Raw genomic sequence first — 55,604 nt, 5'->3', positions numbered from 1 at the left:
GGGCCGCCGCCGTGCAACAGCACGACGGTCTGATCGTGGCCTACGCCCGCCTCGTGGTAGTGCAGACGCATGTCCGAAGAACCCGAGCGCACCTGCGCGTAGCGCGAGGTGGACTCGAACGTGACCTCTTGCTGCTGAGCGGCTTCGGCGGCGAAAGACGTCATCAGACCATCGTGTCCTGCGGCGGCAGGCCGAACTCGTGGTTGCCGAAGATCAGGTACGCGCGTTCCGGATCGTTGGCCGCATGCACCCGGCCGGCATGGGCGTCGCGCCAGAAGCGTTGGATCGGAGCGCTATTGGCCAGGGCAGTGGCACCGGACGCCTCGAACAGCCGGTCGATGGACGCGATCGCGCGGCCGGTGGCGCGCACCTGGTCGCGGCGGGCGCGGGCGCGCAGCTCGAACGGAATCTCTTTGTCCGCCTGCAACAGTGCGTACTCCTCGCTGACGTTGCCGATCAACTGGCGCCAGGCGGCGTCGATGTCACTGGCCGCCTCGGCGATGCGCACCTTCGCGAACGGGTCGTCCTTGGCCTTCTCCCCCGCGAACGCGGCTCGCACCCGTTTGCCCTGATGCTCGACATGCGCCTCGTAAGCGCCGTAGGCCATGCCCACGATGGGAGCCGAAATTGTGGTGGGATGCACTGTGCCCCATGGCATTTTGTAGACCGGTGCGGTGTTGGTCTGCAGGCCGCCGGCGGTCTTGTCGTTCATCGCCTTGTAGGACAGGAACCGATGGCGCGGCACGAACACGTCTTTGACCACCAGCGTGTTGGATCCAGTGCCCTTCAGGCCGACGACGTGCCACACGTCGTCGATCTGGTACTCGCTGCGCGGAATCAAAAAGCTGCCGAAGTCCACCGGCTTGCCGTCCTTGATCACCGGCCCGCCGACGAACGTCCAGGTGGCGTGGTCGCAACCCGAGGACCAGTTCCAGGCCCCGTTCACCAGATAGCCGCCGTCGACCACCTGCCCCGCACCCATCGGCGCGTACGACGACGAGATGCGGACGTTACTGTCGTCGCCCCACACCTCTTCTTGGGCCTGCTGGTCGAACAGCGCCAGATGCCAGTTGTGCACGCCGATGATCGACGCACACCAGCCGGTCGAGCCGCATGCACTGGCAAGTCGGCGAACCGCCTCGTAGAACAGCGCGGGGTCGCATTCCAGGCCGCCCCACTGCTGCGGCTGCAGCAACCTGAAAAAGCCGATTTCCTGGAGTTCGCTGACAGTAGCGTCCGGAAGGCGGCGCAGCTCCTCGGTTTCCTGGGCGCGCTGCCGCAGCTTGGGCAGTAGTTCGTCGACGGCGTCGAGCACCGCCTGGGCCCCTTCGGTCACCGGGCGCTGTTGAATGGACGTCACTGCTGCCTCCAAGGTCGCGGTTCAGTCGCAAGATTAGAACACGTTACGATTTTAGTCGAGCACCGCATTCCTGCAGCAGGTAGACCTGGACAAGCACATTTCTGTAACATGTTCTAGTTCCTGCCGGAAGGAGAGTCGTGACCGACGAGCCGCTGGGCAGCCACGTGTTGGAACTGCAGGTGGCCGACGTCGTCGCGGAGACCGACGACGCGCGCTCTCTGGTGTTCAAAGTGCCCGACGGCGCACAAATCTCTGAACAGAAGCTGCAGTACGCCCCGGGCCAGTTCCTGACGCTGCGGATCCCCAGCGACCGCACCGGTTCGGTCGCGCGCTGCTATTCGCTGTGCACCTCGCCGTTCACCGACGACGCGATGGCCGTCACCGTCAAACGCACAGCCGACGGCTACGCGTCCAACTGGCTGTGCGATCACGCGCACCCCGGGATGCGGCTGCACGTACTGGCCCCGTCGGGAACCTTCGTCCCGCGCACGCTCGACACGGACTTCTTGCTCGTCGCTGCCGGCAGCGGGATCACCCCGATGATGGCGATCTGCAAGTCGGCGCTGGCCGAGGGCAGCGGCAAGGTCGTCCTCGTCTATGCCAACCGCGACGAGAACTCGGTGATCTTCGCCGGTGCGCTGCGAGAACTCGCCGCGAAATACCCTGACCGGCTCACCGTGATGCACTGGCTGGAATCCGTGCAGGGGCTGCCCACCCAAGCCGCGCTGGCTGCGCTCATGGCGCCGTACGCCGCGCACGACGCCTTCATCTGCGGACCCGGCCCGTTCATGGCCGCCGCCGAAGCCGCGCTGAGAAGCATCGGCGTGCCCAAGGAGCGGCTGCACATCGAGGTTTTCCGTTCTTTGGACACCGATCCGTTCGCAGCCGTCGTGATCGAGGACGACAGCGACGAGCCGCCTGCGACCGCGATCGTGCACCTCGACGGCCAGTGTCATGAAATTTCCTGGCCGCGCAACGCCAAGCTGCTCGACGTGCTGCTGGACAAGGGCCTCGACGCGCCGTTCTCTTGCCGCGAGGGACATTGCGGAGCATGTGCGGTGCTCAAGCGCAGCGGCGAGGTCGAGATGGAGGTCAACGACGTACTCGAGCAATCGGACCTCGACGAAGGGCTGATCCTGGGGTGTCAGGCCCGCCCGCGGTCGGATTCGGTCGAAGTCACCTACGACGAATAGCCCGCGGCTACCATTTCGCATGCTGGGGAGGAGCACCATGAAGCGAGTTGCGGTAGCCATCGCAGGCGGACTGCTCGGTGTTGGGCTCGGCGTTCCCGGGCTGGCCTCTGCCGCGTCCGACACCAAGGACACGTCGTTTCCGCTACCGGACGGCATGCAGTTGGAAGTGCACGTCACCGCGAATTGCCCGCTGGCCGACAAACAGTGCTACTTCACGGTCGCGGCCAACCGCCGGTCAGCCGACGGTATCGAAGGATTTCCGGACGACCTGTGGGCGCGCCAGACCACTACGCTGCGCTCGTCGAACCGGCTGAACAACCTGGAAACCCAAGTGGTGGCGGCGAATACGCGGCAGTACAAGGAGATGGGCCGGCGCGAGATCACGACGATCTACTTCGGCGGCGGACCGCCGGAGAAGTACCAGATCTCCGGCCAGAGCCAGCCGACCGACTGGCAGACCGGCCAGCCGTTGTTCAATTCCGACTACATCGTGTGCGCGGAGATCCAGGTGGTGTACTCCGGCGTCAACATCACCTCGCCGACCACCTGCGCGCAGACCACCTTCAGCTGACCGCACGCCGCGGTCAGCGCGGCAGCCCCAGCAACCGCTCGGCGGCCATGGTCAGCAGGATCTGCTCGGTGCCGCCGGCGATGGTCAAGCAACGGGTGTTGAGGAAGTCGTGGACTTCGCGGTTCTCCACGATGCCCGCGCCTTCGGACAGGTCCATCCGGAATTCCGCCAACTCCTGGCGGTAGCGCACACCGATGAGTTTGCGGGCGCTGGCTTGCGGGCCCGGATCCTTGCCGCCGACGGCCAGTTGGGCGATCCGCTGATCCAACAGCGAGCCCACTTGCGCCGCCACGATCAACGCACCCAGCCGATCCTGTTCGGCGGGGTCGAGGTCGGCCTGCGAAACCGTCGCCAGCAGCTGCTCCATCGGATTGCCCAGCGCGGTGCCGTGTGCCATCGCGACACGTTCGTTGGCCAGCGTGGTGCGCGCCAGCCGCCAGCCGTCGTTGACCTCACCGACCACCATCTCGTCGGGCACGAACACGTCGTCGAAGAACACCTCGTTGAAAAGCTCGTCGCCGGTGATCTCACGCAGCGGCCGGATCGTGATGCCCTCGGATTTCATGTCCACGAGGAAATAGGTGATGCCCTTGTGTTTCGGGGCGTCCGGATCGGTGCGCGCCAGGCACACCCCCCAGTGCGCCTTGTGCGCGGCCGACGTCCACACCTTCTGCCCGGTGAGCCGCCAACCCCCTTCTGCGCGAACGGCTTTCGTGCGCAGCGCGGCAAGGTCCGAGCCGGCGCCGGGTTCACTGAACAGCTGGCACCAGGTCAGCTCGCCGCGCAGGGTCGCGGGCACGAAGCGCTCGATCTGTTCCGGGCTGCCGTGTTCGAGGATCGTCGGCGCCGCCCACCAGCCGATCACCAGATCAGGGCGGTCGACCCCGGCCGCGGCCAGCTCCTGGTCGATCAGCAACTGCTCGGCCGGCGAGGCGTCTCTGCCGTACGGCTTGGGCCAGTGCGGCGCCAACAGACCCGAGTCGGCCAGCGCGGACTGACGCTTCTCCTTGGGCAGCGCCGCCACCTCGGCGACCGCGGCTCTGATCTGCGGCCGAAGGTCCTCGACGGCCTCGAGGTCGATGTGCAATTCGCGGCGTACCCCGTCGCGGGTGAGGGCGGCGACCCGGCGCAGCCAGCGCGACCGACCGCCGAGCACTTGCGAAATGGCATGTGCGCGACGCAGATACAGGTGCGCATCGTGCTCCCAGGTGATCCCGATGCCGCCGAGCACCTGTATGCAATCCTTCGCGTTGGCCTTGGCGGCGTCGATTCCCACGGCAGCTGCAACGGCCGCGGCCACCGAGAGCTGCCGGTCGTCAGAGTCGGCGGCCCGGGCGGCGTCGGCCGCTGCCACCGACGCCTGCTCGGCCCGCAACAGCATCTCCGCGCAGATGTGCTTGATCGCCTGAAAGCTGCCGATCGGCTTGCCGAACTGTTCGCGGACCTTCGCGTATTCGGTGGCGGTGTCCAGCGCCCAGCGGGCCACCCCAGCGGCCTCGGCGGCGAGCACCGTGGCGGCGAGGTCGTGCGCGCGCCGACCAGGGACGGACAGCGTCACCGCCGGTACAGAGTCCAGCACGACGCGCGCCAGCGGACGCGAGAAGTCCGTGGCCGTCAGCACCTCGACCGTCGCGCCGTCGGCGCTGGTGTCGATCAGCAGCCACTGCTCGCCGGACGCGGCCACGACGAACTCGCCGGCCCTGCCGCCCAGCACAACCGGCAGGGTGCCGCTGACACGACCGTCGCCGACGCTCAGGTCGCCGTCGAGAGCGACGCCGGCGCTGCGCTGTCCGGACATCAATTCGGCGAGCACGTGTTCGTCGTCAAGCAGCAGCGTGGCCAGCGCGGTGGTGGCCACCGGCCCGGGGACCAGCGCATAGGCGGCCTCCTCGAGCATCGCGCACAAGTCCGCGACGCCGGCACCGGCGCCCGACAGTGACTCGGGCACCGCCACCCCGAAGAAGCCGAGTTCGGCCAGCCCGCGGAACGGCTTCTGCCAGGCATCCGGGTCACCTTGCTCGACGGCCCGCGCGGCCGCGACGGCCCCCGACCCCGGTGCCCACGACCGCACCAGCTCTCTGGCGGCGGCCTGGTCGTCCGACGAGCTGCTTGCCCGAGTTGGAGACGCTGCTGCCACGGTCAGCCTCCTAAGCCGTGAGGTAAAGACACGTGCAGCCTACTAGAACGTGTTCTAATAGTACGGGTGCCGGTTGGCGAACCGGCATGCATCCGAGCAGGACACGAGCGTAGGCGGGCCGATTCCCGGCGAGAAATCCACGGCCGGAATGCGTATCGTTTCTTCTCGTAGACGAAGACAAGGAGCCGCTTGCCGCATGTCGACGCCAGCACACGCCAGTTCCGGCTCGTCGAGCGAACCGCGTCAGCCCCAGGTTCTGACGGTGGCCGCCCTGGCCGAGTCCGAACTCGGCTCGGAGGCTCAGCGGGAGCGTCGCAAGCGCATCTTGGATGCCACGTTGGCTATCGCCTCTAAGGGCGGTTACGAAGCGGTGCAAATGCGCGCCGTGGCCGAGCGGGCCGACGTGGCGGTGGGAACGCTGTATCGGTACTTCCCGTCGAAGGTGCATCTGCTGGTGTCTGCGCTGGGGCGGGAGTTCGAGCGGATCGACGCCAAAACGGACCGGATGTCGCTGGGCGGCGGCACGCCTTATCAGCGGCTGCACCAGATGATCAGCCGGCTGAACCGGGCGATGCAGCGCAACCCGCTGTTGACCGAGGCGATGACGCGGGCGTTCGTATTCGCCGACGCGTCCGCGGCCGGCGAGGTGGACCACGTCGGCAAGCTGATGGACAGCATGTTCGCGCGGGCGATGAGCGACGGCGAGCCGACCGAGGACCAGTACCACATCGCCCGGGTCATCTCGGACGTGTGGCTGTCCAATCTGCTCGCATGGCTGACCCGGCGGGCCTCGGCCACCGATGTGAGCAAGCGGCTGGATCTGGCCGTGCGTCTACTGATCGGCGACGAAGACCACCCCAAGATCTGACCGGTCGAGCGGTCAGGCCGGAGGTCCGGCAGTGCGGCCGCGGACCAGTTCCGTGGGCAGCACCTCGTTGACCGGGAGCCCGCTGCGCGGCGGTGTGTGCAGGAGTTTGCCTGCCAGACGGCCTTTTTCGAGGTTCGGCTGGGCGACGGTGGACAACCCCCGACGCAATGCGTCCGGCACGCCGTCGAAGCCGGTGACGGTCATCTGCCCCGGCACGTAGACGCCGCGCGCTCGCAGGTAGTCCATCGCCGACAGCGCCAGCACGTCCGCGGTGCACATCAGTGCGGTGATGCGTGGGTTGGCTTCGAGCGCCACCTCTGCGGCCGCGCCACCCGACGTCGGCAGGTGCTCGTAACTCTCCACCACGGTCAGCGAGTCGGGATCGAGGCCGGCGGCCGCCATCGCGTCGCGCACGCCGTTGATGCGTTCCCGCTGCACATGAAAACGCGCTGAGCGCAACCGCTCTGGCGTCGCCACCGACGCGGCCGCCGTCGTGCGCTCACGACCCAGCCGCATGGTCAGCAGGCCGATGTCCCGATGCCCAAGGCGCACAACGTAATCCGCGAGTTCCCGCATCGCCGCCCGGTCGTCGATGCACACACCCGACGCACCCGCGACGTCCTTGGGCTGGTCGACGATGACCACAGGCAGGTTGCGTTCGAGCGCCACCTGCAGATAGGGGTCGTCGTCGGCCACCGAGTAGACGACGAAGCCGTCCACACCCGCGCTGAGCACGGCGTGCGACCCTTCGGCGATGCTGCGTGCGGGCCCGACCGCCACCAGCAGCAGCCCCTGGGCCACCTGTTCACAAGACTCCGCCAGCCCGCCGACGAAACTCACCGCCGCGGGATCGCTGAAGGCATAGTTCAGCGGCTCGGTGAGCACCAGGCCGACCGCGCCGGCCTTACGGGTCCGCAGCGAGCGCGCCACCGGATCGGGACCCGGATAGCCGAGTCGCTTCGCGGTTTGCAGCACCCGCTCACGCAGATCGGCCGACAATTGATCCGGTCGGTTGTACGCGTTGGAAATCGTGGTGCGCGAGACGTTGAGCTCGGCGGCCAGAGAATCCAGCGTGGCCCGCCGCCGGTGCCCGCCCGTCCTGGCCATGTTCTCCGACGTTAGCGCATCCGTTCACCGGAATGCGCTACATTAATGGAAACGGTTTTCATTTAAGTGAGGCGAGGGAATGCGTCGGGTAATGGTGTGGCTGGCTGCGGTCGTGCTTGCCGTCGCCGCGTGCACGCCGTCGCCCGAGCAGTCGCACAAGCTCAGCGTCGTCGCGTCGACCACGGTGTGGGGGTCCGTCGCCGCAGCAGTGGGCGGCGAGCATGTGCAGGTCCGGGCGATCATCGATAACCCCGCCGAAGACCCGCACTCCTATGACGCCAGCCCCGCCGACGCCGCCGCGATCGCCGACGCTGCGCTGGTGGTCTACAACGGAGGCGGCTATGACGCGTTCGTCGCGCCGGTGCTGCAGCAGAACGGCGCGGTGAAGCGCATCGATGCGTTCGCGGTCGGCGGGTATCAGCCGGGAAGTAATCCGCACGTCTTCTACGACCTCGACACTGTCAGCCGGGTGGCTGCCGCGATCGCCGACCAACTGGGCGCCGCCGATCCCGCTCACGCCGCCGACTTCCGCGCCAACGCCGACAAGTTCACGAACCAACTCCGCGCAATCTCCGCCACCGAGCGCGATATCGCCGCCGCACACCGCGGTGCGGGGGTGATCGCGACCGAAGATGTCGCCCACTATCTTCAGGTGGCGGCGGGGTTGGTGGACAAGACGCCGGAGGGCTACTACAAAGCGGTGACCGCCGACGCCGATCCTGCGCCAGCCGACATCGCGGCAGTGCTGGATCTGCTGAATTCCCACGGCGTGCAGGTCGTGTTGTCCAACCCGCAAACCGACACGTCGGTGACGCGGCGGGTGGTAGATGCGGCGAACGCGGCAGGCGTGCCGGTCGTGGAGGTACGCGAGACGCTGCCCGCCGGAACGGATTACGTGTCGTGGCAACAGCACACCGTCGAGCAGTTGAGCGCGGCGCTGCAGCGGATCGACGCGTACCGCCAGTGAGCGCGCCCCTCGTCCAGCTCAGCGACGCCGGCCTGGCCTTCGGCGAGCGTGTGCTGTGGAAAAGCCTGGATCTGACAGTCGACCGTGGCGATTTCGTCGCCGTGCTGGGCCCCAACGGCTCGGGAAAGACATCACTGCTCAAGGTACTGACGGGCCATCTTGCGTTGACGACCGGCTCGGTTTCTATTGCGGGGCGGCCTGTTTCGTCGGGACGCAGCACCGTCGGCTACATTCCGCAACATCGGGGCGCGGAGCGCGGCCTGACGATGCGCGGCGCTGATCTGGTGCGGCTCGGGGTCGACGGGCACCGCTGGGGATGGACATTTCGCCGAACGGTCCGGCGGCAGCACGACTCAGCCGTCGACAGCGCGCTTGCCGCGGTGGGCGCCGAGCACCTGGCCAAGGTGCCGCTTTCGGTGATGTCCGGCGGCGAACTGCAGCGGCTGCGGATCGCTCAGGCCCTGGCCGGAGATCCCCTTCTGCTGCTGTGTGACGAGCCGCTGCTGAACCTCGATCCGGCCAGCGCACAACAGGTCTCGGCATTGATCGACAAGCGGCGGCGCGACGCGGCGACTGCGGTGCTGTTCGTCACCCACGACATCAACCCCGTGCTGCCCTTCGTCGACCGGGTGCTGTATCTGGTCGACGGCCGGTTCCGCGTCGGCACCGTGGACGAGGTGATGACCACCGAGAACCTCTCGAAGCTGTACCGCGCCGACGTCGACGTGCTGCGAATACGCGGGCAATACGTGGTGGTGGGCAACCGGAGCTATTGCCATGAGTGACAACATCGCTCGCGTGCTGGACAAGCTGTTCGACCTCCACGTCACGGCGGACCTGCTGAGCCGCGACTTCGTGCAGCAGGCGATCGTGGCCGGCGCGCTGCTGGCATTGACGGCCGGGCTGATCGGGCCGTTCATCGTCATGCGGCAGATGTCGTTCGCGGTGCACGGTTCGTCCGAATTGTCGTTGACGGGAGCGGCGTTCGCGCTGTTGACAGGCTTCAACGTCGGAGTCGGCGCGCTGCTCGGAAGCCTGATCGCCGCGGTGCTGTTCGGCGTGTTGGGACAGCGTGCGCGAGAACGCGACTCAGCCATCGGTGTGGTGATGGCCTTCGGTTTGGGCCTGGCGGTGTTGTTCATCCACCTCTACCCCGGTCGGGCAGGGACCAGTTTCGCACTGCTGACAGGCCAGATCGTCGGGGTCGGGTATTCCGGTCTGGCCCAATTGGTCGTCGTCGCTGTGGTTCTCGCGATCGTGCTCGTGGTCGCATACCGGCCGCTGCTGTTCGCGACCGTCGACCCGGAAGTGGCCGCGGCGCGCGGTGTGCCCGTGCGCGTGCTGGGCATTGTGTTCGCGGCGCTGGTGGGCGTCGTCGCTGCGCAGGGCGTACAGATCGTCGGCGCCCTGCTGGTCATGTCCCTGCTGATCACTCCTGCCGCAGCGGCGGCACGGGTATGTTCGGCGCCGATGCCCACCATTGCGGTGTCGGTGCTGTTCGCGGAGCTCGCTGCGGTGGGTGGCATCGTGCTGTCGCTGGCCCCGGGTGTGCCGATCTCGGTATTCGTCACTACCATCTCGTTCGCGATTTTCGTGGTGTGTTGGCTCGTCGAACGTCGACACCGGTCACCGGCGCACACCTAGGCTTGCACTTGTGTCGGCCGCCCAGCGAACCGTCGATCTGAACGCCGACCTCGGCGAAGGGTTCGGGGTGTGGCGGCTCGGCGATGACGAGCAGATGCTGCAGGTGGTCACAAGCGCGAACGTAGCTTGCGGATTTCATGCCGGCGATCCGGCCGGGCTCGTCCGGACCTGCCGCGCAGCGGCCGAACAAGGTGTACGGATCGGCGCGCAGGTCAGCTATCGCGATCTAGCGGGCTTCGGTCGCCGTTACATCGACGTCGCCGCACCGGATCTGACCGCCGACGTGATCTATCAGATCGGTGCGCTGCAGGCGATCGCTCACGCGGTAGGCTCGAAAGTTTCGTACGTCAAACCCCATGGGGCGCTGTACAACACCGCCGTCACCGACGAGACCCAGGCCCGGGCGATCGCCGAGGCGGTGCATGCGGTCGACGATTCGCTACCGGTGCTGGGCCTGGCGCAGTCGGCACTGTTCGAGGCGGCGTCTGCGCTCGGATTGCGCTGTGTCGCTGAGGCGTTCGCGGATCGCGCCTACCGGCCCGACGGCCAACTCGTGTCCCGTCGCGAACCGGGTGCGGTGATCCACGACCCGGACACGGTGGCGCAGCGCGTGTCGACGATGGTGATGCGCGGAGAGGTGACCGCGATCGACGGTTCAGTGATCCCGGTAAACGTGGAATCCATCTGCGTACATGGTGATTCGCCTGATGCGGTGCAGTTGGCCGTCGCGGTGCGGGAACGACTGATCGGTGACGGCGTCACACTGCAACCGTTCGTCTGAACCCGAGAGAACGTCGAATCCACGGTCACGATAGTTTGTCCGTTGCGGCGTGCGCGTTACCGTCATCGGGTACAGTTCCGACTCATCGCGAGGTCAGACACCGGTGTCCCCCGCACACGGGAAGCGCCCCCGTCGCTCGGCCTGAGGCGAGGAGGAACCGATGCGGTGGACGGGCCAAGGCGACCCGATCCTGACGCCGTTGATTCGCCTTCAGCTCGCGATCTTTCTGGCGCTGACGTTGCTGGCGCTCGGTGCGTTGAGCTTCCACTACCTTCACCTGCCACAGCGCGTAGGCATCGGCCAGTACACGCTGTACGTCGATCTGCCGAGATCCGGTGGCCTCTACGAGACCGCCAACGTCACATACCGGGGCGCGATGATCGGGAGGGTGACCGACGTCCAGCCCACTGAGCGTGGGGTGCGCGCCACGCTGAGCATCGACAACCGGTACAAGCTGCCGCTGGACGCTTCTGCAAACGTGCATTCCGTGACGGCCGTCGGCGAGCAGTACGTCGACATCGTCTCCGCCAGCGGCGACTCCAGTAAACACTTCCTGGACGGTCAGACGATCACCAAGACCACGATTCCGTCCGACGTCGGCCCGGCGCTTGACGCCGCTAATCGCGGGCTGGCGGCGCTGCCGGCGGGCAAGATCGCCACGTTGCTGGACGAGACGTCGCAGGCCGTCGGTGGGCTGGGGCCGGCGCTGCAGCGGCTGGTGGATTCGACCACCGCGATTGCCGGCGACTTTCGCGACAACTTGAAGCCCGTCGACGACATCATCGCCAACTCGTCGCCGATCCTGGATTCGCAGGTGAATTCGCGCGACAACATCGAAACCTGGGCGGCGAACCTGAACGCGATCGGCACCCAAGCCGCTGAGCAGGACGCGGCGCTGCGCAGCGGTTTGCAGCAGGCCGCGCCCACTGCCGATCAACTCAACTCGGTGTTCTCCGATGTGCGTGACTCGCTGCCCCAGACACTGGCCAACCTCGAGATCGTCATCGACTTGCTCAAGCGCTACCACAAGGGCGTGGAACAGGCGTTCGTCTACTTCCCCCAGAGCGCGAGTCAGCTTGAAGCAGGGACGGTCTTTCCGGGTTACGGCATCATCAACTTCGCGCTCGGGCCGTTGTTCGTGGGAATCGGCGCCTCTGCGTTGACATTGCAGGCTGTGCCGCCGGGTTTCGGTGCTGCCCTCAACAGTCCGCCGCCGTGCCTGACCGGCTTTTTGCCGCCGTCGCAGTGGCGGGCGCCTGCCGACACCTCGCCGGCCCCGTTGCCGACCGGGATCTATTGCAAGATCCCTAAGGACTACCAGGGTCTCGCGGTACGCGGAGCCCGTAACTATCCGTGCGCCGACGTGCCGGGTAAGCGGGCCGCGTCGCCGCAGGAGTGCCGCAGCAACGAGCCGTATGTGCCGATGGGCACCAACCCGTGGTACGGCGATCCGAACCAGATCCTGACCTGTCCGGCACCGGCGGCGCGCTGTGACCAGCCGGTGGAGCCGGGTCGGGTGATCCCGGCGCCCAGCGTCAACAACGGCCTGAATCCCTTGCCCGCCAACATGATTCGTCCACCGATGCCGATCAGCGATCCGCTGTCGCGGCCCGGTCAGGGCAGTGTGGTGTGCAGCGGCCAGCAGCCGAACCCGTGCGGCTACACACCGGCGCAGCTTCCCACTGCGATCTACAACCCGCAGAACGGCGAGGTCGTCGCCCCCGACGGCTCGCGCTACAGCGTGAAGGATTCCGCCAACAGCGCCGACGACGCGTGGAAGGACATGCTCGCCCCGGCCGGCTGATCCGCCGCCCAGAACCGGCGTCGCGGAATTCGCCGTAGGGTTGACCCATGCGCCTCAAGCTCGGCCGTCCGTTCGTCGAGGACTTCACCAAGCGGTTCGACGTGCCGCCCGCCGAGGCCGACGCTCCTCTATCGGTGACGTGGTTGGGCGTGGCGACACTTCTCGTCAGCGACGGCACTTCGGCGCTGATGACCGACGGGTTCTTCTCGCGGCCGAGCCTGGCCACCGTGGTGTTGCGGCGGGTGGAACCGTCGCTGGAGCGGATCATCGGCTGCCTCGAACGAACCCGTGTCCGCAAACTGGATGCGGTGATTCCGGTGCACACCCACTACGACCATGCGCTTGACTCCGCGGTGGTGGCCGCACGCACCGACGCCAAGCTCGTCGGCGGTGAGTCGGCAGCCAACATCGGCCGCGGCTACGGCTTGCCCGACGACCGCGTCGTCGTCGCGACCTCAGGTGAGCCGATCACCCTAGGTGCGTACGAAGTGACGCTGATCGAGTCGAAACACTCACCGCCCGACCGGTTTCCGGGCGTGATCACCGAACCTGTGGTGCCGCCGGTCAAGGCGTCGGCCTACAAATGCGGCGAGGCATGGTCCGTGCTGATTCGTCACCGGCCAACGGATCGTCGGCTGCTGGTACAGGGCAGCGCCGGGTTCGTCGAGGGCGCGCTGGCCGGACAGCGGGCAGATGTGGTCTATCTGGGCGTGGGACAGCTCGGGGTACTGCCCGAGCAATACCTGGTCGACTACTGGAACGAAGTGGTGCGTGCCGTCGGCGCCCATCGGGTGGTGCTGATCCACTGGGACGACTTCTTCCGCCCGCTCACCGAGCCGATCCGCGCGCTGCCGTATGCCGCCGACGATCTGGATACCACCATTCGGGTGCTGTCGCGGCTCGCCGCGGCAGACGACGTGGCATTGCACCTGCCGGTGTTGTGGCAGCCTGAAGACCCCTGGGCCTGAGGCGGATTGGCGATTGTTCCTCTCGCTGGCGCTGCTGGCCGTGGTGCTGACGTTCGCGTTGCTGCGCCCGAGGGGATGGACCGAGGACGTCGTGGCGGTGCCCGCGGCTGTGCTGTTGATTGCGGTCGGTGCACTTTCGCTGCGCGATGCGGTCGACGAGGTGGCCCGACTTCTGCCGGTTGTCGGATTCCTTGCTGCGGTGCTGGTGCTGGCGCGGCTGTGCGACGACGAGGGTGTGTTCCGGGCGGCCGGCATGGTGATGGCACGCGGCAGCGCGGGACAGCCCCGGCGGCTGCTGCGCCAGGTGTTCGTGATCGCATCGCTGACCACCGCGGTGCTGAGTTTGGACGCGACGATCGTGCTGCTGACGCCGGTAGTGCTGGCCACTGCCCGCATGCTGCGGCTGCCGGCCCGACCGCACAGCTATGCCAGCGCTCATCTGGCCAACACCGCGTCGCTTTTGCTACCGGTGTCGAACTTGACCAACCTGTTGGCGTTCACGACGGCCGGGGTGTCGTTCACCCGGTTCACGGCACTGATGACGGCGCCGTGGCTGGTAGCGATTGCCGCGGAATACCTTGTCTTTCGGCGCTTTTTCGCAAGCGACCTGTCCGCGCCGGCGGATGCCGACGAACTTCCCGACCGCCCGCAAGTGCCGGTGTTCGCGCTGGCGGTGCTGGGTGTGACGCTGACGGGGTTCGCGGTGACGTCGCTGGCGGGGGTGTCGCCAGCATGGGTGGCCTGTGCGGGCGCAGCCGTGCTGGCAGTGCGGGGGCTGATCCGGCGGACGGGCACGCTGCCGGAGGTGGTGCGTGCAGCCAATGTGCCGTTCCTGGCTTTCGTGCTGGCGCTCGCGGTCGTGGTGCGGGCCGCGATGGTCAACGGGCTCGACACTGCGACACGAGATCTGCTGCCCAGCGGGAGCGGATTGCCTGCGCTGCTCGCGTTGGCGGCAATCGCCGCGGTGCTGTCCAATCTCGTGAACAACCTTCCCGCGGTATTGCTGCTGCTGCCTCTTGTCGGCGGCGGCGGCGCGGCGTCGGTGCTCGCGGTGCTGATCGGCACGAATGTCGGCTCCAACCTGACCTACATCGGCTCGCTGTCCAACCTGCTGTGGCGAAATGTGCTGCGCGACAACGCCGCCGAGGACGGCATCGGGCGCTTCGTCCGCCTCGGTTTGTGCACGGTGCCGATCACTTTGGTGTTGGCGGTGCTGGCGCTGTGGGCAGGGTTGCACGTCCTGGGGACGTGACAGCTGCCCTCTTGAAAAGCTAGCGGCGGCGCTGGCGTGCGACCTCGGCCAGCACCACACCGGCGGCGACGGCGGCGTTCAGCGATTCAGTGGGCCCGGCCATCGGAATCGACACCACCGCGTCGCAGTGTTCGCGGACCAACCGCGACAACCCCTTACCCTCCGAGCCGACGACGATCACCATGTCGCCGGCGGCGTCCAAATCGTCGATCGTCGTGTCACCGTCAGCGTCCAACCCCACGACGAAAAGCCCGCTCGCGGCCCAATCCCGAAGTGTCCGATTGAGATTCGACGCCCGAGCGATCGGCACGCGTGCCGCCGCACCAGCGCTGGTGCGCCACGCCACCGCGGTGACGGCCGCGCTGCGCCGCTGGGGGATCACCACACCGTGGCCACCGAAGGCTGCGACTGACCGGACGATCGCCCCGAGGTTGCGGGGATCGGAGATGTTGTCGAGCGCCACGAGAAGTGCGGGTGATGACGCGTCGCGAACCGCGGTCAGTAGGTCGTCGGGATGGGCGTACTGGTACGGCGGCACCTGCAACGCGATGCCCTGATGCAGCCCGTTGGCGCTGAGGCGGTCCAGATCGGTGCGCGGCACTTCCAGAATCGGAATTCCGGAATCTGCTGCGCGCCGGACCGATTCGGTCAAGCGCTCGTCGGCGTCGGTGCCGAGCGCCACATACAACGCGGTCGCCGGCACTCCGGCCCGCAGGCATTCCAGCACCGGGTTGCGGCCGAGGACGATCTCGGTGTCGTCGGTCTTCTTTCCGGTGCGACGCGACTTTTCCTTGGCCGCAGCACGTTTGGCCGCCGGGTGGTTCGGTCGCAGGTGAGCGGGCGGCGTGGCACCCCGCCCTTCGAGGCCGCGCCGGCGCACGCCCCCGGAGCCGACGGTGGGCCCCTTCTTGGTGCCGGGCTTTCGTACCGCGCCGCGGCGCCGGGAGTTTCCGGCCATCTACTTGTGACCGTCGGTCAGGGTCCACTGCGGCCCGTCGGCAGTGTCGGTGACCTCGATGCCGGCCTGCTTCAGCCGGTCGCGGATCTCGTCGGCCAGTGCCCAGTTCCGCTGGGCCCGTGCCGCCTCACGGCGCTCGAGTTCGGCCTGCACCAACACGTCCACGGCGGCCAGCGCGGCCGACGTCTCGTCGCGGGTCTCCCATCGCTCGTCGAGCGGGTCACAGCCCAAAACCGCCATCATCGCGCGTATTTCGCCGGCCCGGGCCAGGGCGGTCTCGTGATCGCCCGACTCGAGCGCCCGGTTACCTTCGGCACGAGCGTTGTGAATCTCGGCCAGCGCGATCGGCACCGACAAATCGTCGTCGAGCGCCGCCCCGAACCCCGCTGTCCACTTGCCCGGCACGACCGCGCCGACGCGGGTGCGGACCCGGTGCAGGAAATCCTCGATCCCCGTGTAGGCCTTGACGGCATCCTGCAGCGCCGTCTCGGAGAACTCGAGCATCGACCGGTAGTGCGCGCTGCCCAGGTAATACCGCAACTCGACGGGCCGAACACGTTGCAGCACAGCAGGAATGGACAACACGTTACCGAGCGACTTGCTCATCTTTTCCCCGCCCATGGTGACCCAGCCGTTGTGCAGCCAGTACCGGGCGAAGCCGTCGCCGGCCGCGCACGCCTGCGCGATCTCGTTCTCGTGGTGCGGAAACACCAAATCCATTCCCCCGCAATGGATGTCGAATTCCGAGCCGAGGTATTCGTGTGCCATGGCGACGCATTCCGAGTGCCATCCGGGACGCCCGCGGCCCCACGGTGTCGGCCACGACGGCTCGCCCGGCTTGGCACCCTTCCAAAGCGTGAAGTCGCGCTGATCACGTTTACCCGCGCCGACGCCCTCGCCTTGGTGGACGTCGTCGATCCGGTGGCCGGAAAGCTTGCCGTAGTCGGGGAAGCTCAACACGTCGAAGTACACGTCGGCGTCGCCTTCCCGTTCCGAGCGGTAGGCGTGGCCGCGTTCGATCAGCCGCTCGATCAACTCGACGATCTGCGTGATGTGGCCGGTGGCCCGCGGCTCCGCCGACGGGGGCAGCACGCCCAGCGCGTCGTAGGCGGCGGTGAAGGCCCGCTCATGCGTGGCGGCCCACTCCCACCAGGGCCGGCCGGCATCAGCGGCCTTGATCAGGATCTTGTCGTCGATGTCGGTGACGTTGCGGATGAATGCGACGTCATAGCCGTGTGCCATCAGCCACCGGCGCAGTACGTCGAACGCGACGGCGCTGCGGACGTGCCCGATGTGGGGAAGGCCTTGCACGGTGGCGCCGCACAAGTAGATCGACACGTGCCCGTCGCGCAGCGGCACGAAATCGCGGACGGCACCGGCGTAGGTGTCGTACAGCCGCATGGCGGGAGGCCTAGCCGATGGGGCGGCCGACCCGACAGCCTGAGCGCGATCGGTCACGACGTGCCAGCTTACCGGCCTATTCGCGGGCGATGACCAACGCTGTCGCGATCGCGGCCAAACCTTCACCGCGACCGGTCAAGCCGAGCCCGTCGGTGGTCGTCGCCGACACCGACACCGGCGCGCCCAAGAGATCCGACAGCAGCTCTTGCGCGCGCTGCCGGTGTGGCCCGACCTTGGGCCGGTTGCCGATCACCTGCACAGCGGCGTTGACGGGCTGAAAACCCGCGCTGGCGAGCTCGCCCCGCACGTGCCCGAGCATCTCGGCGCCGGTGACCCCGGCCCAGCGCGGATCGTCGACACCGAAGACAGCGCCGATGTCGCCGAGGCCCGCGGCCGATAGCAGCGCGTCGCACAACGCATGCACGGCGACGTCGCCGTCCGAATGGCCGCTGCACCCGTCGGCGTCCTCGAACAGCAGTCCCAGCAGCCAGCACGGCCGGCCCGCTTGCACGGGATGCACGTCGGTGCCCAGCCCCACCCGCAAGCCGGTCACGCCTGTCTCCTCACGACAGCTTCCGCCAGCAGCAGATCCAACGCGGTGGTGATCTTGAAAGCCAGTGGATCGCCGTCGACGACGTGCACCCGCGCCCCGATGTTCTCGGCCATCGACGCGTCGTCGGTGAAATCAGCCGTCTCGGCGCGTTCGTACGCGCGCAGCAGCAGTTCGGTGCGAAAGCCCTGCGGCGTCTGCACTGCCCGCAGCCCGGACCGGACCGGCGTCGCGATCACGTCTGCGTTGGCGTCGACGACCTTGATGGTGTCGGCGACTGGAAGCCCCGGAACCACTGCCTGATAGCCGTCCCGCAGCGCGTCAACCACGCGCGCGATCAACGCAGGCGGGGTCAGCGCCCGGGCAGCGTCGTGAACCAGCACCAATTCCGGCTCGCCGACCGCAGCCAGCGCACGTCGCACCGATTCGGTGCGGTCCCGCCCACCGGCGACCACCGTCGCGTCGGCGCCGAGGATCAGCTTCGCCTCATCGGTGCGATTGGCGGGCACTGCGACGACGACCGCGTCGACCACTTGCGAGTCCCGCAGGCCATCGAGGGCGCGTTCGAGCAGCGTCCTGCCCCTGAGGTGAACGAATGCCTTGGGTCTGCCGGCACCGAGCCGCTCGCCAGAGCCTGCGGCCGGGACGACCGCAACCGTGGTCATCGGCGCCGCTTTGTGGGCGAGCAGCCGTCAGGAGGCGGCGGCCAGAACCTCGTCGAGGATGGTCTCGGCCTTCGCGTCGTCGGTGTTCTCGGCCAGCGCAAGCTCGCCGACGAGGATCTGGCGGGCCTTGGCCAGCATCCGCTTTTCACCCGCCGACAGGCCGCGTTCCTGGTCACGGCGCCACAGGTCGCGGACGACCTCGGCGACCTTGTTCACGTCACCGGAGGCAAGCTTCTCCAGGTTGGCCTTGTAGCGACGCGACCAGTTGGTCGGCTCTTCGGTGTGCGGCGCCCGCAGCACCTGGAAGACCTTGTCCAGACCTTCCTGGCCGACCACGTCGCGCACACCCACATACTCGGCATTTTCGGCGGGTACTCGAACTGTCAGGTCACCCTGGGCAACCTTCAAGACGAGATATTCTTTCTGCTCGCCTTTGATGGTCCGGGTTTCGATCGCTTCGATCAACGCAGCACCGTGGTGTGGATAGACAACGGTGTCTCCGACCTTGAAAATCATCTGTTTCGAGCCCCTTTCGCCACTCCATGCTAACACGGGCCTCCGACACGGGTCGAACAACGGTGCAGGTCAGGGCCACCTTGGCTGAACATTGGGGGTTGACAGACCGGCGAATACATGCTTGCCGACGGCCGTCGCGACAGCCGGTGACCTGCACCGCAGGTAGCTGTCTCGAGTGGCGCCGACCACCCGTCGGCACCGATTTGTGGCCCGCCCGCTTCGCAGTGAAAAACCGACCTACTACTGTGCATAGTCGAACAGTGGCGGCCAGGTGCCCGGCCGAAATCCGTGCCAGTTCATGCCGACCAGGAGGCATTTGTGAACCTCTCTACCACCCGCGGATCCGTGTTCGGCTTCGCCGCTGCGACGCTGATCGCCACGACGCTGACGGGCTGCGGTGCGGGACAGCAGTCCCAGACCGCCACCCAGGAACCTGCGGTCAACGGCGCCAGCGCGAGCGTCGGGGACATCGCATTGCGCGACGTGCGTATCCGTGCCGACCAGAACAGTGCTGCGGTGCCGCCGGGCGAGACCGTCGATTTGCTGTTCGTCGCCGGAAACCAGTCGGCTACCGAGAGCGACCGGCTGGTCAGCATCACCTCTGATATCGGGTCGGTGAAGCTCAGCCCGTCCGACCCGGAGGTGCCGGCCAGCCGCTCGCTGATCGTCGGCAAGCCGGAGGGTCCGGAGGCCGAGGAGCTGCAGGCTGCGACCAAGGCGATCACGGCGACCGCCACCGTCACGCTCGACAAGCCGGTCAGCAATGGCCTCACCTACAACTTCGTGTTCAAGTTCCAGCGCAGCGGCGAGGCTAAGGTGTCGGTGCCAGTGACCGCGGGCGAAAGAACTCCACGCCAGCAAGGCCCGGCTGGAGAAGGTCACTAGCGATCTGTCGGACCCGCCCGATACCTTCTCGGCGTGGCCAAGACGCGCACCCAATATCGCTGTTCAGAGTGCCGGCACGACTTCGCCAAATGGGTGGGCCGGTGTCCTGAGTGCGGCACGTGGGGCACAGTCGACGAGGTGGCGGCCACGCTGTCCGGTGGGCGCGGGCAGCGCTCGACGAGCCCCGGCTCGCCCGCAGTGCCCATCACGTCGATCGCCGCGGACATCACCCGCCACCGTCCCACCGGGGTCGACGAACTCGACCGGGTCCTGGGCGGCGGCGTGGTGCCGGGATCGGTGACGCTGCTCGCCGGTGAACCGGGTGTCGGCAAGTCCACGCTGCTGCTGAAAGTCGTCCACCAGTGGGCCAGCGGCGGCCAGCGAGCGCTGTACGTCTCCGGCGAGGAATCGGCCGGGCAGATCCGGATGCGCGCCGAGCGCACCGGCTGCAGCCACGACCAGGTGTATCTGGCCGCGGAGTCGGACGTCGACAACGTGCTTGCGCACATCGACGCTGTGCGTCCGAGCCTCGTGGTGGTCGACTCGGTGCAGACCATGTCCACCACCGACACCGACGGCGTCACCGGCGGCGTGACCCAGGTACGGGCGGTCACCACCGCGCTGATGGCGGTGGCCAAACGCAGCGGCGTGGCGATCGTCCTGGTCGGCCACGTCACGAAAGATGGCGCGATCGCGGGTCCTCGAACACTGGAGCACCTGGTCGACGTCGTGCTGCATTTCGAAGGCGACCGGCAGTCGATGCTGCGGATGGTGCGCGGGGTGAAGAACCGGTTCGGCGGGGCCGACGAAGTCGGCTGCTTCCAGTTGCACGAAGGCGGCATCGAGTGCGTCGCCGACCCGTCGGGCCTGTTCCTCGACCAGCGCCCAGAGCCGGTGTCGGGCACCGCGGTCACGGTCACGCTCGACGGCAAACGGCCCCTGATCGGCGAGGTGCAGGCGCTGCTGGTGCAGTCGTGCGGCACCACGCCGCGGCGGGCGGTCAGCGGCATCGACCCGTCGCGTGCCGCGATGATCAGCGCCGTACTGGCCAAGCGGTGCAAAATGCCGACGCTGCTGCTCTCCGACATCTACCTGTCGACCGTCGGCGGCATGCGCCTCACGGACCCGTCCTCCGACCTGGCCGTTGCTCTGGCCATGGCTTCGGCGTGCCGCAACCGGCCGCTGCCGTCTTCGGTGGTGGTGATCGGCGAGGTCGGTCTCGCCGGCGACCTGCGGCGGGTCACCGGCATGGAACGCCGCCTCGCCGAGGCCGCTCGGCTGGGTTTCACCACGGCGCTGGTGCCGCACGGCGTCAAATCGGCGCCCGAGGGAATGTGCGTGCTGCCGGCGAAAACCATCAACGGCGCGCTTGCGTTGCTGGCTGAGATTACGGTCAAGGAACCAGCACAGACACCGAAGGACGACAGGCCGCATTGGCTATGACCACGCCGGACCGCAGCAACAACACCAAGGCGCCGTTGGCGCACCCTGCACTTCGCGAGACGCTGCGCCGGCTGGCGCCCGGCACGCCGCTGCGCGACGGGCTCGAACGAATACTGCGGGGCCGCACCGGTGCGCTGATCGTGCTGGGCTACGACGAGCGCGTCGAGTCGATTTGTGACGGCGGCTTTTCGCTGGACGTGCGTTTCGCGCCGACCCGGCTGCGGGAGCTGTCGAAGATGGACGGCGCGTTGGTGCTGTCCTCCGACGGCAGCCGCATCGTTCGGGCCAATGTGCAGCTGGTTCCCGACCCGTCGATACCCACCGACGAATCGGGAACCCGGCACCGCTCTGCGGAGCGCACCGCGATTCAGACAGGCTATCCCGTTGTCTCCGTTAGCCATTCGATGAGCATCGTGACGGTGTACGTCGCGGGTGAGCGGCATGTGATGGCCGATTCGGCGACCATCCTGTCGAGGGCCAACCAAGCGGTGGCCACCCTGGAGCGCTACAAGTCGCGCCTCGACGAGGTGAGCCGCCAACTGTCCACCGCCGAAATCGAGGATTTCGTCACGCTGCGCGACGTGATGACCGTCGTTCAGCGGCTGGAAATGGTCCGGCGCATCAGCCTCGAGATCGACGAGCACGTCGTCGAGCTCGGCACCGACGGCCGCCAACTCAAACTGCAGCTCGAGGAACTCGTCGGCGGCAACGACTTGGCCCGCGAGCTGATCGTGCGCGACTACCACGCCAACCCCGAGCCGCCGACGGCCGAACAGGTGGCCTCCACGCTCGACGAGCTCGACCAGCTTTCTGATACCGAGCTGCTGGACTTGACCGCTCTGTCGAAGGTTTTCGGCTATCCATCGACGGCGGAGGCGCAGGACTCACCGATGAGCCCACGCGGATACCGGGCAATGGCCGGAATCCCGCGGCTGCAGTTCGCACACATCGACCTGCTGGTGCGCGCGTTCGGGTCGCTCCAAGGGCTGCTCGCCGCCAGCGCCGGCGACCTTCAGAAAGTCGAGGGCATCGGCGCGATGTGGGCGCGGCACATCCGCGAAGGCCTCTCGCAGCTGGCCGAGTCGACGATCGCCGACAGGCTCGGCTGAACCCGCTCAGCCGGCCGGCGGCGCCTGAACCGGTCCGGGCTGCCCGGGAACGGGTTGGCCTTGAGCGGGAGGTTCGTTCGGCGCCGGTGCGGGCGCGATGATGAACGGCACCGGAGCCGAGCGCAGGTTGCCCAGCTGCACGACAAGGTTGTAGGTGCCTGGCCCGATCGGCTGACGCGGCAGCGGGCACTGCGGTGCCGAACCCATGCCGGTCCATGTCACTTCGGTGGTCACCTGCTCGCCCGGGCTGAACTTCTTGACCAGCGTCTCGTTCGATGGCGCGCAGTCCAGGTTGGACCACAGCCGCTGGTTGTCCAACGAGTAGACGTAGGCGGCCAGCACAGCGGCGCCGACGTCACGCTGGCATGCCACCAAGCCGATGTTGGTGACGACCATCGTGAACTTCGGCTGCTCGCCGAAGACGTACTGCGGCTGGCTGGTGATGCCCTTGACGGCAAGCGTGGAGTCCGGGCAGTCGTCGCCGTCCTTCAGCACCGGCGGCGGCATGACAGCCGCTGTGGGCGTCGGGTTCTGGACCGGCGGCGGAGGCAGCGGCGTGATCGGCGACTTCACCTCCGGCTGCGGATTGGGCGCTTGGGAAGCGGGCACGTCTGAGGGCTTGGCCGCCGGTTTGGTGTCCGGGCCGGAGCCGTTGCTCAGCACGGTGAACACGACGGCGACGACGATGCCGATCACGACGACCGCGATGCCGCCAGCGAGAGCGCGGCGTCGCCAGTAAATCTGCGGCGGCAGCGGGCCCTGCGGTTCGAGATCCAGCACGTTCTCACGGTAAGGCCAGGTCACCGTGAGCCGTCCGACGTGACTCGGCGTGTCGCCGGGCTAACTTCCTGCGGGATGCTCGCCGATCTCGCCGACGCTGTGGCGTAGCACCACCCGACCGTCGGCGAGGTGGTACGTCACGCCGACGATCGCGAGCTCGCCGGTCGGGATCCGCTCCAGGATCGTGGTCGACCGGCTCAGCAGCTGCGCGGCGGTCTCCCGCACGTGGTGTGCCTCGAACTCGTCTACCTGCTGCAGGCCTTCCCGGCGGCCGGTCAGCACCGACGGAGTGACCCGTTCTACCAGGTCGCGAACGTATCCGCGCGGGATCACACCTTCGTCGAGGGCGTTGAGGGTCGCCTTGACCGCGCCGCAGCTGTCGTGGCCGAGCACGACGATCAGCGGCACCTCGAGGACCGACACTGCGTATTCGATCGAGCCCAACACAGCCGAGTCCAGGACGTGGCCCGCGGTCCGGACCACGAACATGTCACCGAGGCCTTGGTCGAAAATGATCTCGGCGGCCACCCGGCTGTCGGAGCAGCCGAACACCACCGCAGTGGGTCGCTGGCCCTCCGCCAGGCTGGCGCGATGCTCGACGCTTTGGCTGGGGTGCGCGGGCTTGCCGGCGACAAAGCGCTCGTTACCCTCCTTGAGTGACTTCCAGGCGGACGCGGGATTCGTGGTCGGCATGCGTGACATTGTGCCTTGCCACCGTCCGGACCGGCAGATGACCGTCGACAGTGTCGAGTTGATCGGCTGGTACGAGGTGGCTCAGCGCGATCTGCCGTGGCGGCGGCCGGGCGTGAGCCCCTGGCAGATTCTGGTCAGCGAGGTCATGCTGCAGCAGACGCCGGTGGCGCGGGTGCAGCCGGTTTGGGAAGCCTGGGTGCGACGGTGGCCGACGCCGTCTGCGACGGCGGCGGCCAGTGCAGCCGATGTGCTGCGGGCGTGGGGCAAGCTGGGGTATCCGCGCCGCGCGAAGCGGCTGCACGAGTGCGCGACAGTGATTGCCCGCGACCACGACGACGTGGTGCCCGACGACGTCGAAACGCTGCGGACTCTGCCGGGAATCGGCGAGTACACCGCCCGTGCCGTGGCGTGTTTCGCCTACGGTCACCGAGTTCCGGTGGTCGACACCAATGTCCGCCGGGTGTTCGCCCGTGTGGTCCACGGGATCGCCGACGCTGCGCCAAGCAGTCGTGATCTCGCCGAAGTTGCCGCGATACTCCCCGAGAATGCCAGTGCACCAACGTTTTCCGCGGCATTGATGGAGCTCGGCGCGACGATCTGCACCGCCCGGGCACCGCGCTGTGGCGTGTGCCCGCTCAGCGGCTGCGCGTGGCGAGCGGCGGGCCGACCGCCTGTCGAGGCGCCGGTCCGTCGTCCTCAGGCCTACGCCGGCACCGACCGACAGGTGCGCGGCAGGTTGCTCGACGTCTTGCGCGCCAACGATTTTCCGGTGTCACGCGCACAGCTGGACATCGCGTGGCTGACGGACCAGGCGCAGCGCGATCGCGCTCTGGAATCTTTGTTGGCCGACGGGCTGGTGGAGCAGACGGCCGACGGTCGTTACGCGCTTGCCGGCGAGGGCACGAAAAACGTTGGTGCTCAAGCGGATTTCTCGCACGAGGCATCCGGACAGGCGAACCTGCGCCGGTAATCCGACGGGGTGAGCCCGACCAGCCGGCGGAAATGGTGGCGCAGCAGGGTCGCGGTGCCGAAGCCGCACCGCTCGGCGATGCGGTCGATGTCCAGATCGGTCTCCTCCAGCAGCTGCCTGGCGTAGAGCACCCGCTGTTCGGTCACCCAGTGCATCGGCGTTGTGCCGGTTTCCTCCACGAACTTTCGCGCGAACGTGCGCGCCGACATGTTGGCGCGGCGTGCCATCGAAGCCACGGAGTGCGGCTTGTCGAGATTCGCGAGTATCCAGTCCAGCTGCGGCGCGAACCCCGGAGAACAGCTGGTCGGCACCGGCTGCGAGATGAACTGACGCTGACCGCCGTCGCGCTGCGGGGGCACCACCATCCGGCGCGCGATGATGTTGGTGATCTTGCTGCCGAGTTCCCGACGGACCAGGTGCAGACACGCGTCGATACCCGCGGCCGTGCCGGCACTGGTGATCAAGTTGCCGTCGTCGACGAACAGTACGTCGCGGTCGACGTGCGCGGTCGGATAGGTGCGCGCCAGCTCGTCGGCGTGCATCCAATGCGTCGTACATCGACGCCCGTCCAGCAGCCCGGCGGCGCCGGCGACGAACGCGCCCGAACAGACGGTGAGAATCGTCGAGCCTGATTTGGCGGCGGCACGCAGCGCGGCAAGCGCCTCGCGCGGGTACGGCTCGGGTCCTTGCGCGGGGTGCACCGCGGGCACCGCTACGAGGTCGACGCCGATGAGCCCGTCCAAACCGTGATCGGGAATGACTCTCGCGCCGACTGACGTTTCCAGTGGCTGTCCGGGCTGCGGCCCGCACACCCGGAAGTCGAAGTTGGGCACTCCGTCGGATTCGCGGTCGACACCGAATACCTCGCAGACGACCCCGAACTCGAAGATCGACAGCTTCTCCAGGATCAACACCGCGACCGATCGCAAAGCCATGGCAGTATTTTATCGCAATACGTCAGTGCTGCCACTGTTGGCGCAATGTTGAGTAGCGCAGAGTTACTGCCATGACCGCTGTGCTCACGTTCTCGATCCTGATGGCGCCGTTTGTCGTGGCGGTGCTGCTGGGCTGGGCGGCGCACCGCTCGAGCGAGTTGCGCGTCGGCATGGAGCAGTTCCGGGTGTCGGCGCCGATGCGCGGCCGGTTGTCGGGCGACAGCTCTGACGCTTGCCGCATGCAGCACGAGCTCGATGCCATCCGCACCCGCTTCGAACGGCAGCCGTCGTGGCCGGCGTCAGGGGCGCTCGGCGAGCGTCGTTAGAAACGCCGTGACGGCGTCGCGGAATTGCCGTGGCGCCTCGTCGTGCACCAGGTGGCCCGCCTGGGCAACGCGTACATAGTCTGCGCGCTCTGCCATCTCGTGCATCCGCAGCATCTGGCCCGGCGGCGTCACGGAGTCGCCGGCCTCGATCAGCAGCACCGGGGCCTGTACGGCCCGCCACGACTGCCAGTAGTCACGCGTTCCCCACTCCGCGGCGATCTCGATCCAGCGCTCGACGTGGCCATGCAGCCGCCACCCGGTCGATGTGCGGTCGAACGCGTCGAGGAAGTACTGGCCGGCCACCGGCCCGAACTCGTCCAACACGTCTTGTGCCGAGCCGAATTCGACCGGCAGTGCGTGCAGCCACGGCTCCCACGGCCCGGTGGTGCGGCCGCGAAAGTCCGGAGCCATGTCTTCGATCACCAGCGCAGTCACCAGCTCGGGGCGCTCGGCGGCCAAACACCAGCCGTGCAGCCCACCCATCGAGTGGCCCACCAGCGTCACCGATTCGCCCACCGACTCCACCGCGTCACCGAGCTCGGCGACGAACCGCTCGGTGCTGATCGGATGCGGGTCGACGACGTCGCGGCCGCGATGCCACGGCGCGTCGTAGGTGTAGACGCGGCCCAGTTCGGTGAGCCACGGGACCTGGCGCCGCCACGTGTTGCCGCGGCCCATCAGGCCGTGCAGCAACACCAGTGGCCGCCCGTGGCCGCCGCGGAAGGTCAGCATGGCCGCACGGTAGCCTGAGCCCATGGCCGTGGTGAAGATCAATGCAATCGAGGTGCCGCCGGACGCCGGCCCCGAACTTGAAAAGCGATTCGCCAACCGGGCCCACGCCGTCGACAATCAGCCCGGGTTTCTCGGCTTTCAGCTGCTGCGGCCGGTGAAAGGCGAGAACCGCTATTTCGTCGTGACGCAGTGGGAGTCTGAAGAGGCGTTTCAGGCCTGGGCCACCGGGCCGGCGGTGCATGCCCACGCCGGTGAACGCGCCAACCCGGTGGCGACGGGCGCGTCTTTGCTGGAGTTCGAGGTTGTGTTGGACGTTGCGGGGTCTGGCACCAAGTCGTAGCGCGAGCCGGGCGGCAGCGTCGCTGGCCGCGGTGGCCGTCGCCCTGGCATGCAGTTGTTCGACGCCGTCCGCGTCGTCCGGCGTTACCAGCAGTACCGCCGGCGTGCCGATCAACATGAACACGCCGCCGGGTTTCCGCGCCAAGCAGACCGTCGACATGCTGAACTCCAACTGGCCGATCGGGCCGGTCGGAGTGGCAACGCTGGCCGCCCCGGACATGGTCAACAGCGTGCGGGACACCATGGAAAACCTCTGGTGGGAAAGGCCGTTCACGGTTTCCGGGGTGGACTACAACGCTGGGCGCGTCAAGCTTCATCTGGTCAACTCGTTCGGCGCCGGCCAGGACATCGACATCCACACCGACGAGCACGGAATGGTCGACCAGTTCCACGCCGAACTGCGACAGCCCAAGATCAACGACTGGGCCGACGTCGACGCCGAGTTGGCCAAATCCTGGGCGCGGTACTCCTATCAGGTGTCCAAGGTCGTCGATGGTCGCTGCGAGAAGGTAGCCGGCACCAACACCGGCCAATCTTTGCCCCTGGCATCGATTTTCAAGCTCTATGTGCTGCACGCGGTCGCCGACGCGGTGAGCGCCGGCAAGCTGTCGTGGGACGACAAGCTGACTATCACGTTGCGTGCCAAGGCTGTTGGTTCGTCGGGTCTGGAAAAGCTGGCACCGGGCGCGCAGGTTTCCGTGCGCACCGCGGCGGAGAAGATGATCGCCAACAGCGACAACATGGCAACCGATCTGCTGATCGACAAGGTGGGCACCGCCGCGGTGGAACGGGCGCTGGTCGCGGCGGGTCATCACGACCCGGGCAGCATGACTCCGTTTCCCACCATGCACGAGTTGTTCTCGGTCGGCTGGGGTGAGCCCGATCTGCGTGAGCAGTGGCGCAGCGCGGTCGACACCGGCCAGCCGCAGGCCCGGGCTCAGCTGCTGGCGCAGACGAATTCCCGCCCGTATCAACCGGACCCGGAGCGCACCCATTCGCCCGCCTCGGCTTACGGCGCGGAGTGGTACGGCAGTGCCGAAGACATCTGCCGGGTGCATGCGGCGCTACAGAGGCACGCCGTCGGGGCCGCTGCACCGGTGCGGGACATCGTCTCGGCGATCCCCGGAATCGACCTGGATCGGCGGCAGTGGCCCTACATCGCGGCGAAGGCCGGAAATCTGCCGGGAGACTTGACTTTCAGCTGGTACGCCATAGACGACAATGCACAGGCATGGGTGGTCAGTTTCCAGTTGAACTGGCCGCGGTTCCACGGTCCCAGCGCCGGAGCGTGGCTGATATCGATCGCCAAGCAGGTGTTCGCGATGCTGCCGCGGCAGCCGTGAGATTGGTGGACTTCGGCTAGAGCAGGCGCAGCGTCCAGCCTTGGCCGCGCAGGTTGATCTCCGTGCGGCTGACCGGCCCGATATCGATGCGCCAGAACGACTTCGGCGGCGCATCGAGGGCCAACAGGATTGCCGCCCGGATCACGGCTGGATGGGTCACCGCGACAACCCGCGACGGAGTCAGCGAGCCCAGCCAACCGGACACCCGCGACAGCAGACCGGTCACGGACTCGCCGCCGTGCGGCGTACTGGCCGGATCGGCCTGCCATAGCGCCAGATGGTCGGCCGGCACGTCAGCGAGCGTTTTGCCGCGCCAGCGGCCGTAATCCAGGTCGGCGAGCCGCGGGTCGGGCCTGGTTTCCAAGCCGAGCAATTGCGCGGTCTGCCGACACCGCCGCTCCGGCCCCGACCAGGCGTTGAATTGCGTTGCGGGACAGTGAGCTAACGGCTCCACCTGTCGGCGGCCGAGCTCGTTGACCGGCTCGTCGACCGGAAATCGCCCGGCTGCCATCGCATCGGTCATCGCGTGCGATACCAAGGTCAGCCGAACGACTTGGCTCACCGTGTGAGGCTCGGCGTCCGTTCCATCTTCGGCTGTTCGGTCAGCGTTCGGGCGCTCAGCGACGCGAACACCACACCGATGGTGAGCCACATGACCAGCTGGGTGCCCATCGAGTGAAGCCGGAAGTCGTACAACGCGTCAGCCGGGAAATCGCCTGGCGTTTCGGCGATGTCGGGCATCACCACCATCACGCCGGTTATCACGGCCAGATGTGCGCAGACGGCGATCAGCGTCGCGCTCCACTGGCCGTACCGCGGCAGCAGGCGTCGGCCCAGCCACACCGCTCCGATCGCGCACAGCACCGACAGCACGACCATCAGGAGGTACAAGCCGGAGCGCTCGCGGATGGTCTCCTCCAGACTGCTGGCCGGCGGATTCGGCGGATACTTCAACCACGGCACCAACCCGATCACGCCAAAGGCACACGCCGCCAACGTCATTGACAGGGCCCGAGGGCCCAGGTCACCGACACGGCCATACGTCACCACGAACGCGACGGCGAATAGTGCGCCCATCGCGACTGCGAATGCGACGACCCCGAAGCCCATTCCGATGTTCTGTTGGACCGCACGGGTGAACAATTCCCCGCCCTGTTCGTGGCCGGCCATATGCGCGTCTTCGAAGGCGATCGCACGCCCGATGGAAGGCTCGACGAACGCACGGGCGAACAGGTAAGCCATCACACCGCCGATAGCGCCCGCGACGAGGCCGCGGGCTATGAGGTGCTTTTCCATGCCTTAGTGGCAGGGGAAGCCGAGCAGATGGCGTGCGTCGTGCAGAAATTCGTGGACATGGTTGTCGCTGCCGAAGATCGAAACCGCGCCCTGGTCGAAGCCGACGAAATAGACCACCAGCAGAGCCAGAAACACCGTGCCTGCCAGCCACAGAGCGGCTCTGGCGGCGGACAGGTCGATGACCCGCACCTTCGCGGATGCCGTGCGGGCGTCGGTTGATGCCATGTCACATTCCTTTCGGGATCGAGCGTCCCGTGAGCGGACGAGGTGACGGACGTCGGGTCTGACTGTAAACAGTGGCGCGACCGTTCTGGAGTCTCACCAGATTCCTCAGCCCATCAAGTACAAAGGGCAGCTTAGGGGCGGGGGCCCCGGGGGTCAACGACGCCCTACCGCGGGCCGTAGGGCTGCGGCTGCTGCCCGGCCGGCGGTCCCGGCGTGTGCGCTTGCTGCGGTTGTGGGCCGCCGTAACCCAGTTGGCTCGCGGTGTACTTCGCAGCGTCGGTGACAGGCACGGCTTGAACGGCGGTGCCGTACGCGCAGATCTCGGTCCAGGTATCGCCGAGCTCGGTGGTGTCGAACCGCATGCCGATGATCGCGTTTCCACCGCGGGTGCGGGCCTCGGCCATCAGCCGGTTCATCGCCTCGTTGCGGCTCTCGGCCAGGTTCTTGGTCATGCCTTGCAACTCGCCGCCGAACATGGACTTGAAGCCCGCGCCGATCTGAGAGAACGCATTACGCGACCTGACGGTGAGGCCGAACACCTCGCCGCACACCCGCTGGATCTCCCAGCCGGGAAGGTCGTTGGTGGTGACAATCAGCACGCGCGGAGCGTATCGCGCGACAAGCGATTTCGGCGCGCAAACCGTAGCTGAGCGTAGGTTTGCGCGCCGAAATCGCTACTCCGCTCCGGCCTGCGCCAGGTCCGGTTCGGCATCCTTTGCCGGCTTGCGAGTGCCGGTGAAGGTGAACACCGCGTCTTCGCCGGAGCCTTCGCCATCCCAGTTGTCCACGTCGACCGTGACGAGCTGGCCGGGTCCGACCTCCTCGAAGAGGATCTTCTCCGACAGCTGGTCCTCGATCTCCCGCTGGATCGTGCGACGCAGCGGCCGCGCGCCCAGCACCGGGTCGAAGCCGCGCTTGGCCAGCAGCGCCTTCGCCTTGGGCGTGAGCTCCAGCGCCATGTCCTTGCTCTTCAGCTGCTTCTCGACGCGACTGATCATCAGATCGACCATCCGGATGATCTCGTCTTGAGTCAGCTGGTGGAAGACGATGACGTCGTCGATGCGGTTGAGGAACTCCGGGCGGAAGTGCTTCTTGAGCTCGTCGTTGACGCGCTGCTTCATCCGCTCGTAGTTGTTCTCGCCGCCACCCTGGCTGAAGCCCAGGCTGACCGCCTTGCTGATGTCGGCGGTGCCGAGGTTCGACGTGAAGATCAGCACGGTGTTCTTGAAGTCGACCGTGCGACCCTGACCGTCGGTGAGCCGGCCGTCTTCGAGCACCTGCAGCAGGCTGTTGTAGATCTCCTGGTGCGCCTTTTCGATCTCGTCGAACAGCACGACCGAGAACGGCTTGCGCCGCACCTTCTCGGTGAGCTGGCCGCCCTCTTCGTAGCCGACGTAGCCCGGAGGGGCACCGAACAGCCGCGAAGCGGTGAACCGGTCGTGGAACTCGCCCATGTCGATCTGGATGAGCGCGTCGTCGTCGCCGAACAGGAATTCGGCCAGCGCCTTCGACAGCTCGGTCTTACCGACACCGGACGGCCCGGCGAAGATGAACGAGCCCGACGGACGCTTGGGGTCCTTCAAGCCGGCGCGAGTGCGGCGGATCGCTTTGGAAACTGCACGGACGGCATCCTCTTGGCCGATGATCCGCTTGTGCAGCTCGTCTTCCATGCGCAGCAGCCGAGTGGTTTCCTCCTCGGTCAGCTTGTACACGGGGATGCCGGTCCAGTTGCCCAGCACCTCGGCGATCTGCTCGTCGTCGACCTCCGCGACCACATCCAGATCGCCTGAGCGCCACTGCTTTTCACGTTCGGCACGCTGTGCCACGAGTTGCTTCTCGCGGTCGCGCAGTGCGGCCGCCTTCTCGAAGTCCTGCGCGTCGATCGCGGACTCCTTCTCGCGGCGCGCCTCGGCGATCTTCTCGTCGAACTCGCGCAGGTCTGGCGGTGCGGTCATCCGGCGGATCCGCATCCGGGCACCGGCCTCGTCGATCAAGTCGATGGCCTTGTCCGGCAGGAACCGGTCGTTGATGTAGCGATCGGCCAGCGTGGCGGCCGCCACCATCGCGCTGTCGGTGATCGAGACGCGATGGTGCGCCTCGTACCGGTCGCGCAGACCCTTGAGGATCTCGATGGTGTGCTCCACCGTCGGCTCCCCGACCTGCACCGGCTGGAACCGGCGCTCCAGCGCCGCGTCCTTCTCGATGTACTTGCGGTACTCGTCGAGGGTGGTGGCGCCGATGGTCTGCAGCTCACCGCGGGCCAGCTTCGGCTTCAGGATCGAAGCAGCGTCGATCGCGCCCTCGGCGGCGCCGGCACCGACCAGCGTGTGCAGCTCGTCGATGAACAGGATGATGTCGCCGCGGGTGTTGATCTCCTTGAGCACCTTCTTCAGGCGCTCCTCGAAATCACCGCGGTAGCGCGAGCCGGCCACCAAAGAACCCAGATCCAACGTGTAGAGCTGCTTGTCCTTCAGCGTCTCGGGGACCTCGCCGTGCACGATCGCCTGGGCAAGACCCTCGACGACGGCGGTCTTGCCGACGCCGGGCTCGCCGATCAGCACCGGGTTGTTCTTGGTACGGCGGGACAGCACCTGCATCACCCGCTCGATTTCCTTCTCGCGGCCGATGACCGGGTCGAGCTTGCCTTCCATGGCGGCCGCGGTCAGATTGCGGCCGAACTGGTCGAGCACCAGGGATGTCGACGGGTTGCCGGACTCGCCGCCGCGGCCGCCGGTGCCGGCTTCCGCGGTCTCCTTGCCCTGGTAGCCGCTCAGCAGCTGGATGACCTGTTGGCGCACCCGAGTGAGCTCGGCGCCGAGCTTTACCAGCACCTGGGCGGCGACGCCTTCGCCTTCGCGGATCAACCCGAGCAGGATGTGCTCGGTGCCGATGTAGTTGTGGCCGAGTTGCAGCGCCTCACGCAGCGACAGCTCCAGCACCTTCTTGGCGCGCGGCGTGAACGGGATGTGCCCCGACGGCGCTTGCTGACCCTGGCCGATGATCTCCTCGACCTGGCTGCGAACGCCCTCCAGCGAGATGCCGAGCGACTCCAGCGACTTCGCGGCGACGCCCTCACCCTCGTGGATCAGCCCGAGAAGGATGTGCTCGGTCCCGATGTAGTTGTGGTTGAGCATCCTGGCCTCTTCTTGAGCCAGGACGACAACGCGGCGTGCGCGATCCGTAAATCTTTCGAACATCGGTGGTTACCTGCTCTCCCTCACCAGTGAGTACGCGGATCGATTGAGTGATCCCGAATACCCGCTGTCCACTCTAATGGCCTGTGGCCCGGGCTGCCCCACCCATGGGAGCCAGCCGATTGCGGTGCGTCTCTCGTTACGGGAGGTAGAACGCTGTGGCGCGCTGATTCGTTTCCTCCCCGCGCCCCACCCTATTCGCCCCTAGCGAAAGAGCCGACGCGGTGTCGGTGGAAGAGAGGGTCAGGCGACGCCTGAAATTACGTCGCCGCGTGGAACGCGTCGATGATGTCGGCCGGGATGCGGCCGCGAGTCGACACGTTGTGGCCGTTGCGGCGGGCCCATTCCCGGATCGCGGCGCTCTGCTCGCGGTCGATCGACGCACGGCCACGACCGGAGCCAGACCGGCCCCGACGACGTCCGCCGACTCGGCGGCCCTTTTCCACCCAAACCTTCAGATCGTCGCGCAGCTTCTTGGCATTCTTCGATGACAGATCTATCTCGTAGGTCACGCCATCGAGGCCGAATTCTACGGTTTCGTCAGCAGGTGCTTCGCCGTCGAAATCATCAACCAACGTAACGGTTACTTTCTTGGCCATTATCTACATTGCTCCTTACTGAACATTGCGGCCTCGTGGTGCTGCGGAAGTCTACTCCGGCATACTAATCTGCCATAATCGGTGTCGTCAGCCAACGCCGACTCGTTACCGCAGAGGTTCAGTTTTGATGTCGGCGAACAATCGGGAACAATACCGTCTCCCGAATTCCGAGCCCGGTCAATGCCATCATGAGGCGGTCGATGCCCATTCCGGTGCCGGTGGTCGGAGGCATGGCATACTCCATCGCCGCCAGAAAATCCTCGTCGAGCACCATCGCCTCGTCGTCACCCGCGGCCGCGTCGCGGGCCTGCGCCTCGAACCGCTGACGTTGCACCACCGGATCCACCAATTCCGAATAGCCAGTTGCCAACTCGACGCCACGGACGTAGAGGTCCCACTTCTCGGTGACCCCCGCCACACTGCGGTGCTGCCTTGTGAGCGGGGTGGTTTCCACCGGGTAGTCACGCACGAACGTCGGCGCATACAAGTTGTTTCCGACGGAATGCTCCCACAATTCTTCGACGAGCTTGCCGTGCCCGAACGGCCGATCAGTCGGGATCTCGATGCCGAGTCGTGTCGCGATGCCGACAAGATCCGGTACGGGTGTCTTGGGAGTAATGAGCTCACCCAGCGCTTCAGACAACGACGGGTACATTTCGATGGACGCCCATTGTCCGTCGATGTCATACGGAGTACCGTCGGCGAGCGTCAACTGCCGCGTGCCGAACACTTCGTCGGCAACTTCCTGAATAACTTCGCGGATCATCACGGCCGAATCGTCGTACGTGCCATAAGCCTGGTAAGTCTCCAGCATCGAGAATTCCGGCGAATGCGTGGAATCTGCACCCTCGTTTCGAAAGACCCGGGACAGCTCGAAGACCCGCTCGAAGCCGCCGACCACGCAGCGCTTGAGAAACAACTCCGGAGCGATACGCAGGTACAACTCGGCGTCCATCGCGTTGGAGTGGGTGACGAACGGTCGGGCGGCGGCTCCGCCGGCCAGCGTCTGCAGCATCGGCGTCTCGACTTCGAGGAAGTCGCGCCGGTGCAGCGCGTTGCGCAGCGCGCGGACCACGGCGACACGCTGGCGCGCCACGGCCCGCGCTTCCGGCCGCATGATGAGGTCGACGTAGCGCTGCCGCACGCGCGACTCTTCACTCATCTCCTTGTGCGCCACCGGCAGGGGCCGCAGCGCCTTGGCCGCCATCTGCCAGGAGTCGGCCAGCACCGACAGTTCGCCGCGGCGTGAACTGATGACTTCGCCGTGGACGAACACGATGTCACCGAGGTCGACTTCCGACTTCCACCGGTCCAGAGCCTCTTGTCCGACGCTGGCCAGGCTGACCATGGCCTGCAGCTGCGTACCGTCGCCTTGCTGCAGCGTGGCGAAGCACAGCTTGCCCGAGTTGCGGGCAAACACCACACGGCCCGCGGTGCCGACGATCTCGCCGGTGGTCGCGTCTGCGGGGAGGTCGGGATACTTGTCGCGGATCTGGCGCAGGGTGTGGGTGACCGGCACGTTGACCGGATACGGGTCGTGGCCCTCCTCGAGCAGCCGCTCGCGCTTGGCCTGCCGGATCCGGAACTGCTCCGGCAGATCGGCGTCGCGGGGCTCTGGACTCACGACCAGCGAGCTTAGGTCATCGACCCGTTGCGGACTGGGCGGGCTGTCGTCGGTCCGAGAGCGTCACCCAGTGGGCAGGGCCATGGTCGAATCGTGGTCATGAGCCATCAGCCTGCGACCGTGCCGGACGACCACCTGACGTGTCGGTAGGCGACGTGGACATCGACGCGGCCGCGGTGTCGGCGCTGTCCGACGAGCCCGTCGATTGGCGGTTCAAGGGATTGCCGCCGTCGTGGGCCGGCCGCACCGTGGGGCAGGTCTGCGCCGACCGGCCGGTGCTGTTCGACGACGGCGCGGTGGGGCCGGTGTGCGTGCTCAGCGCGGACGCGCTCGCGCACAATGTCGCGGCGATGGCCGAGTGGTGCCGTCGCTCGGCCGTGGCGATCGCGCCGCACGGCAAGACGCATATGGCGCCGCAGCTGTTCGCCCGTCAGCTCGGTGCTGGCGCATGCGCGATCACGGTGGCCACGATCAGCCAGGCGCGGGTGTGCCGTGCGTTCGGTGTCCGCAATGTGATCCTGGCAAACGAACTCGTCGATGCTGGCGGATTGCGTTGGCTGGCGGGCGAATTGGCACGTGACGCTGAATTCGGCTTCGTGTGTTGGGTGGATTCGGTGCCCGGGGTTCGGGCCATGGCGGCTGTACTGGCGACGTGCGTGACGCGGCCTGTGGAGGTCTGCGTGGAAATTGGAATGCCGGGCGGACGCACCGGATGCCGCAGCGCCGGCGAAGTAGACGAGGTCGCCCGCGCGGTGATCGCATGCCCGCAGCTGCGGCTGGTGGGCGTCTCGGGATACGAAGCGGCGCTGGGCCATGACGTCGGCCCGCAGGCGCTGGCGCGGGTCGGCGACTTCCTCGCCGAGATGCGGGCCGCGGTGCTGCGGCTGACCTTCGAGACCGACGAGGTGCTGGTAACCGCCGGTGGCAGCACCTATTTCGACCTGGTCGCCGAGGCGCTGACGGGGTGGCCGAGTGGACTCACGGTGCGCACGGTGATCCGCAGCGGCGCGTACCTGACGCACGATCACGGGCTGTACCAGCGCACGTCGCCGCTGACTCGCGGCGGTCAGTGCGGTTTCGTGCCCGCGATAAGCGTTTGGGCGCAGGTGGTTTCGACGCCGGAGCCCGGCTTGGCAGTGCTGGCCATGGGCCGCCGCGACGTGTCGTTCGACCAAGAGCTGCCGGTGCCGCTCGCGCTTGCCGACAGCCACGTCACCCGGCTCAACGACCAGCACGCGTATCTGCGGCTCGGAGGCGGCGGTCGCGTGCAGGTGGGCGACTGGCTGGAGTTCGGAATATCGCACCCTTGCACGGTTTTCGACAAGTGGCAGCTGATTCCGGTGGTCGACGCCGACGGCCGGGTGGTCGAGTTGATCCGGACGTTCTTCTGACGCTCACCTCGGTCCCGCGAGCGTGCACTGCGGTACGCCAAGCACCGGCGTGTCGGTGCGCAGACACGCACGCTCGCGGAAACGAGGTGAGGGTCAGCGGGCTTGGCGCAGCTTGCCGCGCTGACTGTCGCGGTTGCGCTCGAAGACCAACCGCAGCCCCTCGAGCGTGAGATGGCGGTCGTAGTGCTGCACGGTGTGCATCGCGGGCAGCAGCAGCGGCGCGATGTGACCGGTCGCGACCACGGTGACGCCGTCGCCCGCGAAGCCGTCGACGTCTTCGCGGATCCGCTGCACGAGCCCGTCGACCAGCCCCGCGAACCCGAACACCGCTCCCGCCTGCATGCACTCCACCGTGTTCTTGCCGACGACACTGCGCGGACGGGTCAGCTCCACGCGACGCAACGCCGCCGAGCGCGACGCCGCTGCATCCGACGACACCTCCACGCCGGGAGCGATTGCGCCACCCAAGAATTCGCCCTTCGCCGACACCACGTCGACGCAGATCGACGAGCCGAAGTCGACGACGATCGCGGCGGTGCCGTACTTCTGGTAGGCGGCAAGGCAGTTGACGATCCGGTCGGCGCCGACTTCCTTGGGGTTGTCCACAAGCAGCGGAATGCCCGTACGGACACCGGGTTCGATCAGCACGTGCGGCACCTGCGGCCAATATTGGTCGAGCATCTCGCGCAGCTCGTGCAACACCGACGGCACAGTCGACAGTCCCACCGCACCGGTCAGCCGTTCCGAATCGTCACCGATCAGCCCGTCGAGAGTCAACGCCATCTCGTCGGAGGTGGCCTCCGACTCGGTGCGAATCCGCCAGTGCTGCGCCACCTTTGCGTGCCCACCCGAACCGGTGATCAGACCGATCACGGTGTGGGTGTTGCGGACGTCGATGGCGAGGAGCATGGCTACCGCGGCGACACCAAGTCGAAGTCCTCGGGGACGAAAGCCGGATCACTGCCGAGGTCCACCTGCTTGTTGGCGGAGTCGACGAACACGATCCGCGGCTGGTATTCGCGGGCCTCGGCGTCGGTCATGGTCGCGTAGGCGATCAGGATCACGATGTCACCGGGATGCACCAAATGGGCTGCCGCGCCGTTGATCCCGATGACGCCGCTGCCGCGCTCACCGGTGATCGCATAGGTGACCAGCCGCGCGCCGTTGGTCACGTCGACGATCGTCACCTGCTCGCCTTCGAGCAAATCGGCGGCGTCCATCAGGTCGGCGTCGATGGTGACCGATCCGACGTAGTGCAGGTCGGCCTGGGTCACGGTGGCCCGATGGATCTTCGACTTCAGCATGGTCCGTAACATCAGTTCCTCCAGGGCAATTCGTGGTGGTCGTCCGGACCATCCGGGGAATGCCCGTCGGTGCCACCGATGTCGATTGCGATGTTGTCGATGAGTCTGGTGTCGCCGAGCCGCGCGGCTACCAGCAGCCGGCCCAGGCCACGGGAGGGAGCGGGTTCCAGTGCGGGCCCGCGCACTTCGAGGTAGTCGACCTCGAGTGCAGGCACCTCAGCGAGCACCGCGCGAGCCGCGTCCAGCGCCGCCTCCACTCCACCGGATGCCGCATACATTCCGGCCAGCAGTGCCGACGAAAGGGCACCGGCCAGTTCGCGATCCGCCGCGGACAGATAGCGGTTGCGCGACGACAACGCCAGCCCGTCGGCCTCGCGCACGATCGGCACTCCCACGATGCGCACGTCGATGTTCAGGTCGGCGACCATCTGCCGGATCAGTACCAGCTGCTGGTAGTCCTTCTCGCCGAAGAACGCCCGGTCGGGCGCGACGGCCTGCAGCAGCTTGAGCACCGCGGTGAGCACACCGGCGAAATGTGTTGGGCGCGAGGCACCCTCGAGTTCAGTGCCCAGCGGGCCGGGCTGCACCGACGTACGCGCGCCGTAGGGATACATGGCCTCGACGCTGGGCGCGAACACCACCTCGACGCCCTCGCCGCGCAACAGCTCCAGATCGGCGTCCAGAGTGCGCGGGTACCGGTCGAGGTCTTCGCCGACGCCGAATTGCAACGGGTTGACGAAGATCGACACCACCACCACCGAACCCGGCACTCGCTTGGCGGCCCGCACCAACGCGAGATGGCCGTCGTGCAGCGCACCCATGGTGGGCACCAGCATCACCCGCCGTCCGGTCTGCCGCAAAGCACGGGTCACCTCACCCACGGCCTTCGGCGTGTCGTACACGTTGAGTTGACCGGGGTGGAACTTCTTCGCCAGGTTAGTTGTCACCGCAGCCTGCCCGATCGCCTGTATTGCTCAGTGCCGCAACGACTTTCTCAGGGGCGTGCGCGCGCTGCGCGGTGCGCAGCGAATTGCTCCGGTACGCCTCGGCGAGCAGTGGGTCGACCTCGGCCAGTGCGCGCAGATGGGCGACGACGGCGGCGGCGTCGCCGCGCGCCACCGGGCCGGTGAGCGCAGCCTGGCCGCGCTGCAGCGTGTTCTCCACCGCCGCACGGGTCAGCGGGCCGATCACGCGTTCGGCAATGCCCCCTGGTGCGTCGTCGACGAGTTGCTGACCCAGTAATTCCTGGCCCCACAGCGCAGCACGCAACGCTTCCAACGCATCGGCGACCACCGTGACGACGTGATTGCTCGCATGCGCCAGCGCGGCGTGGTACAGCGTGCGGGCGTCCTCACGCACCCGGAACGGTTCGCCGCCGATCTCGAGGACTAGCGATTGACCGATCGCATAGCCGGTGTCGTCGGCCGCGGTGATCCCGAAGCAGGTGTCGGGTAGCCGGGTGAGGTCTTCGTCGGATCCGGTGAACGTCATGGCGGGATGAACAGCCAACGGCAGGCAACCCTGCTCGGTGAGCGGCGCCAGCACGCCGATTCCGTTGGCGCCCGAGGTGTGCACGACGATGGTGCCGGGCCGCACAGCGCGGGTGGCCGCCAGCCCGGACACCACACTGGTGAGTTCGGCGTCGGGCACCGCCAACAGCAGCAATTCGCCACGGCCGGCCACTTCATGCACGGGCAGCACGGCGCTCTCGGGCAGCCGGCGGGCAGCCCGTTCCCGCGACGCGTGCGACACCGCGCTGCAGGCGACGACCACGTGACCGGCCCGCTCCAGCGCCGCACCCAGCGCGCTGCCGACCCGGCCGGCGGAGATGACGCCTACCGAGAGTCGAGCCGGACGCAATGGGTCGTGCGGCCAGCCGTCAGCGGGGGGCTGCTCCATCGCAGGGAACCTCGCAAAGTTTCCGAAAGTCGTTCCGGTCCTGCCAGGCGGGTACCGGACGGTCTCTCACAGGGTATCTCAGTCGTCGCGGCGCCTGCGACGGCCGCCCCCGGTGGGGCTGGCGCCGGCCTGCAGCCGCGCCAGCAGTTCTGCGACGGACTGGCCTTGGCCCTCGCCGTGGTGGCCGCCGCTGCGCGGGGCATCGTCGGAGCCGCCGTGCCGAGCCGAGGGTTGCTGTGGTTCTGGCTGCGACGGCGTTGTGGCGTGCCGCGCCGAGGGCGTGCCGCCGTCGGTGGTCCCAAGGTGCCGGCCAACGGCGGGCTCCGCCGGAGGGGGCGGCGGTACTGGAGCTGCTGAGACGCCGTTGCCGGCCGTCCAGCGACTGCCCGGCGCACCGGGCGGCAGCCACTGACCTTCGGCACTCACCGGTTGCCAGGCGTCCGCACGCGTGCCGTGCCTGCCCGCCGTCGTGGGCGCAACGGGTTCGGGCGGCACCCATGCAGGCGGGCCCGGCTCGGCAGCGGCGACTTGCTGCTCCTCGGGTTCTGCCGGTTCCTCCGGGACGTCGATGATCGCGTTCTCGCTGCCGTCGTCAGGGTCTTGGTGGGGCGACGCGACGAACCTCGGGATGTTCTTCCCGGGATCGGTGACCTCGGTGTCGCGCTGCCAGTCGCTGTAGGCCTTCACGGTGGTGCGTTCCGGCTCCTCCAGAGCCGGCCGGTGCGACAGGTCCGCGTCGAACAGCAGCTCCAGATTGGTGCGCAGGGCGGCAAGCTCGGCCCGCAGCGCGGCGACTTCGTCGGCGGCCTGCGCGCGCAGTTCGGAGGCGAGTTCGCGGCGCAACTGCGACTCGACTTCCAGCTCGTACTCACGCCTGGCGGAGATCTCGCGGTCCAGCTGAAGGTCGTAGACCAGCTTGAGGTCGCGTGCCTTGGCCCGGTCCAGATCGCTTTGCCTGCGGTAGATCACCGACACGAACGCCGCGATCGCGGCCGCCCACAGCGAAAGGATCACGGCCAGCTTCAGTAGTTCGACGCGGTCGGTGAACACCAGCGCCGAACTGGCCGCAATGGCCAGGACAAGCAACGCCGTCAGAAGGAGCCAACCCGGCCTGCGGCCGCTGCGCCGGGACCGGGCGCCGCGGCTCAGATCGGTCATGGGCGGAACTGTACCCGCCGAGGTCACGTCGCGTGTCGAGGAAGCCCGGCGATTCTAATCGCCGGTTGCGCCGGCGTTGTCGGGCGGCTCTTCGGGCTTCTCGCAGCAATGCTGCAGCCAAAGTGCCGCGACGATCAGCGCCAGCGCGCACGCGGCCGCCACTACCGCGCCGGGGGTGTCTTGCGAGGCCACGCGAAGCCAGCCGCGGTTGGGCAGCAGGTACCCGAGCATGCCCAACCACCAACCGAGCACGAGGGCGCCCACCCATGCCGACGCCTTGGCGATCCAGACGGTGCGCGCGACGGCCAGCGGATGCAGTCTGCCGGGGCCGGCGCCGATCTCAGCGTCGTTGATCTTGGCTCTCACGTAGCGGCCCCAGGCGGCCTCCACGCTGGCGACGCCGAGTAGCGACAGCCCGGTCCAGACGGTGATCGGCGGAAAGCCTCGTGGGTAGACGGCCGTGGTGACGAGGTAGCCGAGGACGGCGACGAGTGCCGCCGCGACCGTCAGGTCACGCCTGCGGGTAGGTCCCATGTCACACCGTCGACCGCAGTGTCAGATCCGTAGGCATGACGCCGGCCTTGTCGACGGGCTCGATGTCCTCGAGCAGCCGCGATACGGGTGTCGCCACCTCGGCGACCGTCAACGTCGCATCCGGCTCGACGTCAAGCCATGGCACCAGAACGAATGCGCGAAGATGCGCCAGCGGATGCGGCAGCGTGAGGTCGGGTTCGCGGACCACGAGTTCGGTGCCGTCCGATCGGCAGCTGATCACGTCGACGTCCAAGGTGCGCGGTCCCCACCGCCGGCCTCGAACCCGGTCGGCGGACCGCTCGAGCTGCTGGCCCAGCCGCAGCCATCCGCGCCCGTCCAGGTCCGGGTTGTCCGCGATGACGACGGCGTTGAGGAACGGCCCCTGTTCGACGCCGCCCCACGGCACGGTCTCGTAGACCGGCGACACCGCCACCAGCGAGTCAGAGAGCGCGTCGACCACCGACTGCAACCGGCCCATCCGGTCGCCGAGATTGGAGCCGATGGACAGCACCGCGCGCGTCACGGCTCCTCCTCGCGCTGCCGGAAGCGGTGGACGACGACCGCGACGTCTTCGAAATCCAGCGGAATGGGCGCGTGCGGTTTGTGCAGTGTCACCTCGACCGCGCGCACTCGCTCGTCGGCGATGACGCCGTCGGCGATCTCCGCAGCGACGGCTTCGATCAGATTCTTGGCAGGGCCGCCGACGATCGCTGCCGCCCGCTCGGCCAGCTCGCCATAGTCGTAGGTATCGCTGAGATCGTCGCTGGCGCCGGCTTTCGTCAGATCCAGCCACACGGTGATGTCGACGACGAAGTCCTGTCCGTCGCGCCGCTCGTGCTCGAAGACGCCGTGCCGCCCGCGAACGGTCAAGCCACGCAACTCGATTCGGTCAGACACCGCCGGCCGCCCATGCTTGGACCACCTTGAGCGCGTCGACGGTAGCCCGCACATCGTGTACGCGAACGCCCCAAACGCCTTGCAGGGCAGCTAAAGCGGATATCACCGCAGTCGCCGTCTCACGCCCGGCCGGCGGCCGCAGGCCGGCGTCGTCGGCAAGCAGCGAACCGAGGAAACGCTTGCGCGACGCACCCACGAGCACCGGGATGCCGGTCGCGACGAGCTCGGGCAGCGCGTGCAGGAGCGCCCAATTGTGCTGTGCGGTCTTGGCGAAACCGAGTCCGGGGTCGACGATCAACCGCGCCGGGTCGACGCCCGCGGCCATTGCGGCGTCGACGCTGGCAAGCAGCTCCGCCTTGACGTCGGCGACGACGTCGTCGTAGTCGGGGACTTCATGGGGTCGCGCGGCGCTCACAGAGCGCCAGTGCATCAAGATCCAGGACACGCCGGCCTCGGCTACCAAGGGGCCCATGCGCGGGTCGGCCCGGCCACCGGAGACGTCGTTGACGATGCGCGCTCCGTGCTGCAGCGCCGCGGCGGCCACCTCTGCGCGCATGGTGTCGATGCTGACTGTAATGCCTTGCGCGGCAATGTCTTTTATGACGGGAACGACGCGGTCGGTTTCGACCCGCGGCTCCACCCGCACCGCACCGGGCCGGGTGGACTCACCTCCGACGTCGATGATCGCGGCCCCTTCGGCGGCGAGCGTCAGCCCGTGCTCGACGGCGCGATCCCGGTCGAGGAACAGTCCCCCGTCGGAGAACGAGTCGTCGGTGACGTTGACGACCCCCATCACCTGCACGCGGGTCGCGGTCACTTCCGCAGGATCAAGTCCAGCGCCTCGGCCCGTGACGCGGCGCTGCACTTGAACTGTCCGCGCACCGCGGAAGTGGTTGTCACCGCACCGGGTTTACGCACACCACGCATCGCCATGCAGAGGTGCTCGGCTTCCACGACCACGATCACACCGCGCGGGTTGAGCTTGCGCATCAGCGCGTCGGCGATCTGCCCGGTGAGCCGCTCCTGAACCTGCGGGCGTTTGGCGTACAGGTCGACCACCCGGGCGATCTTCGACAGCCCCGTGATCCGCCCGTCCTCACCCGGGATGTAGCCGACGTGCGCGACGCCGTGAAACGACACCAGGTGGTGCTCGCAGGTGGAGTACATCGGGATCTCTTTGACCAGAACCAGTTCGTCGTGCTGCTCGTCGAAGGTGGTCTCCAGCACGCTGTCCGGGTCGGTGTACAGGCCGGCGAACATTTCGTGGTACGCCCGTGCCACCCGGGCCGGAGTGTCGCGAAGGCCGTGGCGTTCGGGGTCTTCGCCGATCGCGAGAAGCAGCTCGCGGATCGCGGCTTCGGCTCGCTCCCGGTCGAACACAGGCGTGTTGCTGTCCGAGACACGCGCATTCGGCTGGGCCATCAACGCCTCCGTCCTTGTCAGCCGTTGCTCGACGGGCCGGCGCGACCGGGGTCGTCGCCATGCTGCCCGTCGGGTGTACCGCCCTCTGATTGTGGCTGGCCGCGCTGCGGATTCTGTTGCGGGTATGGCCCGTAGCCCTGCGGCGGCGGATACCAGTAGTTCTGCTGCGGCGGCGGCCAGCCCGGGGCTCGCCAGCCGGCGGGTGCACCGTAGTCGGGTTGGGTGGCCGCCGAGTGGGGGTAGCCCGCGCTCGCCGGGGACGGCTGGGGCTGGGCCGGATATCCGTTGCCGCGGTTGCCGTTTCCAGACGCCTCACGTGCCGCCTCGGCCTGCTGGCTGGCCTGGGCGATGGCCTTCTTGAAAGCCGGCTCAGGAACGGGTTTGGGCCACGGCTCGCCGCGCTCCATCGCCAGCTCTCCCGGCGTCTTGATGGGCGGCTTGTCCGACGGAATGCGGCCGCCGAAGTCGTCGAACATGGTCAGCCGCGGCCGCTTCTTCACGTCGGCGAAGATGGCCTCCAACTCGGCCCGATGCAGGGTCTCTTTCTCCAACAGCTCGCCGGCCAGGGTGTCGAGGACGTCGCGGTACTCGGTGAGAATCTCCCACGCCTCGGTGTGTGCGGCCTCGATGAGTTTGCGGATCTCGTCGTCGATGTCGCGGGCGACCTCGTGGGAGTAGTCCGGCTGAGTGCCCATGGTGCGGCCGAGGAACGGGTCGCCGTGCTCGGTGCCGTATCGCACTGCGCCCAGCTTGGCGCTCATCCCGTACTCGGTGACCATCGCCCGGGCGATCTTGGTGGCCTGCTCGATGTCGGACACCGCGCCCGTCGTCGGCTCGCGGAACACCAGCTCCTCGGCGGCACGTCCGCCCATCGCGAACACCAGCCGCGAGATCATCTCCGAGCGCGTCATCAGGCCCTTGTCGTCCTCGGGCACGGCGAGCGCATGCCCGCCGGTGCGGCCGCGGGCCAGGATCGTCACCTTGTAGATCGGGTCGATGTCTGGCATCGCCCACGCCGCCAGGGTGTGACCGCCCTCGTGGTAGGCGGTGATCTTCTTCTCCAGCTCGCTGATCACCCGGCTCTTGCGACGGGGGCCGCCGATCACCCGGTCCACCGCCTCCTCGAGCGCGGCGGCGGTGATCACGGTGCCGTTCTCGCGGGCGGTCAGCAGTGCGGCCTCGTTGATCACGTTGGCCAGATCCGCACCGGACATGCCCACGGTGCGTTTGGCGAGCCCGTCCAGGTCGGCGTCGGGCGCGAGGGGCTTGCCGGCCGCGTGCACACGCAGAATCGCCTTGCGACCGTTGAGGTCGGGGTTGGTGACGGGGATCTGACGGTCGAAGCGGCCGGGCCGCAGCAGCGCCGGATCGAGGATGTCCGGCCGGTTGGTGGCAGCGATCAGGATGACGCCGGTGCGGTCGCCGAAGCCGTCCATCTCGACCAGCAGCTGGTTGAGCGTCTGCTCGCGTTCGTCGTGCCCACCGCCCAGGCCGGCGCCGCGCTGGCGGCCGACCGCGTCGATCTCGTCGACGAAGATGATGCAGGGGCTGTTCTGCTTGGCCTGTTCGAACAGGTCGCGGACCCGCGACGCGCCGACGCCGACGAACATCTCGACGAAGTCGGAGCCGGAAATCGTGAAGAACGGCACACCGGCCTCGCCTGCGACGGCGCGCGCGAGCAGCGTCTTGCCGGTGCCGGGCGGTCCGTACAGCAGCACGCCCTTGGGAATCTTGGCGCCCAGCGCCTGATACCTGCCGGGGTTCTGCAGGAAGTCCTTGATCTCGTACAGCTCCTCGACGGCCTCGTCGACGCCGGCCACGTCGGCGAACGTGGTCTTGGGCATGTCCTTGGTGAGCAGCTTGGCCCTGGACTTGCCGAACCCGAAGCCCATCCGGCTGCCGCCCTGCATGCGGGAGAACATCACGAACAGGCCGACGAGAAGAAGCAAGGGCAGCAGGTAGATCAGCAGCGAGCCGAGCATGCTGCCCTGGTTCACGACGGTGTTGACTTTGGCGTTCTTGCCGTTGAGCTGGTCGAACAGCGTCGCGGCGTAGCCGGTGGGGAACTTGGTGATGATCTTGTCGGCGCCGCCGGTGGCCTGATTGCCGTTCTTCAGTGTCAGGCGCAGCTGCTGTTCGCGGTCGTCGATCTGGGCGTTCTTGACGTTGTCGGAGTGGATCTGGGCGACGGCAACCGACGTCTCGACGGGCTTGTAACCGCGGGTGTCGTCGCTGAAGTAGAAGAACGACCAGCCCAGCAACAGCACCACGGCGATCACCGTGAGCGTGCGGATCACGTTTTTGCGGTTCATCGTCTGTATCGGCCGGCGATCGGGTGCGTGGGCCAGGTCCTTCCGAAGCGTCTCAAGAGTTAGTTCAGGCTACCGCTAGACCAACGAATGAATGTTCCCGACGGGTTCTGCGGTTGGCGCCGTCGAGGCTGCGTCCAGATCGCGAATCCGCCGAAAACGGCGATCTGAGCGCAGTCTCGACGGGCCAGGGCGTGCACATCGGACCCTTCACCGCGCGGGCTTCCTGTGCTTGGGTGAGACCGTGGTCACCTCAACCCAGCGGTTAGTTGAGACGAACCGGGTAGCGCTGCGGGTGGTGGAGGCAGGAGAAGCCGACGCCCCGCTGGTGGTTTTGGCTCACGGCTTTCCCGAACTCGCCTATTCGTGGCGGCACCAGATCCCGGCACTTGTCGACGCCGGCTATCGCGTGCTCGCACCCGATCAACGCGGTTACGGCGGCTCGTCGCGGCCCGAGGCGATCGAGGACTACAACATCGTCGCGCTGTGCGGCGACATCGCGGGGCTGCTCGACGAGGCCGGCGCCGAACGCGCCGTGATCGTGGGCCACGACTGGGGCGCGATGGTGGCGTGGACGTTCCCGCTGCTGCACCCGGACCGAGTGGCCGGCGTGGTGGGGCTGAGCGTGCCGCCGGTGCCGCGCTCGAAGAAGCCGCCCGTCGAGACCTGGCGAGAGATGTTCGGCGAGAACTTCTTCTACATCCTCTACTTCCAAGAGCCGGGCGTCGCTGATGCGAACCTGGGCCGCGACGTCGAAGAGACCATGCTGCGGGTGTTCGGCGGGCCGCGATCCCCCGATGACACCGACGCGGCCGCGCGCATGCTGGCGCCAGGTCCTGAAGGCTGGGTGGAGCGGCTGCCCAAGCCGACTGCACTGGCCGACTGGATGACTCACGACGAGTTCGACCACTACGTCGAGGAATTCCGTCGTACGGGGTTCACCGGCGGACTCAACTGGTATCGCAACTTCGACCGCAACTGGCACTTGACCGCCAACCCCCCTGCGACCACCATCACCGTGCCGTCGCTGTTCATCACCGGCGCAAAAGATCCTGTCCGCTTCTTCACCCGGTCCGACCGCGCGCGTGAGGTGGTGACCGGCGACTACCAAGAGATCGTGGTCGACGGCGCGGGTCACTGGATACAGCAGGAACGGCCAGCCGAAATCAACGACGCGCTGCTGAAGTTCTTGTCCGGATTGGAGTTGTGATGCAGGGCCCGCTCAACTTCGGCGTGTTCATCACGCCGTTTCATCCCATCGGCCAATCGCCAACTGTCGCACTGGAGTACGACATGGAACGGGTGGTGGCGCTGGATCGGCTGGGCTTCGACGAGGTCTGGTTCGGCGAGCACCATTCCGGCGGTTACGAACTCATCTCCTGCCCGGAAGTTTTCATCGCCGCCGCCGCCGAACGCACAAAGCACATCAAACTCGGCACCGGCGTGGTCTCGCTGCCCTACCACCACCCGCTGATGGTGGCCGACCGGTGGGTCCTGCTAGACCATTTGACCCGCGGCAGAACGATATTCGGCACGGGGCCGGGCGCTCTGCCGTCCGACGCGTACATGATGGGCATCGACCCCGTGGAACAGCGTCGGATGATGCAAGAGTCGCTCGAGGCCATCCTCGCCCTGTTCCGGGCTGCACCCGGCGAGCGGGTCGACAGGCACTCCGACTGGTTCACCCTGCGCGACGCCCAGCTGCACATCCGGCCGTATACCTGGCCGTATCCCGAAATCTCCACGGCAGCAATGATTTCCCCATCGGGGCCGCGGCTGGCGGGTCAGCTCGGCACGTCACTGCTGTCACTGTCGATGTCGGTGCCGGGCGGCTACGCGGCCATCGAGGACGCGTGGGCCCTGGTGGCCGATCAAGCAGAGAAGGCCGGCCGCGACGAACCCGACCGGCGCGGCTGGCGGGTACTGGGGATCATGCATCTGGCCGACACCCGCGAGCAGGCTCTGGACGACTGCACATACGGACTCGAAGACTTCGTCAACTACTTCGGTGCCGCCGGATTCGTGCCGCTGGCCGAAAGCGTCGAGGGCGCGCGCAGCTCGCGCGAGTTCGTCGAGGAGTACGCGGCCAAGGGCAGCGGCTGCATCGGCACACCCGACGACGCGATCGCCTACATCGAGGATCTGCTGGACCGCTCGGGAGGATTCGGCACATTCTTGATGCTCGGTCACGACTGGGCGTCACCGCAGGCGACCCACCACTGCTACGAGCTGTTCGCACGCAAGGTGATTCCGCACTTCAAAGGTCAGCTCGAAGCGCCGCGCGCGTCGCACGAGTGGGCCAAAGGCATGCGCGACAAGCTGTTCGGCCGCGCAGGTGAGGCGATCGCCAAGGCGATCGGCGAACACGCCGGCGAAATGGAAAGCCAGAAGACCTGATGCGCGCCGCGGTACTGCACGACGGCGCGATGGTGTGCCGCGACGACGTCGCCGATCCGGTTCCGGGTCCGGGCCAAGTGCTGGTCGACGTTGTGGCGTGCGGAATATGCGGGTCTGACTTGCACTTCGCCAAGCACGGCCGCGAGCTGCTCGGCCTCACCGGCCAAGTGCGTGGCCTGCCGGTGGAGGGCAACGTCGACCTGTCCCGCGACGTCTACATGGGCCACGAATTCTCGGCCGAAGTGCTCGAGGCCGGACCACAGACGAAGGCGCCGCCCGTTGGCACAGTTGTCACGTCACTGCCGGTTCTGCTGTCGCACAACACAATCGAGCCGATAGTGTTCAGCAACTCCGTCATGGTGGATACGCCGAACGCATGCTGCTGTCGGCGCCGTTGCTGTTGTCGGTGCCCAACGGCCTCGATCCCCGCCACGCCGCTCTCACGGAGCCGCTGTCCGTCGGCTTGCACGCGGTGAACAAGTCCGGCGTGCAGCCGGGTGAGGCCGTCCTTGTGGTGGGCTGCGGACCCGTCGGCGTGGCCGTCGTCGCCGCACTGAAACACCGGGGAGTTGAAAACATCACCGCAGCGGACTTCTCGCCCAGACGACGGGAATTGGCCGAAACCATGGGCGCGCACCAGACCGTCGACCCCGCGCAGGAGTCGCCGTACGACGCGGTCACACCCGCGGTGATCTTCGAAGCCGTCGGCATGCCGGGCATCCTCGACGAGGTGCTGCGCATGGCGCCGATGAACAGTCGCGTGGTGTCGGTCGGAATGTGCATGCAGCCCGATCCCATCCGGCCGGCCTTCGCGTCGATGAAGGAACTCAGCTTGCAATTCGTGTTCGGGCAGACGCCCGACGAATTCGCCGCCACGCTGCGCGCGATCGCCGAGGGCGAAATCGACGTCGCGCCGCTGATCACAGGCTTCGTGGGTCTCGACGACGTGGCTTCGGCGTTCGACGAGCTGGCATCTCCGAACGAGCATTGCAAGATTCTCATCACTCCGTAACGCGTCGGACCGTAAGGTGCCAGCTATGCCGATGACCGCAAAGATGCTGCTGCGCAACGGGATAGTGTCGCTGGCCGCCGCGCTCGCGATGGCCGGGATCACGGCGTGCGACAGCGATGCCGGCGATTCGCCGCCCGGCGCCAGCCCGAACAGCAGGCAGGTCACCGTCGTAGGCGCCGGAAAGGTGCAGGGCACGCCGGACACGCTGACCGTCAACGCGTCGATCGAGGCCACCGCACCGGACGTCACCGCGGCCTTGAACCAGACCAGCGACCGCACCCGCGCCGTCGTGGACGCGCTGGTGAACAACGCGAAGGTGGACCGCAAGGACATCGCCACCACATCGGTCAACCTGCAACCTCAATACGGGCCTGATCCGTCGGTGATCACCGGATACCGGGCCAGCAACTCGATCCAGGTGAAGATCCGCGACATCGCGGCGGCGTCGCAAACGCTGGCGCTGATCGTCAGCACCGGAGGGGACGCAACCCGGATCAACGGGGTCAGCTATTCGATCGACGACGACTCCCAGCTGGTGAAGGACGCGCGGGCGCGGGCGTTCAACGACGCTAAGGCACGCGCCGAGCAGTATGCGCAGCTGTCGGGAGTGAAGCTGGGCAACGTGATCTCGATCTCGGAGACGAGCGGGGCCACGCCGCCGACACCCACGCCGATGCCGCGTGCCATGGCCGAACCCGTGGCGCTGGAACCGGGCCAGCAGACGGTCAGCTTCTCGGTGACGGTGATCTGGCAGCTGATCTGACCCGGCGCGGCTAGAGCTCGTAGACGCGGGGATCCAGCGTCCCGATGTACGGCAGGTCGCGGTAGCGCTCGGCGTAGTCCAGCCCGTAGCCGACGACGAACTCGTTGGGGATGTCGAAGCCGACGAAGTCGATCTGCACGTCGGAGCGCACCGCATCTGGCTTGCGCAGCAGGGTGCACACACTCAGCGAGCGAGGATGCCGCGCAGCGAGGTTGCGCAGCAGCCACGACAGCGTCAGCCCGGAGTCCACGATGTCCTCGACGATCAGCACGTCGCGGTCCTGGATGTCGCGGTCGAGGTCCTTGAGAATGCGGACCACCCCCGACGACGACGTCGCCGAGCCGTACGAGCTGACGGCCATGAACTCCAGCTGCGTGGGCAGCGGGATCGCCCGCGCGAGGTCGGTGACGAACATGACCGCGCCTTTGAGCACGGTCACCAGCAGCAGATCGTCGCCGCCCTCGCCGATCAGGCCGCGATAGCGCTCCGCGATGGCGGCACCCAGCTCGGCCGTGCGGGTATGAATCTGAGTTTCGGTGAGCAACACCGACTTGATGTCGCCCGGATACATGTCGGCTGCCGCTTGCGCTGCCACGCCATCAGGGTGCCATGCCCGCCTCGCGGCGACCACCGCAGTCCGTCACACGGGTTCGCGGTGTAGCCGCAGCCGGCCGTCGCGGCGCGCCGCCACCAGGCGCTGACTGCGCAGCGCTGAACCGACGGCCACCCCGCCCTGCCCGCGCCAATTCACCACGAGTTCGTCGACCCGCCGGATCTGGTTGTCCGTGAGGTCGGTGGCCCCGCCGGCCAACAGCCACCCGCGAATCACCCGGCGCCGCAGGGCATCCGGAAGACCGATCAGCCGCCTGACATCCAGTCCCTGCTCAGTCACCAGCGCCGCGAGCTCGGCGTCGGCCAGGTCGTCGAGCACGTCGCAGTCTTCGCGCAGCGCCGCCGCAGTGCGAGCCAGCGCCTCAGCTACCCCGCCGCCGAGCACCTGCTCCAACAGCGGCAGCACGTCCAGACGCAACCGCGTACGGGTGTAGGACCGGTCGGTGTTGTGCGGATCGTGCCACGGTCGCAGCCCGAGTTCGTCGCACGCGGTATGGGTGACCGACCGCCGCAGGCCCAGCAGCGGCCGGCACCACGGTGGTTGATACGGCCGCATGCCGGCCAGCGATCGCGGCCCGGAGCCGCGGCCGAGTCCCAGCAACACCGTCTCGGCCTGGTCGTCCAATGTGTGGCCGAGCAGTACCGGCGCCCCCTGGCTGGCTTCCTGCAGAGCCGCGTAGCGCGCCGCGCGGGCCGCGCCTTCCGGACCGCCGCGCCGTCCCACCGCAACCGTCAGCACCTGCGCGTGCGCACAGCCCAGCTCCAGCGCCTGGGCCTTGGCCGTGTCGGCCACCGCCGCAGAGTCCTGCTGCAAACCGTGGTCGACGATCAGGGCCGTCGTCGGTCGCAGCGTCGCCGCCACGGCTGTCAGCGCCAGCGAGTCAGGGCCGCCGGAAAGCGCTACGCACCAAGGGGTTTCGTCGAGCGGATAACGTTTCGCGAAATCCGCTACCGCGTTACGCAGCGCGGCTACAGCACCCGATCGATCCATCGCTGTGGCTCGTCGATCTCGTCGGGCAGCGGCAAGGTGTCCGGTCCCGACCAGATCGCGTTGAACCGTTCCATGCCGACCCGGGACACCACGGCGTCGACGAACGCCTTACCGCGGGTGTACTGACTGATCTTCGCGTCGAAGCCCAGCAGCGCCCGGATCAGCCGCTGCAGCGGCGGCTGGCGGCGCCGTCGGCGGTCGTCGAAGCGGGACCGGATCGTCGCCACCGACGGAACCACCGCCGGACCGACCGCGTCCATCACATGGTCGGCGTGGCCCTCGAGCAGCGTGCCCAGCACCAGCAGTTGGTCCAGCGCCCGGCGCTGGGGCTCGGACTGCAACGCCCGCAGCACCCCGATGATGCCGTCGGAGTTCGGCTCGGCCGGTGTGCCGGCCCGACGGCCACGCACGTAATCGGCGAGCCGCCCCAGCACGGCGCTCACGTCGTCGCCGGCCTCCTCGGTGATCAGCGACAGCGCTGACGACATGTAGTCGGCCAGCCACGGGTTCGCGGTGAACTGCACCCGGTGCGTCACCTCGTGCAGGCACACCCATAGCCTGAAATCGCTTGGCACCACCCGTAATTGGCGCTCGACGGCGATGATGTTCGGGTAGATCAGCAGCAGCTTGCCGCTCTGGGCGCCGCCTGTTTCGCTTCCGTTGACCGGTTCGTCGGCGAACGGATCGTACTGGCCGAGGATCCCGGAGGCGACGAACGCCAACACCGCGCCGGTCTGCGCGCCGGTGATCCGCCCACGCAACAGCCCGCTGGGCTTGTCGGTACCGCCCGTCATCACCCGCATCGAACCTGCGGCCAGCCGGACCCAGTGCGGCCGGTCGACGATCAGCGCGTCGGGCACGTCGCCGCCGGGTGCCAAGCCGGTGACATCGCGCACCGGCACCTCGGCACGCCGCGACGACTCGGCCAGCTCGTCGACGATCTGACGCTGCGTGTAGCCGCTCGCGGGCGGCCCCGGCCGAGCCAGCCATGCCCCGGTGGTGGCCGCGAAGTCCCAGTCGACGACGCGGCCGACGGTCAGCTTGTGGTCCGGCCGGGTGGACGTCACGATCCGCATCCGCAGCTGCGTAGCGTCGCCGCCACCGCGTCGATGGCGGTGCGCCCGGTGGGGCCGGCATTGTTGGACATCAACGCGAATGTCAGTACCCGGCCGCTTTGGTCGGTGACGATGCCGGCGAGCGTGTTGGTTCCGGTCAGCGAGCCGGTCTTGGCCCGCAGCCAGCCGGCTGCGTCGGCGGTCTGGTCGTCGATGTAGCGGTCGGACAGCGTGCCGCTGCCGCCGGCGATGGGCAGCACGTCCAGCAGCGGGCGCATACCGGGCTGCAGGGGGCCGGCGGCAGTGCCGATCACGTCGTCGAGGGTTTTCGCGGTAAGCCGGTCGTCGGCCGAGAGCCCGCTGCCGTCCATCAGCCTGGCCCCCGTCAGGTCGACACCGGCCGATGCGAGCCGGCTGGTGACGGCCTCCACCGCGCCGGCGAAACTGGCCGGCCGACCCGTCGCGACCGCGACCTCCCGGGCGATGCATTCGGCCATCACGTTGTCGGAGTGGTTCATCATCTCGTTGAGCCGGTCGATCAGTGGAGCCGACTGTACGGCCGCGATCTGCCGGGTGTCGCGCGCCGGAACCGTGGCCAACGTGACGGCCTGCGGGTCGACGTTCAGCGCAAGCGCCAGCGCCCGGCCGGCATCGAGCGCCGGGGTGAAGGACCGCACGGATTCCGGGGTCAGCGGCTGGGTGCGCCCGCCGTCGACCATCACGGCCTCGATGGGAGCGACGTCGCCGCCGAGGATGTCGGCGGGATCCCAGCCGGGAGCAAGCGAGGGCCCGCTGAACGCGCTGATGTCCACCTGGATCGCGCTCACCTTGATCCCGCTGGCCCGCACCTGCGTAGCCAAGTCGGAGATGCGAGCAGCGTTGCGGTACAGAGTTTCTTGGCCGGGCGGTGCCGACGACAGCGTCGGGTCGCCGCCGCCGACGAGCGCCACGACGCCGGGCTCACGGGTCTGGTCGGGTGCAACCACGGCCGTGGTTTGGCGCGCCTCGCGGTCGAGGGTCAGCAACGCGGCTCCGGCGGTCAGCAGCTTGTTGGTGGAGGCCGGGATCATCGGAGTGGTCGCACCCTGCTGCCACAGCTCGGTGCCGGTCTGCGCGTCGGTGACACGACCGGTGAACGTGCCGAGGTCGGGGTTGGCCAGCGGCTGCTTCAACGCGGCAGCCAAGCCGGCCGGGGTGGGCATGGGCGCGACGTCTGACACCGGCTGCACCGCCGGGTTGGCGGTCACGGCCGGTGGGGTGGCCGCCACCGCCGTCGCGCTGCGGCTGGATCCGCCAGTGCCCAGGACCGCAGCCACGGCGACCACCACCACCACCGTCACCAGCACGGCCGCGGCAATCAGCAGATGGAGGCCCCTTCTACTACGGGACGACCGCGCCGGACGCATGTAGTGCAGAGTAGCCCTTGGCTATGGTTATCCCCCGACGTCCGAAACGAAGGGAGCCCCGCGCGTGGAGTTCGATGTGACCATCGAGATCCCGAAGGGTCAGCGCAACAAATACGAGGTGGACCACGAGACGGGGCGGGTGCGCCTCGACCGCTACCTATACACGTCGATGGCTTATCCGACGGACTACGGCTTCATCGAGGACACGCTGGGCGAGGACGGCGATCCGCTGGACGCGCTGGTGTTGCTGCCGCAGTCGGTGTTTCCCGGCGTGATCGTCGAGGCGAGGCCCGTGGGGATGTTCCGGATGACCGACGAGGCCGGCGGCGACGACAAAGTGTTGTGCGTGCCGGCCGGTGACGGCCGCTGGGACCACATCAAGGACATCGGCGACGTGCCGTCATACGAACTCGAGGCGATCAAGCACTTCTTCGTCCACTACAAGGATCTGGAGCCGGGCAAGTACGTCAAGGCGGCCGACTGGGTGGGGCGCGAGGACGCCGAGGCCGAAGTGCAGCGGTCGCTGGAGCGGTTCCGCACCGACGGGCACTGATCTTCCCTTCCGCCGGTGCTGCTGCAACCGCCGCGTTAAAGCCTGTTACACGCAAGTCAATTCTCGCGGTTTCCCGTGGCGAGCGGCCTTCGCCGGAGCCGATCATTGGCGGTGACAGCCGCCGGTGAAGGGATTCAAAGATGTTGTTGCATCAGGGAATCGGCCTCGAGGCGTTCAACGAACTGCCTACGCAGAAAGCCGTGCACGCGCTGTACGAGTGCTGCGGCAGCGTGGTGTTGGCCCGCGACCTCGCCGACGGTCGTCCCTACCGGAGCCGCGACGAATTGTTCCGCCGCGCCGACGCTTTGCTCTTCGCGCTGTCTGAGCAGTCGGTGGACATGATTCTGCAGGCCTATCCACACATCGGCCGACGGCCGCGGAGCACGAAGTCGCATGCCGAGCAATGTTCGGTCTGGGATCCGCGGCCCGAGGTGATGGCCGCGCTCGACGATGCGGCACGCCGTTACGCGGACCGGTTCGGGTTCGGCTTCGTGATGTTCGTCGACGGCACCGACGCAGAGGGCGTGCTGGCTGTGATCAACGAGCGGCTGCACCACGAGATAGAGACCGAACGCAAGGTGGTGCGCAACGAGTTGGCCAAGATCAACCGGACCAGGCTGGAGCGCATGCTCGGGCCTGAGGGCGGCTACCAGAACTGGTGACCCC

At 67.5% G+C, this 55,604-nt stretch carries 58 protein-coding genes and 1 pseudogene (1 of these 59 running past the window's edge); 24 read left to right on the top strand and 35 right to left on the bottom strand.

All coding sequences use genetic code 11. From position 1 onward, the window contains the following. Together hsaD and hsaA are read right to left on the bottom strand one after the other, a co-directional pair. A protein-coding gene (gene hsaD / locus AC5Y39_RS18525; RefSeq protein WP_500020756.1) for a 4,5:9,10-diseco-3-hydroxy-5,9,17-trioxoandrosta-1(10),2-diene-4-oate hydrolase crosses the window boundary here: on the bottom strand, nt 1-164 show its start. Its footprint begins 730 nt before the window's first position; the window shows 164 of its 894 coding nt (coding positions 1-164); the start codon lies at nt 162-164; its stop codon lies off the left edge, out of view. Next, nucleotides 164-1,360 carry a 3-hydroxy-9,10-secoandrosta-1,3,5(10)-triene-9,17-dione monooxygenase oxygenase subunit gene (gene hsaA / locus AC5Y39_RS18520; protein WP_500020758.1) on the bottom strand — a complete coding sequence of 399 codons (1,197 nt, stop codon included), beginning with the start codon at nt 1,358-1,360 and terminating at the stop codon, nt 164-166. Before hsaA ends, hsaD begins: the two co-directional genes overlap by 1 nt. 137 nt (nt 1,361-1,497) lie before the next feature. Between hsaA and AC5Y39_RS18515 the strand changes: the two genes are divergently transcribed. Both AC5Y39_RS18515 and AC5Y39_RS18510 read left to right on the top strand, forming a co-directional pair. Beyond that, nucleotides 1,498-2,553: a 2Fe-2S iron-sulfur cluster-binding protein gene (locus AC5Y39_RS18515; RefSeq protein ID WP_500020760.1), complete on the top strand. Its 1,056-nt coding sequence runs from the start codon at nt 1,498-1,500 to the stop codon at nt 2,551-2,553. A 37-nt stretch (nt 2,554-2,590) separates the two neighbouring features. Next, nucleotides 2,591-3,124 carry a hypothetical protein gene (locus AC5Y39_RS18510; protein WP_500020763.1) on the top strand — a complete coding sequence of 178 codons (534 nt, stop codon included), beginning with the start codon at nt 2,591-2,593 and terminating at the stop codon, nt 3,122-3,124. Between the two features lie 13 nt (nt 3,125-3,137). On the opposite strand, the gene AC5Y39_RS18505 is transcribed toward AC5Y39_RS18510, so the two are convergent. After that, on the bottom strand, nt 3,138-5,261 hold the full coding sequence (locus AC5Y39_RS18505; RefSeq protein ID WP_500020765.1) for an acyl-CoA dehydrogenase family protein: 2,124 nt from the start codon (nt 5,259-5,261) through the stop codon (nt 3,138-3,140). Between the two features lie 262 nt (nt 5,262-5,523). Here AC5Y39_RS18505 and kstR point away from each other — a divergent pair, with 262 nt between their 5' ends. Next, complete coding sequence (gene kstR / locus AC5Y39_RS18500; RefSeq protein WP_499907489.1) at nt 5,524-6,129, top strand: cholesterol catabolism transcriptional regulator KstR; 606 nt, start codon at nt 5,524-5,526, stop codon at nt 6,127-6,129. A gap of 12 nt (nt 6,130-6,141) precedes the next feature. On the opposite strand, the gene AC5Y39_RS18495 is transcribed toward kstR, so the two are convergent. Then, on the bottom strand, nt 6,142-7,236 hold the full coding sequence (locus AC5Y39_RS18495) for an Rv3575c family transcriptional regulator (RefSeq protein ID WP_500020767.1): 1,095 nt from the start codon (nt 7,234-7,236) through the stop codon (nt 6,142-6,144). Nucleotides 7,237-7,315: 79 nt separating this feature from the next. Between AC5Y39_RS18495 and AC5Y39_RS18490 the strand changes: the two genes are divergently transcribed. The 7 genes from AC5Y39_RS18490 to AC5Y39_RS18460 all read left to right on the top strand — a co-directional run bounded on the left by AC5Y39_RS18490 (nt 7,316) and on the right by AC5Y39_RS18460 (nt 14,652). Beyond that, a complete protein-coding gene (locus tag AC5Y39_RS18490) occupies nt 7,316-8,203 on the top strand; it encodes a metal ABC transporter solute-binding protein, Zn/Mn family (protein ID WP_500020769.1) in 888 nt (295 codons plus the stop codon). Next, a complete protein-coding gene (locus tag AC5Y39_RS18485; protein WP_500020771.1) occupies nt 8,200-8,988 on the top strand; it encodes a metal ABC transporter ATP-binding protein in 789 nt (262 codons plus the stop codon). Before AC5Y39_RS18490 ends, AC5Y39_RS18485 begins: the two co-directional genes overlap by 4 nt. After that, complete coding sequence (locus AC5Y39_RS18480) at nt 8,981-9,847, top strand: metal ABC transporter permease (RefSeq protein ID WP_500020773.1); 867 nt, start codon at nt 8,981-8,983, stop codon at nt 9,845-9,847. Before AC5Y39_RS18485 ends, AC5Y39_RS18480 begins: the two co-directional genes overlap by 8 nt. A 10-nt stretch (nt 9,848-9,857) precedes the next feature. Next, complete coding sequence (locus AC5Y39_RS18475) at nt 9,858-10,628, top strand: LamB/YcsF family protein (RefSeq protein WP_500020775.1); 771 nt, start codon at nt 9,858-9,860, stop codon at nt 10,626-10,628. A 187-nt stretch (nt 10,629-10,815) separates the two neighbouring features. After that, entirely contained in the window at nt 10,816-12,432 is a 1,617-nt protein-coding gene (locus AC5Y39_RS18470; protein ID WP_500020866.1) for an MCE family protein, read from the top strand. 47 nt (nt 12,433-12,479) lie between these two features. After that, nucleotides 12,480-13,400, top strand: coding sequence for an MBL fold metallo-hydrolase (locus AC5Y39_RS18465; protein WP_500020777.1), 921 nt, complete (start codon nt 12,480-12,482; stop codon nt 13,398-13,400). 13 nt (nt 13,401-13,413) lie between these two features. After that, nucleotides 13,414-14,652 (top strand): SLC13 family permease, encoded by a 1,239-nt coding sequence (locus AC5Y39_RS18460; RefSeq protein ID WP_500020779.1) that lies wholly within the window; start codon nt 13,414-13,416, stop codon nt 14,650-14,652. Nucleotides 14,653-14,671: 19 nt separating this feature from the next. On the opposite strand, the gene rlmB is transcribed toward AC5Y39_RS18460, so the two are convergent. The 5 genes from rlmB to carD form a co-directional block, all read right to left on the bottom strand. After that, entirely contained in the window at nt 14,672-15,610 is a 939-nt protein-coding gene (gene rlmB, locus AC5Y39_RS18455; protein WP_500020781.1) for a 23S rRNA (guanosine(2251)-2'-O)-methyltransferase RlmB, read from the bottom strand. Beyond that, complete coding sequence (gene cysS, locus AC5Y39_RS18450) at nt 15,611-17,011, bottom strand: cysteine--tRNA ligase (RefSeq protein ID WP_500020867.1); 1,401 nt, start codon at nt 17,009-17,011, stop codon at nt 15,611-15,613. A 76-nt stretch (nt 17,012-17,087) separates the two neighbouring features. Further along, nucleotides 17,088-17,564 carry a 2-C-methyl-D-erythritol 2,4-cyclodiphosphate synthase gene (ispF, locus tag AC5Y39_RS18445; RefSeq protein WP_500020783.1) on the bottom strand — a complete coding sequence of 159 codons (477 nt, stop codon included), beginning with the start codon at nt 17,562-17,564 and terminating at the stop codon, nt 17,088-17,090. Next, complete coding sequence (ispD, locus tag AC5Y39_RS18440) at nt 17,561-18,226, bottom strand: 2-C-methyl-D-erythritol 4-phosphate cytidylyltransferase (protein ID WP_500020785.1); 666 nt, start codon at nt 18,224-18,226, stop codon at nt 17,561-17,563. Before ispD ends, ispF begins: the two co-directional genes overlap by 4 nt. 27 nt (nt 18,227-18,253) lie before the next feature. After that, on the bottom strand, nt 18,254-18,742 hold the full coding sequence (gene carD / locus AC5Y39_RS18435) for an RNA polymerase-binding transcription factor CarD (RefSeq protein WP_003921720.1): 489 nt from the start codon (nt 18,740-18,742) through the stop codon (nt 18,254-18,256). A gap of 318 nt (nt 18,743-19,060) precedes the next feature. Between carD and AC5Y39_RS18430 the strand changes: the two genes are divergently transcribed. From AC5Y39_RS18430 to disA, 3 genes are read left to right on the top strand one after another with little or no spacing between them, the layout of a single operon-like run. After that, nucleotides 19,061-19,627 carry a copper chaperone PCu(A)C domain-containing protein gene (locus tag AC5Y39_RS18430; protein WP_500020787.1) on the top strand — a complete coding sequence of 189 codons (567 nt, stop codon included), beginning with the start codon at nt 19,061-19,063 and terminating at the stop codon, nt 19,625-19,627. A gap of 33 nt (nt 19,628-19,660) precedes the next feature. After that, nucleotides 19,661-21,070: a DNA repair protein RadA gene (gene radA, locus AC5Y39_RS18425; RefSeq protein ID WP_500020789.1), complete on the top strand. Its 1,410-nt coding sequence runs from the start codon at nt 19,661-19,663 to the stop codon at nt 21,068-21,070. Beyond that, complete coding sequence (gene disA, locus AC5Y39_RS18420) at nt 21,067-22,179, top strand: DNA integrity scanning diadenylate cyclase DisA (RefSeq protein WP_500020791.1); 1,113 nt, start codon at nt 21,067-21,069, stop codon at nt 22,177-22,179. Before radA ends, disA begins: the two co-directional genes overlap by 4 nt. Before the next feature lie 6 nt (nt 22,180-22,185). Here disA and AC5Y39_RS18415 read toward each other — a convergent pair whose 3' ends face one another. Beyond that, a complete protein-coding gene (locus AC5Y39_RS18415) occupies nt 22,186-22,959 on the bottom strand; it encodes a hypothetical protein (protein ID WP_500020793.1) in 774 nt (257 codons plus the stop codon). Between the two features lie 60 nt (nt 22,960-23,019). Then, a complete protein-coding gene (locus tag AC5Y39_RS18410; RefSeq protein ID WP_500020795.1) occupies nt 23,020-23,652 on the bottom strand; it encodes a carbonic anhydrase in 633 nt (210 codons plus the stop codon). Nucleotides 23,653-23,689: 37 nt separating this feature from the next. On the opposite strand from AC5Y39_RS18410, the gene AC5Y39_RS18405 reads away from it, so the two are divergent. Further along, nucleotides 23,690-24,622: an iron-sulfur binding domain-containing protein gene (locus AC5Y39_RS18405; protein ID WP_500020797.1), complete on the top strand. Its 933-nt coding sequence runs from the start codon at nt 23,690-23,692 to the stop codon at nt 24,620-24,622. On the opposite strand, the gene AC5Y39_RS18400 is transcribed toward AC5Y39_RS18405, so the two are convergent. Beyond that, nucleotides 24,571-25,557 carry a GlxA family transcriptional regulator gene (locus AC5Y39_RS18400; RefSeq protein WP_500020799.1) on the bottom strand — a complete coding sequence of 329 codons (987 nt, stop codon included), beginning with the start codon at nt 25,555-25,557 and terminating at the stop codon, nt 24,571-24,573. The genes AC5Y39_RS18405 and AC5Y39_RS18400 overlap by 52 nt on opposite strands. A 71-nt stretch (nt 25,558-25,628) precedes the next feature. Here AC5Y39_RS18400 and AC5Y39_RS18395 point away from each other — a divergent pair, with 71 nt between their 5' ends. Next, complete coding sequence (locus AC5Y39_RS18395; protein WP_500020801.1) at nt 25,629-25,883, top strand: hypothetical protein; 255 nt, start codon at nt 25,629-25,631, stop codon at nt 25,881-25,883. Here AC5Y39_RS18395 and AC5Y39_RS18390 read toward each other — a convergent pair. Then, nucleotides 25,857-26,639 carry an alpha/beta fold hydrolase gene (locus AC5Y39_RS18390; RefSeq protein WP_500020803.1) on the bottom strand — a complete coding sequence of 261 codons (783 nt, stop codon included), beginning with the start codon at nt 26,637-26,639 and terminating at the stop codon, nt 25,857-25,859. The two genes, AC5Y39_RS18395 and AC5Y39_RS18390, sit on opposite strands and share 27 nt — an antisense overlap. On the opposite strand from AC5Y39_RS18390, the gene mhuD reads away from it, so the two are divergent. Continuing rightward, nucleotides 26,638-26,955, top strand: a complete 318-nt coding sequence (gene mhuD, locus AC5Y39_RS18385) for a mycobilin-forming heme oxygenase MhuD (protein ID WP_499907209.1) — start codon at nt 26,638-26,640, stop codon at nt 26,953-26,955. The genes AC5Y39_RS18390 and mhuD overlap by 2 nt on opposite strands. Next, nucleotides 26,939-28,297: a serine hydrolase gene (locus AC5Y39_RS18380; protein ID WP_500020869.1), complete on the top strand. Its 1,359-nt coding sequence runs from the start codon at nt 26,939-26,941 to the stop codon at nt 28,295-28,297. Before mhuD ends, AC5Y39_RS18380 begins: the two co-directional genes overlap by 17 nt. Before the next feature lie 16 nt (nt 28,298-28,313). On the opposite strand, the gene AC5Y39_RS18375 is transcribed toward AC5Y39_RS18380, so the two are convergent. The 7 genes from AC5Y39_RS18375 to lysS all read right to left on the bottom strand — a co-directional run bounded on the left by AC5Y39_RS18375 (nt 28,314) and on the right by lysS (nt 35,235). Next, complete coding sequence (locus AC5Y39_RS18375) at nt 28,314-28,859, bottom strand: histidine phosphatase family protein (protein ID WP_500020805.1); 546 nt, start codon at nt 28,857-28,859, stop codon at nt 28,314-28,316. Then, on the bottom strand, nt 28,856-29,593 hold the full coding sequence (locus AC5Y39_RS18370) for a CbtA family protein (protein WP_500020807.1): 738 nt from the start codon (nt 29,591-29,593) through the stop codon (nt 28,856-28,858). Before AC5Y39_RS18370 ends, AC5Y39_RS18375 begins: the two co-directional genes overlap by 4 nt. Nucleotides 29,594-29,596: 3 nt before the next feature. After that, entirely contained in the window at nt 29,597-29,818 is a 222-nt protein-coding gene (locus AC5Y39_RS18365; RefSeq protein ID WP_500020809.1) for a CbtB domain-containing protein, read from the bottom strand. Between the two features lie 164 nt (nt 29,819-29,982). Next, a complete protein-coding gene (locus AC5Y39_RS18360) occupies nt 29,983-30,417 on the bottom strand; it encodes a YbjQ family protein (RefSeq protein WP_500020811.1) in 435 nt (144 codons plus the stop codon). A gap of 75 nt (nt 30,418-30,492) precedes the next feature. Then, a complete protein-coding gene (gene clpC1, locus AC5Y39_RS18355) occupies nt 30,493-33,015 on the bottom strand; it encodes an ATP-dependent protease ATP-binding subunit ClpC (protein ID WP_500020813.1) in 2,523 nt (840 codons plus the stop codon). A gap of 257 nt (nt 33,016-33,272) precedes the next feature. Next, on the bottom strand, nt 33,273-33,611 hold the full coding sequence (gene lsr2, locus AC5Y39_RS18350) for a histone-like nucleoid-structuring protein Lsr2 (protein WP_499907222.1): 339 nt from the start codon (nt 33,609-33,611) through the stop codon (nt 33,273-33,275). A gap of 118 nt (nt 33,612-33,729) precedes the next feature. Next, nucleotides 33,730-35,235, bottom strand: a complete 1,506-nt coding sequence (gene lysS / locus AC5Y39_RS18345) for a lysine--tRNA ligase (protein ID WP_500020815.1) — start codon at nt 35,233-35,235, stop codon at nt 33,730-33,732. 140 nt (nt 35,236-35,375) lie between these two features. Here lysS and AC5Y39_RS18340 point away from each other — a divergent pair, with 140 nt between their 5' ends. Then, nucleotides 35,376-36,626 carry an alanine racemase gene (locus tag AC5Y39_RS18340; RefSeq protein ID WP_500020817.1) on the top strand — a complete coding sequence of 417 codons (1,251 nt, stop codon included), beginning with the start codon at nt 35,376-35,378 and terminating at the stop codon, nt 36,624-36,626. Nucleotides 36,627-36,719: 93 nt separating this feature from the next. Here the strand turns inward: AC5Y39_RS18340 and AC5Y39_RS18335 are convergent, their stop codons facing one another. From AC5Y39_RS18335 to ftsH, 11 genes are all read right to left on the bottom strand, one after another. Then, nucleotides 36,720-37,535 (bottom strand): type III pantothenate kinase, encoded by an 816-nt coding sequence (locus AC5Y39_RS18335; protein ID WP_500020819.1) that lies wholly within the window; start codon nt 37,533-37,535, stop codon nt 36,720-36,722. Nucleotides 37,536-37,537: 2 nt separating this feature from the next. After that, on the bottom strand, nt 37,538-37,942 hold the full coding sequence (gene panD / locus AC5Y39_RS18330) for an aspartate 1-decarboxylase (protein ID WP_500020821.1): 405 nt from the start codon (nt 37,940-37,942) through the stop codon (nt 37,538-37,540). Beyond that, a complete protein-coding gene (panC, locus tag AC5Y39_RS18325; RefSeq protein WP_500020823.1) occupies nt 37,942-38,877 on the bottom strand; it encodes a pantoate--beta-alanine ligase in 936 nt (311 codons plus the stop codon). The genes panD and panC overlap by 1 nt, the downstream gene beginning before the upstream one ends. Next, on the bottom strand, nt 38,867-39,829 hold the full coding sequence (locus AC5Y39_RS18320) for a Rossmann-like and DUF2520 domain-containing protein (RefSeq protein ID WP_500020825.1): 963 nt from the start codon (nt 39,827-39,829) through the stop codon (nt 38,867-38,869). Before AC5Y39_RS18320 ends, panC begins: the two co-directional genes overlap by 11 nt. A gap of 78 nt (nt 39,830-39,907) precedes the next feature. Next, complete coding sequence (locus AC5Y39_RS18315) at nt 39,908-40,987, bottom strand: DUF6779 domain-containing protein (protein WP_500020827.1); 1,080 nt, start codon at nt 40,985-40,987, stop codon at nt 39,908-39,910. 54 nt (nt 40,988-41,041) lie between these two features. Then, complete coding sequence (locus AC5Y39_RS18310) at nt 41,042-41,521, bottom strand: DUF3180 domain-containing protein (RefSeq protein WP_500020829.1); 480 nt, start codon at nt 41,519-41,521, stop codon at nt 41,042-41,044. Nucleotide 41,522: 1 nt separating this feature from the next. Beyond that, a complete protein-coding gene (gene folK, locus AC5Y39_RS18305; protein WP_500020831.1) occupies nt 41,523-42,044 on the bottom strand; it encodes a 2-amino-4-hydroxy-6-hydroxymethyldihydropteridine diphosphokinase in 522 nt (173 codons plus the stop codon). After that, on the bottom strand, nt 42,041-42,418 hold the full coding sequence (gene folB, locus AC5Y39_RS18300; protein WP_500020833.1) for a dihydroneopterin aldolase: 378 nt from the start codon (nt 42,416-42,418) through the stop codon (nt 42,041-42,043). The genes folK and folB overlap by 4 nt, the downstream gene beginning before the upstream one ends. Continuing rightward, complete coding sequence (folP, locus tag AC5Y39_RS18295; protein ID WP_500020871.1) at nt 42,411-43,211, bottom strand: dihydropteroate synthase; 801 nt, start codon at nt 43,209-43,211, stop codon at nt 42,411-42,413. The genes folB and folP overlap by 8 nt, the downstream gene beginning before the upstream one ends. A 20-nt stretch (nt 43,212-43,231) precedes the next feature. Further along, nucleotides 43,232-43,840 carry a GTP cyclohydrolase I FolE gene (gene folE / locus AC5Y39_RS18290; protein WP_500020835.1) on the bottom strand — a complete coding sequence of 203 codons (609 nt, stop codon included), beginning with the start codon at nt 43,838-43,840 and terminating at the stop codon, nt 43,232-43,234. A gap of 17 nt (nt 43,841-43,857) precedes the next feature. Further along, complete coding sequence (gene ftsH / locus AC5Y39_RS18285) at nt 43,858-46,152, bottom strand: ATP-dependent zinc metalloprotease FtsH (RefSeq protein WP_500020837.1); 2,295 nt, start codon at nt 46,150-46,152, stop codon at nt 43,858-43,860. A gap of 241 nt (nt 46,153-46,393) precedes the next feature. Between ftsH and AC5Y39_RS18280 the strand changes: the two genes are divergently transcribed. The 4 genes and pseudogenes from AC5Y39_RS18280 to AC5Y39_RS18265 all read left to right on the top strand — a co-directional run bounded on the left by AC5Y39_RS18280 (nt 46,394) and on the right by AC5Y39_RS18265 (nt 50,321). Continuing rightward, complete coding sequence (locus tag AC5Y39_RS18280; protein ID WP_500020839.1) at nt 46,394-47,359, top strand: alpha/beta fold hydrolase; 966 nt, start codon at nt 46,394-46,396, stop codon at nt 47,357-47,359. After that, a complete protein-coding gene (locus AC5Y39_RS18275; RefSeq protein ID WP_500020841.1) occupies nt 47,359-48,546 on the top strand; it encodes an LLM class flavin-dependent oxidoreductase in 1,188 nt (395 codons plus the stop codon). Before AC5Y39_RS18280 ends, AC5Y39_RS18275 begins: the two co-directional genes overlap by 1 nt. Next, nucleotides 48,546-49,558, top strand: a pseudogene (locus AC5Y39_RS18270) (zinc-binding dehydrogenase). The gene AC5Y39_RS18275 and the pseudogene AC5Y39_RS18270 overlap by 1 nt, the downstream one beginning before the upstream one ends. Nucleotides 49,559-49,583: 25 nt before the next feature. Further along, on the top strand, nt 49,584-50,321 hold the full coding sequence (locus tag AC5Y39_RS18265) for an SIMPL domain-containing protein (RefSeq protein ID WP_500020842.1): 738 nt from the start codon (nt 49,584-49,586) through the stop codon (nt 50,319-50,321). Nucleotides 50,322-50,331: 10 nt separating this feature from the next. On the opposite strand, the gene hpt is transcribed toward AC5Y39_RS18265, so the two are convergent. The 4 genes from hpt to dacB all read right to left on the bottom strand — a co-directional run bounded on the left by hpt (nt 50,332) and on the right by dacB (nt 54,385). Continuing rightward, entirely contained in the window at nt 50,332-50,892 is a 561-nt protein-coding gene (gene hpt / locus AC5Y39_RS18260) for a hypoxanthine phosphoribosyltransferase (protein WP_499907499.1), read from the bottom strand. Between the two features lie 69 nt (nt 50,893-50,961). Further along, nucleotides 50,962-51,924: a tRNA lysidine(34) synthetase TilS gene (tilS, locus tag AC5Y39_RS18255; protein ID WP_500020844.1), complete on the bottom strand. Its 963-nt coding sequence runs from the start codon at nt 51,922-51,924 to the stop codon at nt 50,962-50,964. Then, on the bottom strand, nt 51,903-53,000 hold the full coding sequence (locus AC5Y39_RS18250) for a zinc-dependent metalloprotease (protein WP_500020846.1): 1,098 nt from the start codon (nt 52,998-53,000) through the stop codon (nt 51,903-51,905). Before AC5Y39_RS18250 ends, tilS begins: the two co-directional genes overlap by 22 nt. Beyond that, nucleotides 52,988-54,385, bottom strand: a complete 1,398-nt coding sequence (dacB, locus tag AC5Y39_RS18245; RefSeq protein WP_500020848.1) for a D-alanyl-D-alanine carboxypeptidase/D-alanyl-D-alanine endopeptidase — start codon at nt 54,383-54,385, stop codon at nt 52,988-52,990. Before dacB ends, AC5Y39_RS18250 begins: the two co-directional genes overlap by 13 nt. Nucleotides 54,386-54,449: 64 nt before the next feature. Between dacB and AC5Y39_RS18240 the strand changes: the two genes are divergently transcribed. Beyond that, nucleotides 54,450-54,938: an inorganic diphosphatase gene (locus AC5Y39_RS18240; RefSeq protein ID WP_500020850.1), complete on the top strand. Its 489-nt coding sequence runs from the start codon at nt 54,450-54,452 to the stop codon at nt 54,936-54,938. A 140-nt stretch (nt 54,939-55,078) separates the two neighbouring features. Further along, a complete protein-coding gene (locus AC5Y39_RS18235) occupies nt 55,079-55,600 on the top strand; it encodes a 2-oxo-4-hydroxy-4-carboxy-5-ureidoimidazoline decarboxylase (protein ID WP_500020852.1) in 522 nt (173 codons plus the stop codon). Nucleotides 55,601-55,604 lie beyond the last annotated feature (4 nt).

The organism is Mycobacterium sp. NGS39 (assembly GCF_059812765.1).
Note: the sequence above shows the minus strand (reverse complement) of the source record. Positions and strands in the feature narration are given on the sequence as shown.

What these genes read in the sequence shown, in the direction of transcription:
- AC5Y39_RS18510 (WP_500020763.1), top strand. Translation starts at nt 2,591, where the DNA reads ATGAAGCGAGTTGCGGTAGCCATCGCAGGCGGACTGCTCGGTGTTGGG.
- AC5Y39_RS18495 (WP_500020767.1), bottom strand. Translation starts at nt 7,236, where the DNA reads ATGGCCAGGACGGGCGGGCACCGGCGGCGGGCCACGCTGGATTCTCTG.
- AC5Y39_RS18490 (WP_500020769.1), top strand. Translation starts at nt 7,316, where the DNA reads ATGCGTCGGGTAATGGTGTGGCTGGCTGCGGTCGTGCTTGCCGTCGCC.
- AC5Y39_RS18480 (WP_500020773.1), top strand. Translation starts at nt 8,981, where the DNA reads ATGAGTGACAACATCGCTCGCGTGCTGGACAAGCTGTTCGACCTCCAC.
- AC5Y39_RS18465 (WP_500020777.1), top strand. Translation starts at nt 12,480, where the DNA reads ATGCGCCTCAAGCTCGGCCGTCCGTTCGTCGAGGACTTCACCAAGCGG.
- rlmB (WP_500020781.1), bottom strand. Translation starts at nt 15,610, where the DNA reads ATGGCCGGAAACTCCCGGCGCCGCGGCGCGGTACGAAAGCCCGGCACC.
- cysS (WP_500020867.1), bottom strand. Translation starts at nt 17,011, where the DNA reads ATGCGGCTGTACGACACCTACGCCGGTGCCGTCCGCGATTTCGTGCCG.
- ispD (WP_500020785.1), bottom strand. Translation starts at nt 18,226, where the DNA reads ATGACCACGGTTGCGGTCGTCCCGGCCGCAGGCTCTGGCGAGCGGCTC.
- carD (WP_003921720.1), bottom strand. Translation starts at nt 18,742, where the DNA reads ATGATTTTCAAGGTCGGAGACACCGTTGTCTATCCACACCACGGTGCT.
- disA (WP_500020791.1), top strand. Translation starts at nt 21,067, where the DNA reads ATGACCACGCCGGACCGCAGCAACAACACCAAGGCGCCGTTGGCGCAC.
- AC5Y39_RS18410 (WP_500020795.1), bottom strand. Translation starts at nt 23,652, where the DNA reads ATGCCGACCACGAATCCCGCGTCCGCCTGGAAGTCACTCAAGGAGGGT.
- AC5Y39_RS18405 (WP_500020797.1), top strand. Translation starts at nt 23,690, where the DNA reads ATGACCGTCGACAGTGTCGAGTTGATCGGCTGGTACGAGGTGGCTCAG.
- AC5Y39_RS18400 (WP_500020799.1), bottom strand. Translation starts at nt 25,557, where the DNA reads ATGGCTTTGCGATCGGTCGCGGTGTTGATCCTGGAGAAGCTGTCGATC.
- AC5Y39_RS18395 (WP_500020801.1), top strand. Translation starts at nt 25,629, where the DNA reads ATGACCGCTGTGCTCACGTTCTCGATCCTGATGGCGCCGTTTGTCGTG.
- mhuD (WP_499907209.1), top strand. Translation starts at nt 26,638, where the DNA reads ATGGCCGTGGTGAAGATCAATGCAATCGAGGTGCCGCCGGACGCCGGC.
- AC5Y39_RS18390 (WP_500020803.1), bottom strand. Translation starts at nt 26,639, where the DNA reads ATGGGCTCAGGCTACCGTGCGGCCATGCTGACCTTCCGCGGCGGCCAC.
- AC5Y39_RS18370 (WP_500020807.1), bottom strand. Translation starts at nt 29,593, where the DNA reads ATGGAAAAGCACCTCATAGCCCGCGGCCTCGTCGCGGGCGCTATCGGC.
- AC5Y39_RS18365 (WP_500020809.1), bottom strand. Translation starts at nt 29,818, where the DNA reads ATGGCATCAACCGACGCCCGCACGGCATCCGCGAAGGTGCGGGTCATC.
- clpC1 (WP_500020813.1), bottom strand. Translation starts at nt 33,015, where the DNA reads ATGTTCGAAAGATTTACGGATCGCGCACGCCGCGTTGTCGTCCTGGCT.
- lsr2 (WP_499907222.1), bottom strand. Translation starts at nt 33,611, where the DNA reads ATGGCCAAGAAAGTAACCGTTACGTTGGTTGATGATTTCGACGGCGAA.
- AC5Y39_RS18335 (WP_500020819.1), bottom strand. Translation starts at nt 37,535, where the DNA reads ATGCTCCTCGCCATCGACGTCCGCAACACCCACACCGTGATCGGTCTG.
- panD (WP_500020821.1), bottom strand. Translation starts at nt 37,942, where the DNA reads ATGTTACGGACCATGCTGAAGTCGAAGATCCATCGGGCCACCGTGACC.
- AC5Y39_RS18320 (WP_500020825.1), bottom strand. Translation starts at nt 39,829, where the DNA reads ATGGAGCAGCCCCCCGCTGACGGCTGGCCGCACGACCCATTGCGTCCG.
- AC5Y39_RS18315 (WP_500020827.1), bottom strand. Translation starts at nt 40,987, where the DNA reads ATGACCGATCTGAGCCGCGGCGCCCGGTCCCGGCGCAGCGGCCGCAGG.
- AC5Y39_RS18310 (WP_500020829.1), bottom strand. Translation starts at nt 41,521, where the DNA reads ATGGGACCTACCCGCAGGCGTGACCTGACGGTCGCGGCGGCACTCGTC.
- folP (WP_500020871.1), bottom strand. Translation starts at nt 43,211, where the DNA reads ATGGGGGTCGTCAACGTCACCGACGACTCGTTCTCCGACGGGGGACTG.
- folE (WP_500020835.1), bottom strand. Translation starts at nt 43,840, where the DNA reads ATGGCCCAGCCGAATGCGCGTGTCTCGGACAGCAACACGCCTGTGTTC.
- ftsH (WP_500020837.1), bottom strand. Translation starts at nt 46,152, where the DNA reads ATGAACCGCAAAAACGTGATCCGCACGCTCACGGTGATCGCCGTGGTG.
- AC5Y39_RS18275 (WP_500020841.1), top strand. Translation starts at nt 47,359, where the DNA reads ATGCAGGGCCCGCTCAACTTCGGCGTGTTCATCACGCCGTTTCATCCC.
- AC5Y39_RS18265 (WP_500020842.1), top strand. Translation starts at nt 49,584, where the DNA reads ATGCCGATGACCGCAAAGATGCTGCTGCGCAACGGGATAGTGTCGCTG.
- hpt (WP_499907499.1), bottom strand. Translation starts at nt 50,892, where the DNA reads ATGTATCCGGGCGACATCAAGTCGGTGTTGCTCACCGAAACTCAGATT.
- tilS (WP_500020844.1), bottom strand. Translation starts at nt 51,924, where the DNA reads ATGGATCGATCGGGTGCTGTAGCCGCGCTGCGTAACGCGGTAGCGGAT.
- AC5Y39_RS18250 (WP_500020846.1), bottom strand. Translation starts at nt 53,000, where the DNA reads ATGCGGATCGTGACGTCCACCCGGCCGGACCACAAGCTGACCGTCGGC.
- dacB (WP_500020848.1), bottom strand. Translation starts at nt 54,385, where the DNA reads ATGCGTCCGGCGCGGTCGTCCCGTAGTAGAAGGGGCCTCCATCTGCTG.
- AC5Y39_RS18235 (WP_500020852.1), top strand. Translation starts at nt 55,079, where the DNA reads ATGTTGTTGCATCAGGGAATCGGCCTCGAGGCGTTCAACGAACTGCCT.